The 54,160-nt window shown below is 74.4% G+C and carries 54 protein-coding genes (2 of these 54 running past the window's edge); 23 read left to right on the top strand and 31 right to left on the bottom strand.

Annotation, left to right across the window (positions count from 1 at the left end; genetic code table 11):
* A protein-coding gene (locus tag K1J50_RS04670) for an NAD(P)H-dependent oxidoreductase (protein WP_220116274.1) crosses the window boundary here: on the bottom strand, positions 1-339 show its start. The gene continues 999 nt to the left of window position 1, outside the view; only the first 339 of its 1,338 coding nucleotides appear in the window; the start codon lies at positions 337-339; its stop codon lies off the left edge, out of view.
* Positions 336-1,334: an NAD(P)H-quinone oxidoreductase gene (locus K1J50_RS04665; protein ID WP_220116273.1), complete on the bottom strand. Its 999-nt coding sequence runs from the start codon at positions 1,332-1,334 to the stop codon at positions 336-338. Before K1J50_RS04665 ends, K1J50_RS04670 begins: the two co-directional genes overlap by 4 nt.
* Before the next feature lie 155 nt (positions 1,335-1,489).
* Here K1J50_RS04665 and K1J50_RS04660 point away from each other — a divergent pair, with 155 nt between their 5' ends.
* The gene (locus tag K1J50_RS04660; RefSeq protein WP_220116272.1) at positions 1,490-2,761 is read left to right on the top strand and encodes an ABC transporter substrate-binding protein; all 1,272 of its coding nucleotides are present in this window, start codon (positions 1,490-1,492) and stop codon (positions 2,759-2,761) included.
* A 112-nt stretch (positions 2,762-2,873) separates the two neighbouring features.
* On the opposite strand, the gene K1J50_RS04655 is transcribed toward K1J50_RS04660, so the two are convergent.
* The 7 genes from K1J50_RS04655 to K1J50_RS04625 all read right to left on the bottom strand — a co-directional run bounded on the left by K1J50_RS04655 (position 2,874) and on the right by K1J50_RS04625 (position 10,364).
* The gene (locus tag K1J50_RS04655; RefSeq protein WP_220116271.1) at positions 2,874-3,716 is read right to left on the bottom strand and encodes an arginase family protein; all 843 of its coding nucleotides are present in this window, start codon (positions 3,714-3,716) and stop codon (positions 2,874-2,876) included.
* A gap of 31 nt (positions 3,717-3,747) precedes the next feature.
* Positions 3,748-4,749, bottom strand: a complete 1,002-nt coding sequence (locus K1J50_RS04650) for a Bug family tripartite tricarboxylate transporter substrate binding protein (RefSeq protein WP_220116270.1) — start codon at positions 4,747-4,749, stop codon at positions 3,748-3,750.
* A 55-nt stretch (positions 4,750-4,804) separates the two neighbouring features.
* Positions 4,805-5,902: an ABC transporter ATP-binding protein gene (locus tag K1J50_RS04645; protein ID WP_220116269.1), complete on the bottom strand. Its 1,098-nt coding sequence runs from the start codon at positions 5,900-5,902 to the stop codon at positions 4,805-4,807.
* Positions 5,903-5,915: 13 nt separating this feature from the next.
* Complete coding sequence (gene ugpE / locus K1J50_RS04640; protein ID WP_220116268.1) at positions 5,916-6,806, bottom strand: sn-glycerol-3-phosphate ABC transporter permease UgpE; 891 nt, start codon at positions 6,804-6,806, stop codon at positions 5,916-5,918.
* A complete protein-coding gene (gene ugpA, locus K1J50_RS04635; protein WP_220116267.1) occupies positions 6,806-7,687 on the bottom strand; it encodes a sn-glycerol-3-phosphate ABC transporter permease UgpA in 882 nt (293 codons plus the stop codon). The genes ugpE and ugpA overlap by 1 nt, the downstream gene beginning before the upstream one ends.
* 36 nt (positions 7,688-7,723) lie before the next feature.
* Positions 7,724-9,082 carry a sn-glycerol-3-phosphate ABC transporter substrate-binding protein UgpB gene (ugpB, locus tag K1J50_RS04630; RefSeq protein ID WP_220116266.1) on the bottom strand — a complete coding sequence of 453 codons (1,359 nt, stop codon included), beginning with the start codon at positions 9,080-9,082 and terminating at the stop codon, positions 7,724-7,726.
* A gap of 76 nt (positions 9,083-9,158) precedes the next feature.
* Positions 9,159-10,364, bottom strand: a complete 1,206-nt coding sequence (locus K1J50_RS04625) for a diaminopropionate ammonia-lyase (RefSeq protein WP_220116265.1) — start codon at positions 10,362-10,364, stop codon at positions 9,159-9,161.
* Here K1J50_RS04625 and denD point away from each other — a divergent pair.
* Positions 10,363-11,412 (top strand): D-erythronate dehydrogenase, encoded by a 1,050-nt coding sequence (gene denD, locus K1J50_RS04620; RefSeq protein WP_255574921.1) that lies wholly within the window; start codon positions 10,363-10,365, stop codon positions 11,410-11,412. The genes K1J50_RS04625 and denD overlap by 2 nt on opposite strands.
* A gap of 10 nt (positions 11,413-11,422) precedes the next feature.
* On the opposite strand, the gene K1J50_RS04615 is transcribed toward denD, so the two are convergent.
* Both K1J50_RS04615 and K1J50_RS04610 read right to left on the bottom strand, forming a co-directional pair.
* Positions 11,423-11,635 carry a DUF3185 family protein gene (locus K1J50_RS04615; protein ID WP_220116264.1) on the bottom strand — a complete coding sequence of 71 codons (213 nt, stop codon included), beginning with the start codon at positions 11,633-11,635 and terminating at the stop codon, positions 11,423-11,425.
* 109 nt (positions 11,636-11,744) lie between these two features.
* A complete protein-coding gene (locus tag K1J50_RS04610; protein WP_220116263.1) occupies positions 11,745-12,215 on the bottom strand; it encodes an acyl-CoA thioesterase in 471 nt (156 codons plus the stop codon).
* 102 nt (positions 12,216-12,317) lie between these two features.
* Between K1J50_RS04610 and K1J50_RS04605 the strand changes: the two genes are divergently transcribed.
* The 3 genes from K1J50_RS04605 to K1J50_RS04595 all read left to right on the top strand — a co-directional run bounded on the left by K1J50_RS04605 (position 12,318) and on the right by K1J50_RS04595 (position 15,630).
* The gene (locus K1J50_RS04605) at positions 12,318-13,301 is read left to right on the top strand and encodes a tripartite tricarboxylate transporter substrate binding protein (protein ID WP_220116262.1); all 984 of its coding nucleotides are present in this window, start codon (positions 12,318-12,320) and stop codon (positions 13,299-13,301) included.
* Positions 13,302-13,396: 95 nt separating this feature from the next.
* Entirely contained in the window at positions 13,397-14,380 is a 984-nt protein-coding gene (locus tag K1J50_RS04600) for a tripartite tricarboxylate transporter substrate binding protein (RefSeq protein ID WP_220116261.1), read from the top strand.
* A gap of 266 nt (positions 14,381-14,646) precedes the next feature.
* Entirely contained in the window at positions 14,647-15,630 is a 984-nt protein-coding gene (locus K1J50_RS04595) for a Bug family tripartite tricarboxylate transporter substrate binding protein (protein WP_220116260.1), read from the top strand.
* 27 nt (positions 15,631-15,657) lie between these two features.
* Here the strand turns inward: K1J50_RS04595 and K1J50_RS04590 are convergent, their stop codons facing one another.
* The 4 genes from K1J50_RS04590 to K1J50_RS04575 are packed head-to-tail and all read right to left on the bottom strand — an operon-like array spanning position 15,658 to position 20,186.
* A complete protein-coding gene (locus K1J50_RS04590; protein WP_220116259.1) occupies positions 15,658-16,857 on the bottom strand; it encodes a M20 family metallopeptidase in 1,200 nt (399 codons plus the stop codon).
* 13 nt (positions 16,858-16,870) lie between these two features.
* The gene (locus K1J50_RS04585) at positions 16,871-17,827 is read right to left on the bottom strand and encodes a tripartite tricarboxylate transporter substrate binding protein (protein WP_220116258.1); all 957 of its coding nucleotides are present in this window, start codon (positions 17,825-17,827) and stop codon (positions 16,871-16,873) included.
* 56 nt (positions 17,828-17,883) lie between these two features.
* Positions 17,884-18,762 carry a fumarylacetoacetate hydrolase family protein gene (locus tag K1J50_RS04580; RefSeq protein ID WP_220116257.1) on the bottom strand — a complete coding sequence of 293 codons (879 nt, stop codon included), beginning with the start codon at positions 18,760-18,762 and terminating at the stop codon, positions 17,884-17,886.
* Positions 18,762-20,186, bottom strand: coding sequence for an amidase (locus tag K1J50_RS04575; protein ID WP_220116256.1), 1,425 nt, complete (start codon positions 20,184-20,186; stop codon positions 18,762-18,764). Before K1J50_RS04575 ends, K1J50_RS04580 begins: the two co-directional genes overlap by 1 nt.
* 274 nt (positions 20,187-20,460) lie before the next feature.
* Between K1J50_RS04575 and K1J50_RS04570 the strand changes: the two genes are divergently transcribed.
* On the top strand, positions 20,461-21,366 hold the full coding sequence (locus K1J50_RS04570; protein WP_220116255.1) for a polysaccharide deacetylase family protein: 906 nt from the start codon (positions 20,461-20,463) through the stop codon (positions 21,364-21,366).
* A gap of 32 nt (positions 21,367-21,398) precedes the next feature.
* Here K1J50_RS04570 and K1J50_RS04565 read toward each other — a convergent pair whose 3' ends face one another.
* From K1J50_RS04565 to K1J50_RS04550, 4 genes are all read right to left on the bottom strand, one after another.
* On the bottom strand, positions 21,399-22,982 hold the full coding sequence (locus K1J50_RS04565) for a gamma-glutamyltransferase (RefSeq protein WP_255574920.1): 1,584 nt from the start codon (positions 22,980-22,982) through the stop codon (positions 21,399-21,401).
* A 179-nt stretch (positions 22,983-23,161) separates the two neighbouring features.
* Complete coding sequence (locus tag K1J50_RS04560) at positions 23,162-23,674, bottom strand: hypothetical protein (RefSeq protein WP_220116253.1); 513 nt, start codon at positions 23,672-23,674, stop codon at positions 23,162-23,164.
* Between the two features lie 727 nt (positions 23,675-24,401).
* Positions 24,402-25,541 (bottom strand): bifunctional 2-methylcitrate synthase/citrate synthase, encoded by a 1,140-nt coding sequence (locus K1J50_RS04555; RefSeq protein ID WP_220116252.1) that lies wholly within the window; start codon positions 25,539-25,541, stop codon positions 24,402-24,404.
* A 431-nt stretch (positions 25,542-25,972) separates the two neighbouring features.
* Positions 25,973-27,511: an MmgE/PrpD family protein gene (locus K1J50_RS04550; RefSeq protein ID WP_220116251.1), complete on the bottom strand. Its 1,539-nt coding sequence runs from the start codon at positions 27,509-27,511 to the stop codon at positions 25,973-25,975.
* 256 nt (positions 27,512-27,767) lie between these two features.
* Here K1J50_RS04550 and K1J50_RS04545 point away from each other — a divergent pair, with 256 nt between their 5' ends.
* Positions 27,768-29,156, top strand: a complete 1,389-nt coding sequence (locus tag K1J50_RS04545; RefSeq protein WP_220116250.1) for a dihydroorotase — start codon at positions 27,768-27,770, stop codon at positions 29,154-29,156.
* 271 nt (positions 29,157-29,427) lie between these two features.
* Here K1J50_RS04545 and K1J50_RS04540 read toward each other — a convergent pair whose 3' ends face one another.
* Positions 29,428-29,880 carry an AbiU2 domain-containing protein gene (locus tag K1J50_RS04540; protein ID WP_220116249.1) on the bottom strand — a complete coding sequence of 151 codons (453 nt, stop codon included), beginning with the start codon at positions 29,878-29,880 and terminating at the stop codon, positions 29,428-29,430.
* Positions 29,881-30,531: 651 nt separating this feature from the next.
* On the opposite strand from K1J50_RS04540, the gene K1J50_RS04535 reads away from it, so the two are divergent.
* From K1J50_RS04535 to K1J50_RS04520, 4 genes are all read left to right on the top strand, one after another.
* A complete protein-coding gene (locus K1J50_RS04535; RefSeq protein WP_220116248.1) occupies positions 30,532-31,479 on the top strand; it encodes an N-carbamoyl-D-amino-acid hydrolase in 948 nt (315 codons plus the stop codon).
* Between the two features lie 102 nt (positions 31,480-31,581).
* Positions 31,582-33,342, top strand: a complete 1,761-nt coding sequence (locus tag K1J50_RS04530) for a flavin-containing monooxygenase (RefSeq protein WP_220116247.1) — start codon at positions 31,582-31,584, stop codon at positions 33,340-33,342.
* A 265-nt stretch (positions 33,343-33,607) separates the two neighbouring features.
* Positions 33,608-34,588, top strand: a complete 981-nt coding sequence (locus tag K1J50_RS04525) for a Bug family tripartite tricarboxylate transporter substrate binding protein (RefSeq protein ID WP_220116246.1) — start codon at positions 33,608-33,610, stop codon at positions 34,586-34,588.
* A 331-nt stretch (positions 34,589-34,919) separates the two neighbouring features.
* Positions 34,920-35,948, top strand: a complete 1,029-nt coding sequence (locus K1J50_RS04520) for an N-carbamoyl-D-amino-acid hydrolase (RefSeq protein ID WP_220116245.1) — start codon at positions 34,920-34,922, stop codon at positions 35,946-35,948.
* 33 nt (positions 35,949-35,981) lie between these two features.
* On the opposite strand, the gene K1J50_RS04515 is transcribed toward K1J50_RS04520, so the two are convergent.
* Together K1J50_RS04515 and K1J50_RS04510 are read right to left on the bottom strand one after the other, a co-directional pair.
* On the bottom strand, positions 35,982-36,872 hold the full coding sequence (locus K1J50_RS04515; protein WP_220116244.1) for a TauD/TfdA dioxygenase family protein: 891 nt from the start codon (positions 36,870-36,872) through the stop codon (positions 35,982-35,984).
* Between the two features lie 80 nt (positions 36,873-36,952).
* Positions 36,953-37,645 (bottom strand): aspartate/glutamate racemase family protein, encoded by a 693-nt coding sequence (locus K1J50_RS04510; protein WP_220116243.1) that lies wholly within the window; start codon positions 37,643-37,645, stop codon positions 36,953-36,955.
* A gap of 201 nt (positions 37,646-37,846) precedes the next feature.
* On the opposite strand from K1J50_RS04510, the gene K1J50_RS04505 reads away from it, so the two are divergent.
* The 4 genes from K1J50_RS04505 to mtnA all read left to right on the top strand — a co-directional run bounded on the left by K1J50_RS04505 (position 37,847) and on the right by mtnA (position 40,544).
* Positions 37,847-38,344: a DUF983 domain-containing protein gene (locus K1J50_RS04505; RefSeq protein WP_220116242.1), complete on the top strand. Its 498-nt coding sequence runs from the start codon at positions 37,847-37,849 to the stop codon at positions 38,342-38,344.
* Positions 38,337-38,873, top strand: a complete 537-nt coding sequence (locus K1J50_RS04500) for a UPF0262 family protein (protein ID WP_220116241.1) — start codon at positions 38,337-38,339, stop codon at positions 38,871-38,873. Before K1J50_RS04505 ends, K1J50_RS04500 begins: the two co-directional genes overlap by 8 nt.
* A gap of 94 nt (positions 38,874-38,967) precedes the next feature.
* Positions 38,968-39,450 (top strand): hypothetical protein, encoded by a 483-nt coding sequence (locus K1J50_RS04495; protein WP_220116240.1) that lies wholly within the window; start codon positions 38,968-38,970, stop codon positions 39,448-39,450.
* Entirely contained in the window at positions 39,447-40,544 is a 1,098-nt protein-coding gene (gene mtnA / locus K1J50_RS04490; RefSeq protein ID WP_220116239.1) for an S-methyl-5-thioribose-1-phosphate isomerase, read from the top strand. The genes K1J50_RS04495 and mtnA overlap by 4 nt, the downstream gene beginning before the upstream one ends.
* A gap of 21 nt (positions 40,545-40,565) precedes the next feature.
* Here the strand turns inward: mtnA and K1J50_RS04485 are convergent, their stop codons facing one another.
* On the bottom strand, positions 40,566-40,826 hold the full coding sequence (locus K1J50_RS04485) for a hypothetical protein (RefSeq protein ID WP_220116238.1): 261 nt from the start codon (positions 40,824-40,826) through the stop codon (positions 40,566-40,568).
* 224 nt (positions 40,827-41,050) lie between these two features.
* Here K1J50_RS04485 and K1J50_RS04480 point away from each other — a divergent pair, with 224 nt between their 5' ends.
* The 4 genes from K1J50_RS04480 to K1J50_RS04465 all read left to right on the top strand — a co-directional run bounded on the left by K1J50_RS04480 (position 41,051) and on the right by K1J50_RS04465 (position 44,132).
* Entirely contained in the window at positions 41,051-41,905 is an 855-nt protein-coding gene (locus tag K1J50_RS04480; protein ID WP_220116237.1) for a transporter substrate-binding domain-containing protein, read from the top strand.
* A 46-nt stretch (positions 41,906-41,951) separates the two neighbouring features.
* The gene (locus K1J50_RS04475; protein WP_220116236.1) at positions 41,952-42,692 is read left to right on the top strand and encodes an amino acid ABC transporter ATP-binding protein; all 741 of its coding nucleotides are present in this window, start codon (positions 41,952-41,954) and stop codon (positions 42,690-42,692) included.
* 76 nt (positions 42,693-42,768) lie between these two features.
* Complete coding sequence (locus K1J50_RS04470; RefSeq protein ID WP_220116235.1) at positions 42,769-43,449, top strand: amino acid ABC transporter permease; 681 nt, start codon at positions 42,769-42,771, stop codon at positions 43,447-43,449.
* Positions 43,450-43,451: 2 nt separating this feature from the next.
* On the top strand, positions 43,452-44,132 hold the full coding sequence (locus K1J50_RS04465) for an amino acid ABC transporter permease (protein ID WP_369413521.1): 681 nt from the start codon (positions 43,452-43,454) through the stop codon (positions 44,130-44,132).
* Between the two features lie 21 nt (positions 44,133-44,153).
* Here the strand turns inward: K1J50_RS04465 and K1J50_RS04460 are convergent, their stop codons facing one another.
* Genes K1J50_RS04460 through K1J50_RS04450 form a run of 3 tightly spaced genes read right to left on the bottom strand, consistent with a single transcriptional unit; the run spans position 44,154 to position 45,758 of the window.
* Positions 44,154-44,624 (bottom strand): DUF3237 domain-containing protein, encoded by a 471-nt coding sequence (locus tag K1J50_RS04460; RefSeq protein ID WP_220116234.1) that lies wholly within the window; start codon positions 44,622-44,624, stop codon positions 44,154-44,156.
* Between the two features lie 46 nt (positions 44,625-44,670).
* Positions 44,671-45,087, bottom strand: coding sequence for a rhodanese-like domain-containing protein (locus K1J50_RS04455; RefSeq protein ID WP_220116233.1), 417 nt, complete (start codon positions 45,085-45,087; stop codon positions 44,671-44,673).
* A gap of 11 nt (positions 45,088-45,098) precedes the next feature.
* Positions 45,099-45,758, bottom strand: coding sequence for a peroxiredoxin (locus tag K1J50_RS04450; RefSeq protein WP_220116232.1), 660 nt, complete (start codon positions 45,756-45,758; stop codon positions 45,099-45,101).
* Positions 45,759-45,963: 205 nt separating this feature from the next.
* Here K1J50_RS04450 and K1J50_RS04445 point away from each other — a divergent pair, with 205 nt between their 5' ends.
* Positions 45,964-47,592, top strand: coding sequence for a 3-(methylthio)propionyl-CoA ligase (locus tag K1J50_RS04445; RefSeq protein WP_220116231.1), 1,629 nt, complete (start codon positions 45,964-45,966; stop codon positions 47,590-47,592).
* A 23-nt stretch (positions 47,593-47,615) separates the two neighbouring features.
* Positions 47,616-48,332, top strand: coding sequence for a cysteate racemase (gene cuyB, locus K1J50_RS04440; protein ID WP_220116230.1), 717 nt, complete (start codon positions 47,616-47,618; stop codon positions 48,330-48,332).
* A gap of 1,069 nt (positions 48,333-49,401) precedes the next feature.
* Here cuyB and K1J50_RS04435 read toward each other — a convergent pair.
* Entirely contained in the window at positions 49,402-49,611 is a 210-nt protein-coding gene (locus K1J50_RS04435; RefSeq protein WP_220116229.1) for a hypothetical protein, read from the bottom strand.
* A 269-nt stretch (positions 49,612-49,880) separates the two neighbouring features.
* On the opposite strand from K1J50_RS04435, the gene rpsD reads away from it, so the two are divergent.
* Together rpsD and K1J50_RS04425 are read left to right on the top strand one after the other, a co-directional pair.
* Positions 49,881-50,498 (top strand): 30S ribosomal protein S4, encoded by a 618-nt coding sequence (gene rpsD, locus K1J50_RS04430; RefSeq protein ID WP_220116228.1) that lies wholly within the window; start codon positions 49,881-49,883, stop codon positions 50,496-50,498.
* 422 nt (positions 50,499-50,920) lie between these two features.
* Positions 50,921-51,769 (top strand): hypothetical protein, encoded by an 849-nt coding sequence (locus K1J50_RS04425; RefSeq protein WP_220116227.1) that lies wholly within the window; start codon positions 50,921-50,923, stop codon positions 51,767-51,769.
* A gap of 39 nt (positions 51,770-51,808) precedes the next feature.
* Here K1J50_RS04425 and K1J50_RS19515 read toward each other — a convergent pair whose 3' ends face one another.
* The 4 genes from K1J50_RS19515 to purL all read right to left on the bottom strand — a co-directional run.
* Entirely contained in the window at positions 51,809-53,083 is a 1,275-nt protein-coding gene (locus tag K1J50_RS19515) for a glycosyltransferase (protein ID WP_369413520.1), read from the bottom strand.
* A 94-nt stretch (positions 53,084-53,177) separates the two neighbouring features.
* Positions 53,178-53,516, bottom strand: a complete 339-nt coding sequence (gene grxD / locus K1J50_RS04415) for a Grx4 family monothiol glutaredoxin (protein WP_220116226.1) — start codon at positions 53,514-53,516, stop codon at positions 53,178-53,180.
* Between the two features lie 26 nt (positions 53,517-53,542).
* A complete protein-coding gene (locus K1J50_RS04410; protein WP_188899646.1) occupies positions 53,543-53,776 on the bottom strand; it encodes a BolA family protein in 234 nt (77 codons plus the stop codon).
* A 5-nt stretch (positions 53,777-53,781) separates the two neighbouring features.
* Positions 53,782-54,160, bottom strand: the final stretch of a protein-coding gene (purL, locus tag K1J50_RS04405) for a phosphoribosylformylglycinamidine synthase subunit PurL (protein ID WP_220116225.1). The gene runs 1,847 nt beyond the window's last position; 379 of the gene's 2,226 nt are visible here — the last part of the coding sequence; its start codon lies beyond the right edge, outside the window — the gene reads right to left on this strand; its stop codon occupies positions 53,782-53,784.

The raw sequence follows: 54,160 nt of genomic DNA, 5'->3' as shown, positions 1-54,160 counted from the left end.
GTGGGCGAGGCCGGCGGCCGGGTCGCCGGTGCACTCGACCACCACCTCGACGCGCGGATCGGCGATCAGCGCCGGCGCGTCCTCGGTCAGCCAGGTCGCCCCGCTCGCCGCCGCCGCATCGGGCGAGGCGGCGCCGTAGGCCTCCGCCGGCCAGTGGACGGCGGCCAGCCGCTCGCGCGCGCGGGCGAGCGAGAGGTCGGCGACGCCGAGCACGTGCAGCCCCGGGGTGAGGCGCGCCTGGTGCAGGAACATGGCGCCGAACTTGCCGGCGCCGATCTGGGCGACGCGCACCGGCCGCCCCTCGGCGGCGCGGCGCAGCAGCAGGCGGTGCAGGCTCACCGCGCCACCTCGAGCATGATCTTGCCGATGTGCGCGCCGCTCTCCATCAGCGCGTGCGCCTTCGCCGCCTCCCGCAGCGGGAAGACGGCGTGGATCACCGGCCCGGCGCGCCCCTGGGCGAGGATCGGCCACACCTTCGCCTCCAGCTCGGCGGCGATCGCCCCCTTCTCGGCGGTGGTGCGCGGGCGCATGGTGCTGCCGGTGACGACGAGGCGCCGCAGCATGATCGGGCGCAGATCCGCCCTCTCCACCTCGTAGCCGCCGAGGAAGGCGATCAGCACCAGGCGGCCGTCGCGCGCGAGGCAGCGCAGGTTGCGCTGGAAGTACGCCGCCCCGACCATGTCGAGCACGACATCCACCCCGCGCCCGCCGGTGAGCCTCCTCACCTCCTCGACGAAGTCCTGCTCGCGGTAGTTGAAGGCGGCGTCGGCGCCGAGCCGCAGGCAGGCCGCGACCTTCTCCGCGCTCCCGGCGGTGGCGAACACCTTGGCCCCGAACTCCTTGGCGAGCTGGATCGCGGTGACGCCGATGCCGGACGTGCCGCCGTGCACCAGCGCCGTCTCGCCGGCGGAGAGCCGGCCGTGGCCGAACAGGTTGGCCCAGACGGTGAAGTAGGTCTCGGGCAGCGCCGCGGCACGCAGCGCGTCATAGCCCGCGGGCCAGGGCAGGCACTGCGCCTCCGGCACGGCGCAATACTCCGCATAGCCGCCGCCATTGGTCAGGGCGCAGACCCGGTCGCCCGGCTTCCAGCGCCGCACCTCCGGTCCCGTGGCGACGACCTCGCCGGCGACCTCGAGGCCGAGGATCGGGCTCGCGCCGGGCGGGGGAGGGTACTCGCCCTTGCGCTGCTGCACGTCGGGCCGGTTCACGCCGGCATAGAACACGCGGACCAGCACCTCGTCGGCCTTCGGCTGCGGCACCGGCCCGGTCGCCGGGACCAGGACCTCCGGCCCGCCGCCGGCGCCGTGGGCGATGTAAGTCATCGTCTCGGCCATGGCCCGTCCTCTCCCCTCCTCGCGTGGCGCGGCGGACGTGAACCCCTCGGCCGGTGGCGCGTCAAGCCCGCCGGTCGGGGTTGCGCCATGCGCGGCCGCGGCCGAACATCCGGCGCCGCGTTCGTGCCGCGCGTCGTCCGCCGGGAGAGGAGTTCGTGTCCGCCGTCGCCCCGCCGCCCCGCCGCCGCCCCATCCTGCTGGGCACCGCGGCGATCGCCGCGCTGGCCCGGGCGCCGGCCCGGCCGGCGCGCGCCCAGTCCTCGCCCGCGGCGGGGAACGAGCTCCGGCTCGGCGCGCTCTTCCCCCTCTCGGGCCCTCTCGCCCTGCTCGGCGACGAGAGCTTCCGCGGCGTCGAGCTCGCCGTCGAGGAGCGCAACGCGCAGGGCGGCGTCCTCGGCAAGCCGGTCCGCCTGGTGCGGGCCGACGCGGCCGACCCCGCCCAGGCGGTCGCCGAGGCGAAGCGGCTGATGGAGCAGGACCGGGTCGCCGCGATCCTCGGCACCCGCGCCTCGGCGCTCTCGCTCGCCGCGAGCCAGGTCGCGGAGCTGCAGGGCGTGCCCTACGTCGAGCTCGGCGCGGTCGCCGACGCGATCACGGAGCGCGGCTTCCGCAACCTGTACCGCACCTGTCCGCGCGCCGCCGACTACGCCGCCGTCGTCCTCGACGCCGTGGTCGAGGTGCTCGCACCGCCGCTCGCGACCGACCCGACCGCCTTCCGGCTCGTGGTGCTGCACGAGGACGCGCCGGACGGCCAGTCGGTCGCCGCGGCGCTCGAGCAGCAGATCGCCCGGCGCGGCTTTCAGCTCGTCGAGAAGATCGCCCATCCGCCGCGCGCGAGCGACCTCGCCTCGCTCGCCCCGCGGCTGCGCGGCGCCGGCACCGACATCCTGCTGCACGCCGGCGGCCAGCAGTCCGACATCGTGCCGCTGTTCCGCGGCATGCAGGACGCGAACTGGCGTCCGCGCATGGTGATCGGCACCGGCGGCGGCTACTCGCTGGCCGAGACGGCGCGCGCGGTCGGCGCCGCCTTCGAGGGCGTGATGAACGTGGACGTCACCCAGTTCGCCGTGCAGGAGCGCCTCGCCCCGGGCGTCGGCGCATTCGCCGAGACCTACCGGCGCAAGTACGGCACCGAACCGCGCACCGGCGATTCCCTGGCCAGCGCCTTCGGCGCCCGCGTCTTCCTCGACGCGCTCGCGCGTGCCGGCGCCGCCGAGCGCGACCGGCTGCGCGCCGCGCTGCTCGCCACCGACATCGCCGAGGGCACCACCGCCACCGGCTGGGGCGCGCGCTTCGACGAGAAGGGCCAGAACCAGCGCGCGCGGCCCTTCCTCGTGCAGTGGCAGGGCGGACGCCTGGTCACGGTGTTCCCCCCAGCGGCCGCGGTCGCGGCGCCACGCGCCCGCCTCGGGCCGCCGCGGGACTGACGCCGCCGCGCCGCGCGGGCCGTTGCCGCCCGGCTCGCGCGCACCGCCGCCGGCACCCTGCGGTCCGCCGAAGCGGTTCCCGCCCCCGCCTCGCCCGCCGCCGCCACCGGCTCTACGGCGCGAGCAGCCGCTCCACCACCGGCCGCAGCACCTCGGCCCCGATCGCGGCGGCGATCGCGGTCGCGTGCGGATCGTCCGGCGCGTCGAACTCCGCCGCCTCCAGCCCGACGACGCGGCCGGTCGCGGCGAGAGCGGCGAGGCAGGCGCGCAGCTCCGCCGGCCGCAACCCGCCCGGCACCTTGTATTCCGCCGGGAAGGCCGCCGGGTCGAGCACGTCCCAGTCCACATGCACGAGCAGCGGCCCCTCCCCCGGCAGCGCCGCGCGCAGCCGCGCCGGCAGGTCCGGCCCGGGCGGGACGCGCCGCACGCCCTGCGCCTCGATCAGCGGCAGTTCGGTCGGGTCGAGGTCGCGCGCGCCTACCATCACCAGTCGGCGCGGGTCGAGCCCGGCGCCGAGCCCGCTCTCCCACAGCCCGGTGGCGGCGCCCAGCACCATGCCGCCGAGGTAGCCGGTCGGCGTGCTCTGCGGCGTGTGGAAGTCGCCGTGCGCGTCGAACCACACCACGCCGAGGCCCGGATGGGCGGCGGCGAAGCGCGGCAGCGTGGCGAGGCTGCTGGCGCAGCGCCCGGCGACGACGACCATCCGCTCGCCGGCGGCGAGGCCGCGGGCGAGGCGCGCCGCCACCGCCTCGAGCAGCGGCCGGGCGCGGCGCAGCGCCGCTTCCCAGCGCTCGTCGCGCGGCGCGGCGTCCGGCTCGCCGAACGCCTCCACCGCCAGGCCGTGCCGCTCCGCGAGCGCCCGGGCGAGCGCCGCCGCGCCGCGCATCGCCCCGGGCGTGCGGTCGCTGACCGGGCCCTGGACCAGGATCAGGGAGACGGCGGCGCGGTCGCTCATGCCGGCGCAACGCGGCGGCGCCGGGCCGAGTTCAGTTCACGGTGATGCCGGCCTGGCGGATGATCGCGCCCCACTTGTCCATCTCGGCGCGCATCCAGCGCACCGCGCCCTCGGGCGTGGTGTCGGAGGCAAGCTGCATCGTCATCTCGGTCAGCCGCCGCCGCACGTGCTCCTGCTGCAGCACGCGGTTCACCGCGGCGTTCAGCGCCTGCACCACCGGCTGCGGAGTGCCCGCGGGCACCAGCATCATGTGCCAGGTGTAGGCCTCGTAGTCCGGGACGCCGCCCTCGACGAAGGTTGGCAGGTCGGGCGCGAAGGGCGCCCGCTCGCGCGTGCTGATGGCGAGCGCCCGCAGCTCGCCGCGCTGCGCATAGGGCAGCGCGCCCGCCGCCACGTCCACGATCATCGCCACGCGGCCGTTGATCACGTCCGGCATCGCCGCCGAGGAGCCGCGGTAGGGGATGTGGTTCACCTTGAGTCCGCCGGCGCGGGCGAGGAACAGCTCGGTCGCGAGGTGCACGGCGCCGCCGTTGCCGCTGCTCGCGTAGTCGTACTTGCCCGGGTTCTCGCGCAGCAGGCGGATCAGCTCGGGCAGGGTCCGCGCCGGCACGTCCTTGTTGACCAGCAGGATCATCGGGATCTGCCCGACCAGCACCACGGGCGTGAAGTCCGCCACCGGATCGAAGGGCAGGCGCTGGAACAGCGCCGGCAGCACCGAATGCGCGATGGTGGTGTAGAGCACGGTGTGCCCGTCCTTCGGCGCCTTCGCCACCACTTCGGTCCCGACCACCACGCCGGAGCCGGTGCGGTTCTCGACGATCACGCGCTGCGGCAGGATCTTCGAAAGCTCGTCGGCGATCAGCCGCGCCGGGATGTCCGTGGGCCCGCCGGCGGCGAAGGGGACGATCAGGCGCACCGGCTGGCTCGGCCAGTTGGCGGCGGCGCCCTGGGCGAGGGCCGGACGCCCGGCGCCGGCGGCCGCGGCACTCGCGCCGAGGCCGAGGGCGAGGGCGAGCTGACGACGACGCAGCATGGCAACGTTCCTCCACGAATGCTTCCCCGCTGAATGGGGCGGCACCTAGGCGCCGTCAACGCCGCGCCATTCCCTCCAGGGGGTCGAGCCGCCGCCCGGTCTCGGCGTCGAAGACGTGCAGCGCTTCGGCCGGCAGGAGAAGCGGCAGCACCTCCCCGGCCTGCGGCGCGAGCCCGCCCGGCAGACGCGCGGTGAGGCTCTCCCCGCCCGGCAGGTGCCCGTGCAGCACCGTCTCCGAGCCCAGCGGCTCGGCGAGGTCCACCGCCAGCGGCAGCGCCTCCGGCCCGGCGCGCGCCTCGACATGCTCGGGCCGGATGCCGACGACAAGGCGCCGCCCCTCCGCCCCCGGCCGCGGCCCGTCGGCGAAGCGCAGCACCGGCCCGGCGGCGAGCGCCGCCGCGCGCCCCTCCTCCGCCAGCCTGGCGGCGAGGAAGTTCATCGCCGGGCTGCCGATGAAGCCGGCGACGAAGGTGTCGGCCGGCCGCGCCCATACCTCCATCGGCGTCGCGATCTGCGCCGCCCGCCCCTCATGCATCACCACCAGCCGGTCGCCGAGCGTCATCGCCTCGATCTGGTCGTGGGTGACGAACAGCGAGGTGACGCCGAGCCGCTTCTGCAGCCTGCGGATCTCGGCGCGCATCTGCACGCGCAGCTTGGCGTCGAGGTTGGACAGCGGCTCGTCGAACAGGAACAGCCTGGGCTCGCGCACGATCGCCCGCCCCATCGCCACCCGCTGGCGCTGCCCGCCCGAGAGCTGGCGCGGCCGGCGGTCGAGCAGGGCGGAGATGCCGAGCAGCGCCGCCGTCTCCTCGACGCGGCGGCGGATCTCCGCGCGCGGCACGCGGCGGATCCTGAGGCCGTAGGCCATGTTGTCGAACACGCTCATGTGCGGATAGAGCGCGTAGTTCTGGAACACCATGGCGATGTCGCGCTCCGCGGGCTCGAGCGGCGTCACGTCGCGCCCGTCGATCAGCACCCGCCCCGCGGTCGGCGTCTCCAGCCCGGCGACGATGCGGAGCAGCGTGGACTTGCCGCAGCCCGAGGCGCCGACGATCACCACCATCTCCCCGTCGGCGACCGAGAGGTCGATGCCGTGCAGCACGCCGGCGGCGCCGAAGGACTTGCGGATGCCGACGAGCTCGAGCGTGGCCATGCGCGCGTCCGCTCTACTTCTCCGTCTCGGTCAGGCCGCGCACGAACCAGCGCTGCATCAGCACCACCACCGCCACCGGCGGCAGCATCGCCAGCACCGCGGTCGCCATGATGGTGTTCCACTCGTTCTGCGCGTCGCCGGTGCCGATCATCTTCGAGAGGCCGACGACGATCGTCTCCAGCGACCTGTCGTTCACGACGAGCAGCGGCCAGAGATACTGATTCCAGCCGTAGATGAACAGGATCACGAACAGCGCCGCGATGTTGGTGACCGAGAGCGGCACCACCACGTCGCGGAAGAAGCGCAGCGGCCCCGCCCCGTCCATCTTCGCCGCCTCGACGTACTCGTCCGGGATGGTGAGGAAGAACTGGCGGAACAGCAGCGTCGCCGTGGCCGAGGCGACCAGCGGCACCACCAGCCCCGCCATGGTGTTGATCAGCGAGAGGTCCACCATCACCTGGAAGGTCGGGATGATGCGCACCTCCACGGGCAGCATCAGCGTGACGAAGATCATCCAGAAGAACGCCATGCGCCCGGGGAAGGAGAAGAACACCACCGCGTAGGCCGAGAGCAGCGAGATCGCGATCTTCCCCGCCGCGATCAGCAGCGCCATCAGGGCGCTGTTCCACAGCATCGCCGCCGCCGCCGTGGTGCGGAACCGCCCCCCGCCCTCCGCCCAGGCGGTGGCGTAGTTCTCGACGGCGTGGGACCCCGGCAGCAGAGGCACCTCGCCGCGCCCGATCGTGCCCGCGTCGTGCGTCGAGCCGACCAGGGTGATCCAGATCGGCAGGGCGAAGACCAGCACGCCGAGCGCCAGCCAGCCGTGCGCCCACAGCGCCGCACGCCGCCGCCGCCCCGCCTGCGCCGCCGCCTCTCCCGCGCCGTCCTCCGCCAGCGCGCGCATCAGTAGTGCACCCGGCGCTCGATGCTGCGGAACTGCACCGCGGTCAGCGCGATCACGATCGCCATCAGGATCACGCTCTGCGCCGCCGAGCCGCCGAAATTGAGGTTCTGCACCCCGTCCACATAGACCTTGTAGATCAGCGTCTCCGTCGCCTTGCCCGGCCCGCCGCCGGTCAGCGCGTGGATCACCCCGAAGGTGTCGAAGAAGGCGTAGGTCAGGTTCACCACCAGCAGGAAGAAGGTGGTCGGCGAGAGCAGCGGGAACACCACGGTCCAGAACCGGTAGGCCGGCCGCGCCCCGTCCATCGCCGCCGCCTCCAGCACGCTCGCGGGAATGGACTGCAGCCCGGCGAGGAAGAAGATGAAGTTGTAGCTCACCTGCTTCCAGGCGGCGGCGACGATCACGAGCAGCATCGCCTGCGCCCCGTCGAGCTTGTAGTCCCAGGCCATCCCGGCCGCGTTCAGCGCCCGCCCGATCAGCCCGATCGAGGGATGGAACAGGAACAGCCACAGCACCGCCGCCACCGCAGGGGCCACCGCGTAGGGCCAGATGAGTAGCGTCTTGTACACGCCCGCGCCGCGGATCCGCTTGTCCGCCTGCACGGCGAGGAACAGCGCCGCGCCGAGCGCGATCCCGGCCACCGCCGCCGCGAACACCGCCGTGTTCCGGACCGCGTTCAGGTAGAGCGGATCGGCCAGCACCGCGCGGAAGTTCTCGAGCCCGACGAACTCCGAGCGCAGGCCGAACGGGTCCTCGCGCAGCAGGCTCTGGCGAACCGCCTGCGCAGCGGGCCAGAAGAAGAAGACCAGCGTGACCGCGATCTGCGGCGCGAGCAGCAGGTAGGGCAGGACCTTGCCGCGGAAGATCACGCGCCGGCGCACGGCCGCCCCGCCCGCCTCCCGACCGGGCCGTGCCGCTCAGCCGCCCCGGTTCTGCCGCTCGAAGGCGCGCAGCACCTGGTTGCCGCGGGCAACCGCGTTGTCCATCGCCTGCTGCGCGTCCTGCTGGCCCTGGAAGGCCTTTTCCATCTCCTCCTGTATGATGTTGCGGATCTCGACGAAGCCGCCGAGGCGGATGCCGCGGCTGTTCTCCGTCGTCTGCCCGCCGCCGCGCAGGAGCTGGCGGATCGGGATGTCGGCGCCCGGGTTGCGCTCGTAGTAGCCGCTCGCGCGCACCTGCTCGTAGGCGGTGCGCGTCACCGGCAGGAAACCGGTCTCGGTGTGCCAGCGCGCCGCCACCTCCGGCCGCGCCAGGTAGCGGAAGAACTCCGCCACCGCGCGCCACTCCTCGGCGCTGCGGCCCTGGTTCGGCCCGCGGTTCATGGCCCAGAACGCCGCGCCGCCGATGATCGAGTTGATCGGCGCCCCCGCGACGTCCGGATAGTAGGGCAGCATCGCCACCCCCCAGTCGAAGCGCGCCTCGCGCACGACGCGCGCGCGCAGGCCGGAGGAGGCGAACAGGATCGCGCACTCGCCTGAGGGGAACAGCGCGTCGCCCGCGGCGTCGCGGCCGCCGTAGCGGAACAGCCCCTCGCGCTGCCAGTCCGCCAGGTTCCGGACGTGGCGCACCTGCACCGGGTTGTTGATGCGCAGCTCCGCGTTCAGCCCGTTGAACCCGTTCGCCTGGGTGGCGAGCGGCACGTCGTGGATGGCGCTGAACTGCTCGATCTGGATCCAGGTCGGCCAGGCCGTGCTCATCGGGCAGCCCACCCCCGCCGCCTTGAGCCGGCGCGCCGCTTCCGCCACCTCCGGCCAGGTCTCCGGGAAGCGCTCGGGGTCCAGCCCGGCACGGCGGAACGCGTCCTTGCTGTAGAACACCACCGCGGTCGAGGAGTTGAACGGCATCGCCATCTGCCGCCCGTCGCTCGTCGCGTAGTAGCTGCGCACCGGGGCGAGGTAGTCGCCGAAGTCGATCTCCACCCCCGTCTCGCGCAGCAGCTCGTGCACCGGCTTCACCGCGCGGCCCGCCGCCATCATCGTGCCGGTGCCGACCTCGAACATCTGCACCACGTGCGGCGCGGTGCTGGCGCGGAACGCCGCGATCGCCGCCACCATCGTCTCCGGGTAGGAGCCGCGGAAGCTCGGCACCACGCGGTAGCGCGGCTGGCTCCGGTTGAAGTCGGCGACGATGCCCTCGAGCAGCCCGCCGAGCGGCTGCGCCAGCCCGTGCCAGAACTGGATCCCGACCGGGGCCTGCTGCGCCTGCTGGGCGCGCGGCTGCGCGGCGGGCAGCGCGGCGGCGAGGCCGAGCGCGGCGGCGAGGAAGCGGCGCCTCATCCCTGGTCCCTCCCGTGGGTTTTCCGGACGGCGTCTCTCTCCCCGGCCGCCCTTGCCACCGTATTACAGGAAGAGGTCAGGCCGATGAAGCGTTGGCGCCGCCGGCGGCCACCTCCTCGGGACGCCGCCCGACCAGGCGCGCATACACCTCCGGGTCGGTCGCCCCCTCGGTGCCGAACAGCAGCACCCGGGCCTCCGGCCCGAGCCCGAGCGCGGCGCGCGCGAACGGCTCGCGCGCCGCGAGCAGCAGCCCGGCGAGGCCCGCCACCGCGCTCTCCCCCGCCACCACCGGCGGCCTGCGCGCGGCGAGCGCCCGCATGCACGCCACCGCCGCCGCGTCCGGCACCGCGAGGAAGGCGAAGGCGGCGCGCTCCAGCTCCTGCCAGGCGAGCAGGGACGGCTCGCCGCAGGCGAGCCCCGCCATCACCGTGTCGAGCGCGCCCGCGACCGTCACCGGCGCGCCCGCCTCCGCGCTCGCGAGCAGGCAGGCGGCCTTGTCCGGCTCCACCACCACCACCTTCACCGCGTCCCCGTAGCGCGCCCGCATCTCGGCCGACACCGCGGCCGCCACCCCCCCGACCCCGCCCTGCACGAAGGCGTGGGTCGGCGGCGCCGGCATCTGTTCCGCCGCCTCGGCGGCCATCACCCGGTAGCCCTGCATCACGTCGCGCGGCACCTCGGTGTAGCCGGGATAGGAGGTGTCGGAGACGACGAACCACCCCTCGCGCTCGGCGACGCGCTGCGCCTCGCGCACCGAATCGTCGTAGGTGCCCTTGACCTCGCGCACCTCGGCGCCGTAGCGCGCGATCGCCGCGCGCCGCCCCTCGCTCACATGCTCGTGCACGAAGATGACGCAGCGGCAGCCGAAGCGCTGCGCGCCCCAGGCGACGGATCGTCCGTGGTTGCCGTCGGTGGCGCAGGTGACGGTGATGCGCTGCGTCGCCGCGCGCCAGGTCCCCGCCACCAGGTCGGCCGCGGTCGCGGCCGGCGCGACGCCGCGCCGCGCCAGCTCCGCGGCCAGCAGCCGGGCCACCGCATAGGCGCCGCCCAGCGCCTTGAAGGAGCCGAGGCCGAAGCGCCCCGCCTCGTCCTTGTAGCGCACCGCGGCGACGCGCGCCGCGGCGGCCATGTCCGGCAGGTCGAGCAGCGGCGTCGGCGCGTAGCCGGGCCAGGAGGCGATCTCCTCCCGCGCCCGGCGGAAGCCGGACTCCGGCAGCACCACGCTGCCGGGCGTGCCGTGGCGGCGGTTGAGCAGGAAGCGGAACGGAAGGGCCGGGATCATGGCCGCCACCTTGGCGCGCGCCGCGGGGCGGGGCAACCTGTCCGCCGGCAAGGGAGACGGCCCGATGCGCATCACCATCCTCGGCGGCAACGGTTTCCTCGGCCGCAAGCTGGCCGCGCGGCTGGCCCGCGACGGCGTCCTCGGCGGCCGGCCGATCGCGGCGCTGACGCTGTTCGACCTCGCCGAGCCGGCGCCGCTCCCGGCGCCCTTCCCGGTGCGCCGGCAGGCCGGCGACGTCGCCGACCCGGCCGCGGTCGCCGCCGCCATCCCGCCCGGCACCGACGTCGTCTTCCACCTCGCCGCCGTCGTCAGCGCGCAGGCGGAGGCCGACTACGATCTCGGCCTGCGCGTCAACCTGCACGGCACCCTCGCCGTGCTGCAGGCCTGCCGCGCGCTGGGCACGTGCCCGCGCGTCGTCTTCACCTCCTCCGTCGCCTCCTTCAGCGGCGGGCAGGAAGCGGTGCTGCCGGACGACGCGCGCCAGCTCCCCGCCAATTCCTACGGCGCGCAGAAGGCGATCGGCGAGCTGCTGCTGCAGGACGCCTCCCGCCGCCGATTCCTCGATGCGGTCAACCTGCGCCTGCCGACCGTGATGGTGCGCCCGGGGCGGCCCAACCGCGCCGCCTCCTCCTTCGTCTCGGCGATTATCCGCGAACCTCTTCTCGGCCTCGAGACGGAATGCCCGGTGCCGGAGTCCTTCGCCGTCTGGATCTGCTCGCCGCGCAGCGCGATCGCGTGGTTCCTGCACGCCGCGACGATGGACACCGCCCCGCTCGGCCTCGACCGCGGCATCAACCCGCCGGGCCGCAGCGCCACCGTCGCCAAGATGCTGCAGGCGCTGGAGGAGGTCGCCGGCGCGGAGGCGCGCGCCCGGGTCCGCTTCGTCCCCGACCCGGAGATCCAGGCCATCGTCGCCGACTGGCCCGCCGCCTTCGAGGCCGACCGCGCCCGCCGCCTCGGCTTCGCCGAGCAGGAGCCGCTCGAGGAGCTGGTGCGGGCCTTCATCGCCGAGGACCTCGAGGCGACGCGGCGCGAGCGCGGGCTCTGACCCGCCCGCCTCACGCCCCGCGGCGCCCGAGAAGCGCGAGCAGGGCCCCGAGCACGAGGCCGAGGACGCCGCCGATCAGGTACCACATGGTGCCTTCGGTGTAGCGCCCGGTCAGCGCGTTGGAGAGCCGCTCGACCGGCGCGTCGGTCGCGCCGAGGCCGGTCACGAGCAGGACGGCGCCCAGGACGAGCAGGGCGATTCCGGCGATCCGGGTGGCGGGCATGGCGCATCCCCTTGCGGCGTCTGGCGTTGCGTCCCCGCAACGCCGGCGGCGCCGCGCGGTTGCCCCGCGCCCGGCCGCCCTCGCGTCGATGCGACGCGCCCCGGCGCCCCTACCCGCCGCCCTCCTCCCGCGCCCCGTCGCGCTCCAGCAGCGCGCGCCGGATCTCCGGCGGGATCGCGGCCTTCTCCCCGCTGCCGCTGCGCACCAGCACGCAGACCGCGCGCGCCGAGCACACCAGCCCGTCGCCGCGCCGCCACATCCCGTACTCGTGCACGAAGCTCGAGCGGCGGAAGCTCGGCGTGCGCTGGGTGAGCAGCACCTCGTCGCCGAAGCCGGCGGCCTTGAGGTAGCGGACGTCGAAATGGATCACCGCCGGCCCCGGCTCGCCGGGCCCGAACCGGCCGCCGACCGAGAGCCACCAGGCGACGCGCAGATCCTCGAACAGCACCAGGTAGGCGGTGTGGTTGACATGCGCGTGCATGTCGCACTCGGACCAGCGGATGCGGTGGCGCCGCGCCTGGGTCCACTCGCCCTCCACCCGGAATTCCGCCCGCTCCGCCTCGCCGATCGCCGACCGCATCCCGCCTCCGCCGCGCGCCGTGGCCGCCGCGGCGTTCTTGCGCGCCGCCGCCGGCCGCGCAAGGCTGGGCGCCAGACGCCGGGAACGGAGGAGACGCCCGCCATGCCGCTGCCGCGCCGCGCCCTCGCCGCCGCCACGGCCGCCGCCCTCGCCGCCCCCGCCCTGGCCCGCGCCCAGGGCGGCGAGTGGCCCGCCGCGCGGCCGATCGAGGTGATCGTCCCCTTCCCGCCCGGCGGCGGCGTGGACACGATGACGCGCGCGATCCTCCCGGCGGTGCAGAAGCACCTGCCGGGCGCGCGCTTCGTCGTCGTCAACCGCCCCGGCGCCGCCGGCCAGATCGGGTGGGAGGCCGCGTTCCACGCCGCGCCGGACGGCTACACCCTCGCCGCCACCAGCGTCCCCGCCCTCGTCACCTACCCGATCGAGCGCCAGACGCGCTACCGCGCCGCGGAGTTCAGCTTCATCGCCAACGTGGTGGACGACCCGGGCGGCCTGTTCGTCGCCGCCGCCTCGCCGCTGCGCACCCTCGCCGATCTCGTCGCGGCGGCGAAGGCGCGCCCCGGCGCCGTCAGCTACGGCTCGACCGGCGTCGGCTCCGACGACCACCTCCTCGTCATCGCCTTCGAGGAGGCCGCCGGCATCCGCCCGCCGATGAACCACGTGCCGTTCAACGGCATGGCGCCCGAGGCCGCCGCGCTGCTCGGCGGCCACATCGACGTCGGCGCCTTCAACATGAGCGAGGGCCTCGCCCTGCTGCGCGACGGCAAGATCCGCGGCCTCGGCCAGGCCGCGGCGCGGCGCTGGGCGCAGACGTCCGAGGTGCCGACCTTCCGCGAGCAGGGCTTCGACGTGATCAGCGGCGCCCAGCGCGGCTTCGTCGCCCCGCCGCGCCTGCCCGCCGCCATCCAGGCGCGGCTCGAGGACGCCTTCGCCAAGGCGCTCTCGGACCCGGATTTCGTGCGCGAGGCGGAGCGCCTCGGCCTCCCTCTCGCCCCGCAGATCGGCGCCGCCTACCGCGCCGAGATCGAGAGCGCGGAGCGCGCGCTGCGCGCGCTCTGGCAGCGCCGCCCCTGGCGCGAGGGCTAGGGCTAGGCGCGACGACGCGCGCCGACGGGCCGCTTGAATCCGCGGGTACCGCGGGTCCACCCTGCCGCAAAACGAACCGGGAAGGGAGGAACGCGATGCCCACCCGCCGCCAGTTCGCCGCCGCCGCCGGCGCCGTGCTCGCCGCCCCCGCGATCGCCCGCGCCCAGGGCGCCGCCTCCTGGCCGAACCCGGACCGCGCGGTCGAGGTGATCGTCCTCGCCAATGCCGGCGGCCCGGTGGACGTGATGACGCGCCTGATCCTGCCCTTCGTCGCCGAGCGCATTCCGGGCCTGCGCCCGGTCGTCACCAACCGCCCCGGCGCCGGCGGCCAGATCGGCCTCGAGGCGACCTTCAACGCCGCCCCCGACGGCTACACCCTCGGCGCCACCACCATCCCCGCGCAGATGGCGATCCCGATCGAGCGCCCGACGCGCTACCGGGCGATGGACTTCACCTTCCTCGCCAACATCGTCGAGGACCCCAACGCCTTCTATGTCCACGCGAACAGCCCGTTCCGCACCCTCGGCGACGTGATCGCGCGCGCCCGTGCCGCGCCCGGCACCATCGCCTGCGCCACCACCGGCATCGGCTCGGACGACCACATCTTCCTGCTCGCCTTCGAGGCGGCGGCGCGCATCCCGCCCCTGGTCCACGTCCCCTTCACCGGCAACGCGCCGCTCTTCTCCCAGCTCCTCGGCGGGCATCTCGACCTCGCCGCGGTCAACATCAACGACGCGATCGCGCTGATGCGCGAGGGCAAGGTAAGGGCCCTCGCCATGGCCGGGACCGAGCGCAGCCGGTTCGCCCCGGAGGTGCCGACGCTGCGCGAGCTCGGCTTCGACATCGTCACCGGCGCCTCGCGCGGCATCCTCGGCCCGCCCGGCCTGCCGGCGCCGGTCGCGGCCAGGCTCGAGGACGCCTTCCGCGGCGCCCTCGCCGACCCGCGCTTCCTCGCCGAGGCGGAGCGCCAGTCCATGCCGCTGCGCCCGCTGGTCGGCGCCGACTACCGGCGCATGGCGCAGGACGTGGACGAGATGGTGCGCGCCCTGTGGCAGGTGCGCCCCTGGCGCGACCGCTAGAGCGGATCGCGGACGGCCGGAAACGGCCGGGAGCGTGAACCCGCCCGGCAGACAACGCGCCGGAGCCGTTGCCGCGCGCCCAGCCGGGCGGCACGGCTTTAAGCCGGGCGCGGACGGCCGGGCGCGGCAACCGGCCCCCAGGCGGCACGCGCGCGTGCTCGCCGCGGGCCCGGCCGGGGGCGGCGGCTCCAGGCGGCGGGGCTTGCCGCCCGGCTCCCTTCCCGTCCAGCATCGCCGCCAGCGCAACGACGCCCGGAGGAACGCCCATGCTCACCCGCCGCCGCCTCGGCGCCGCCGCCCTCGGCGCGACGGCCGGTCCGCTCGCCGCGCCGCGCGTGCTCCGCGCCCAGGGCGCCTGGCCGACCGAGCGGCCGATCGAGGTGATCGTCCCCTTCCCGCCCGGCGGCGGAGTGGACGTGATGACCCGGCTGATCCTCCCGCTCGCCCAGGCGCGGCTGCCCGGCAGCAATTTCGTCGTCCTCAACCGCCCCGGCGCCGCCGGCCAGATCGGCCTCGAGGCGACCTTCAACGCCGCGCCGAACGGCTACACCATCGGCGCCACCACCATCCCCGCCCACAGCGGCATCGCCATCGAGCGGCCGACACGCTACCGCCCGCTCGACTTCACCTTCCTCTGCAACATCGTGGACGACCCGAACGCGATCTTCGTCCGCGCCGACTCGCCGATCCGCACCCTCGGCGACCTGATCGAGCGCGCCAAGGCGGGACCGGGACGCGTCAGCTACGGCACCACCGGCATCGGCTCCGACGACCACATCTTCATGCTGGAGCTGGAGCACGCCGCCGGCCTGCCGCCGCAGACCCACATCCCCTTCGCCGGCTCGGCAGTGCTGACGCCGCAGCTCCTCGGCGGTCATCTCGACATGGCGGTGGGCAATGCCGGCGAGATGATCACCCTGGCGCGCGAGGGGAAGGTGCGGGGGCTCGCCGTCGCCACCGCCCAGCGCATGCGCCAGGCGCCCGAGGTGCCGACCTTCCGCGAGCTCGGCTACGACCTGATCGCCGGCGCCTCGCGCGGCCTGGTCGGCCCGCCGGGCATCCCGGAGCCGATCGCGGCGCGGCTGCGCGCCGCCTTCGGCGAGGCCATGGCCGACCCCGCCTTCCAGCGCGACGCCGAGCGCCTGGTGATGCCGCTGCGGCCCCTGCTCGGCGAGGACTACCGGCAGATGGCGGCGGCGGTTGACGCGCAGCTCCGCGCGCTGTGGCAGCGGCGGCCGTGGCGGGGGTGAGGGGGGCGACCCCGTCCGCGATCGGCCCTACAGCCCCGCCTCCTCGAGCCTGAGGATCGCCCGCGCCAGCGCCTGGGCGCGCGGCACCATGCTGTCGAGCAGCAGGAACTCCTCCGGGCTGTGCGCCTTGCCCCCGACCGGCCCGACCGCGCACAGCGTCGGCGCCCCGACCGCGGCGGTGAAGCCCGAGTCCGCGCAGCCGCCGGAGAACTCGCCGCGCGGCGTGAAGCCGGTCTCGGCCGCCGCCGCCCGGTACAGCTCGAACAGCCGCGCCGAGGCCGGCGTCTGGGTCAGCGGCAGGAACTCGCCCTTGACCGAGAGCGTCGCGCGCGTCCCCGGCACGAAGCTCCGCGCCACGATCTCGTGGAGCTTCCCCACGATCTCGTCGCGGTCCGCGGGCTCCACGTAGCGCAGGTCGATCTGCCCCTGCGCCCAGGGGGCGACCGTGTTCACGCTCTGCCCGCCGCTCACCAGCCCGACGTTGAGCGTGATGCCGCGGCCGAGATCGGTGAGCGCGTGGATCGCCTGGACCTTCCGCGCCAGCTCCTCGATGGCGCTGATGCCCTCCTGGAAGCTGCCGCCCGAATGCGCCGCCTTGCCCTCGATCTCCATCGCCAGGAAGACGCCGCCCTTGCGCCCGGTGACGACGTTGCCGGAGGGCCGCCCGGGCTCGGCGTTGAACACCGCCCGCGCCCTGCGCGCCTCGGCCTCGATCACCTCGCGCCCCTCGGGCGAGCCGATCTCCTCGTCGCCGGTGAACAGCCCGACGAGCGGCCCCGGCGCGCCGCCGAGCTGCGCGAAGGCGGCGAGGACGAACATGTTCATCACGATCCCCGCCTTCATGTCGGCCACCCCGGGGCCGTAGGCCTTGTCGCCCTCGATGCGGAAGGGGCGCCGCTGCGGCTCGCCCTTCGGGAAGACGGTGTCGCGGTGGCCGAGCAGCAGGATGTTCCGCCGCTGGTTGCCCTCGCCCCCGGCGCCCGCCCCGGCCGCCCCGCCCGCGACCGTCGCGCGCAGGCAGTCGCCGTACCTCTCGCGCGGGATGGTCTCGACCGGGATGCCGTGCGCCTCGAGGAAGCGCCGCACCTGCGCCCCCACCGCGTCCACGCCGGCCTTGTCGTAGCTGCCGCCGTCGGTGTTCACCATCTCGCGCAGCGCCTCGACCATGGCCTCGCGCTGCCCGGCGAGCCAGGCGGTGATGCGCAACTCGGCGGTTTCCCGGTCCATCCCGCGACGCTCCTCAGTCCACCTTGCCGATACGCTGCACCGCGCGGATCAGCCGCGCCGAGTCCTCGCGGAAGAAGCGCTCGAACGCCTCCCCGTCGAGATAGGCGATCGGGCTGCCCGCCGCCTCCAGCGCGCGCCGGAGCTCGGGATCGGCGACCGCCTGGCGCAGCGCCGCCCGGATCCGCTCCTGGATCGCGGCGGGGGTCGCCGCCGGGGCGAAGACGCCGGCCCAGATGTAGAACTCGACGTCGCGGAAGCCCTTCTCGATGAAGGTCGGCACGTCCTCGTAGCCCGGCGCCCGCCGCGCCCCCCAGCAGGCGAGCGGCCGCAGCTTGCCTTCCCGCACATGCGGCGTGATCGGGCCGGGACCGGAGGCGAGGGCCTGCACCGTGCCGGAGAGCAGCGCGGTCAGGGCCGGCCCGCCGCCCTGGTAGGGCACGTGCAGAAGGTCGATGCCCGCCGCCGAGGTGAACATCGCCATCGCGACGTGCAGCGTCGAATAGTTCCCGGCCGAGGAGTAGGTGATCTGCCCCGGCCGCCGCTTCGCGTCCTCGATCAGCTCCTCGAGCGTGCGCCAGGGCGAGTCCGCGCGCACCACGAGCAGCGTCGGGTCGGCGGTGATCAGCGCGATCGGCGCGAACTGGTCCACCGTGTAGGCGGGCGGCCGGCCGTGCAGGCGGTCCGCCTCCGGCAGCACCGCGAGCGAGGAAAGCGCCATCAGCAGCGTGTAGCCGTCCGGAGCGGCGCGGGCGACGAAGGCGTTGCCGATCGCCCCGCCGGCGCCGCCGCGGTTCACCACCGGCACCGGCACCCGCCAGATCCGCTCGAGCGCCGCCGCCACCGGCCGCGCCACGACGTCGGCCTGCCCGCCGGGCGGGAAGGCCACCACCATCGTCACCGCGCGCGACGGGTAGGTCGCCGCCGCGTCCTGCGCCACGGCCCCGCGCGCGGCGAGCGGCGCGATGGCCATACCCCCCAGCAGATCCCTTCTCCGCATGACCGGATCCTCCCGTTGCGCCCGCGTCGTCACTCCACCGGATTCTCCAGCACGCCGATGCCGGAGATCTCGATCCGCACCACGTCGCCCGCCCTGAGGAAGCGGGGCGGCTGGAATCCGATCCCCACCCCCGCCGGCGTCCCGGTGGCGATGATGTCCCCGGGCTCCAGCGTGATGCCGGCGCTGATGGTCTCGATCAGCGCCGGGATGTCGAAGATCAGGTCGGCGAGGCGCGCGTCCTGGCGCAGCTCGCCGTTGACCCAGGTGCGCAGGTGCAGCGCGCCCACCTCCGGCACCTCGTCGGCGGTCAGGATCGCCGGCCCCATCGGGCAGAAGCCGTCCAGCCCCTTGCCGATCAGCCACTGCCGGTGCCGGTGCTGCAGCGTCCGCGCGGTGACGTCGTTGACGATCGTGTAGCCGAAGACGTGCCGCATCGCCTCGGCCCGGCGGATGCCGCGCCCGCCCGCGCCGATCACCACGGCGAGCTCGCCCTCGTAGTCCACCGAGGCGGTCGGATCGAGGTGCGAGGGGATCGGCTCGCCCGGCCCGATCACGGCGGTCGGCGGCTTGGAGAACACCACCGGCGCCTCCGGCACCACCTCCTTCGCCGTGGCGTCGAAGCCGGAGCCGGCGAACTCCTTGGCGTGCTCGCGGTAGTTCTTGCCGACGCAGAAGATGTTCTTGGCCGGGCGCGGGATCGGCGCGAGCAGCCGCGCCCCGGCGACCACCGGCGCGATGGCGAGCCGCGCCGCGACGCGCGCGAGCGCCGCCGGCCCGGCCGCGATCACCGCGCGCATCTCCCGCGGCAGCGCCGCGTCCACCACCGTGATGTCGCGCACCAGGCCCTGGGCGTCGAGCGCGCCGACGCGCACCTCCCCCTGGGGGTCGCGGAACGTCACCAGTCGCATCACTCCGTCTCCTCTTGCCGCACCGCCGCGGCCTCCGGATCGGCGAGCGGCACCGCCGCCGCCCGCTCGATCGCCCGCGCCCCGCGCAGCGCCAGATCGTCGCGGTACATCGCCGCCGCCACCTGCACCGCCCGCGGCAGGCCCTCGGCATCGAGCCCGACCGGCACCACCACCGCCGGCTGGCGCGTCAGGTTGAAGGCGAAGGTCCAGGGCGCCCAGTCGCGCCACAGCGCCTCGGCCGGGCGCAGGGTCGGCGCGTCGGCGGCGAAGGCCGCGGTCGGCGTGGCCGCCGTCAGCACCAGGTCGTAGCGCTGGTGGAAGCGCGCCATGGCGTGCGCCGCCTCCAGCCGCAGCGCCTCGGCGGCGAGGTAGTCGGCCGCGCTCATCGCGCCCTCCCCCGCCGCCACCTCGCGCAGGCCCGGCTCCAGCAGCGCGCGCTTCTCCTCGGGCGTGGCCGCCACCACGCGGGCCAGCGCCACCGCCCAGACGCGCCCGAAGATCGCGCGCGTGTCGGGCAGGCCGGGATCAGCCTCCTCCACCACCGCCCCCTGCTCCTCGAGCAGGCGCGCGGCCGCCACCAGCGCCGCCTCGCCCTCCGCATCGAGCGGCGGGGCGAAGCCGAGCCGGCGCACCAGCGCCACGCGCAGCCCGGCGACGCCGTCCTCGATCCCGGCCCGCCAGTCGCGCGGCTCGTCCGGCAGGCAGTAGGGATCGCGCAGGTCGAAGCGCGCCATGGCCGAGAGCATCAGCGCCGCGTCGCGCACCGTGCGCGCCATCGGGCCGGCGACCGCGACGTGCCCGAAGGCGCCGAGCGGCCACTGCGGCACGCGGCCGAAGGTCGGCTTCATTCCCACCAGCCCGCAATAGGCCGCCGGGATGCGGATCGAGCCGCCGGCATCGGTGCCGATGTGCAGCGGCCCGAAGCCCGCCGCCCCCGCCGCCCCGGCGCCGGAGGAGGAGCCGCCCGGCGTGCGCCGCGGGTCCCAGGGATTGCGCGTGATCCCGTGCAGCGGGCAGTCCCCGGGCGACTTCCAGCCGAATTCCGTCGTCGTCGTCTTGCCGAGGATCACCGCACCGGCCGCCTTCAGCCCGAGCACCGCGGGCGCGTCGTGCGGCACCGGCGCCGGGTCGGTGGTGCGGCTGCCGCGCCGCGTCGGGAATCCGGCGAGGTCGAGCAGGTCCTTCACCGTCGCCGGCACGCCGTCGAGCGGCCCGATCGGCCGCCCCGCCATCCAGCGCGATTCGCTCTCCCCGGCGGCGACGACGGCGCGCGGGTTCATCGCGGCGAAGGCGTTGACCCAGGGGTTGTAGCGCGCGACGCGCTCCATCACGGCCTGCAACGCCTCCACCGGCGACAGGGCCCGGCGCGCGTAGAGCGCGAGCAGCGTCTCGGCGGACATCAGGGCGGGATCGGTCACGTCCATCGGCGGGGCCTTCAGCGTCCGGGCGCAACATGACGGCTCGCGGGCGCGAGGCAACCCCTGCGCGCCGCGGCCGAGGCCGCCGGGCCACGCCCCCTCCCCGGCCATGCCTCGGGGCGGACCGCGGACGCTCGCCGCACGCCGGTCCGGGCGCGCCTCGCCCGCCTGCGCCCGCCCGCGCCGCACCGCCGGTCCGGCGCGGCCCCTTCCGGCCCGCCGGGCGCCGGCGCAGCATCGCGGCCGCAACCCGCCGCCGCCACGGCCGAGGAGCGCCCCCATGTCCGACAGCCGCCCCGACACCGCCAGGCCCTGGGAATGGCCCGAGGCGCACTGGCGCCGCATCGTCGGCCGCGCCCGCGCCGGCCGCTCGCTGCGCCCGGCCGCCTGGCCGAACGGCGCCCGCTGCTGCGTCGCCCTCTCCTTCGACGCCGACCACGACACCCTCCCGCTGCGCGACGGCGACGAGAGCCCGATGCGCATCAGCCAGGGCCAGTACGGCAACCGCCAGGGGGTGCCGCGCGTCCGCGCCCTGCTCGCGCGCCACGACATCCGTGCGAGCTTCTTCTACCCGGCCGTCTCGGCCCTGCTCTACCCGGAGGAGGTGCGCGCCGTCGCCGCCGAGGGCCACGAGATCGCCCTCCATTCGTGGATCCACGAGGCCAACACCCGCCTTCCCCCCGGCGCCGAGCGCGACCTCACCTTCCGCGCCGCCGACGTCCTCGAGCGCCTCGCCGGCCGCCGCCCGGTCGGCATCCGCACCGCGAGCTGGGACTTCTCGGCCGACACCCTCGCGATCATCCGCGAGATGGGCCTGCTCTACGATTCCAGCCTGATGGCCGACGACGACCCCTACGAGCTGCTCGACGACGGCGCCCCCACCGGCATCGTCGAGCTGCCGCCGGAGTGGATCCGCGACGACGCGGTCTATTTCAACATGGTCCGCTTCTCGGCGCTGCGCCCCTACACCCCGCCCTCCGCGGTCGAGGAGATCTTCCGCGCCGAGTTCGACGGCGCCTACGCCGAGGGGGGCCTGTTCCTCCTCACCCTGCACCCGCACGTGATCGGGCACCGCAGCCGCATCGTCCTGCTCGAGCGCCTGGTGCGCCACATCCGGGGCCACCCCGGCGTGTGGTTCGCGACCCACGAGGAGGTCGCGCGCCACTGCCTGGCCTCGGCGGCCTGACCGGGGGCCGCGCGGCGGACGCGGCGCCGCCCCTACTGCGCCAGCGCCGCGCTCCAGGGCGAGAGGGCGTCGCTGACGCCGACGCGCTCGCCGTCCGCTCGCACCCGGATCAGGTTCGGGCAGGCGAAGTTCACCGGCAGCACGGCGTGCTCCACCCGCTCCACCGGCGCGCCGTCGGCGGCGATCGCCGCCACCACCGCCTCCGGCAGCCGGCGGTCCACCGTCACGCCCTCCGGCCCGGAGACGTCGATCCGCGGATGATGCGCCGCCCGCTCCGGGTCCATGCCGAAATCCGCCACCAGCGACAGCATCTGGAACACCGCGGCCATGATCCGCCGCCCGCCCGAGGCGCCGCCGGCGATCTCCGGCCCCCGCTCGCCGGCCGCGATCACCGGGCACATGTTGGTGAGCGGCCGCTTGCCGGGCGCGATCGCGTTCGGCGTGCCGGGGCGCGGGTCGAACCACATCACCCCGTTGTTCATCAGCACGCCCGTGCGCGGCAGCACCACCCGCGAGCCCATCGAGGAGAGCAGCGTGGTCGTCATCGCCACCATCGTCCCCTCGGCGTCCACCACGGTGAGGTGGGTGGTGCAGCTCTCCGCCGCCTGCGGCTCGCCCTCGCCGAGCCCCGCCAGGCGCTCGGCATAGGCCGCGCGCATCACCCGCGCGAGCTGCGCGTACCAGGCCGGCCCCGGCTCCGCCCCGCCGAAGGGCGCATCGGCCATCCCCTCCAGCACCCGCCGTAGCGTCGGCGCCGCGGTCAGGCCGTTGGCGAGCATCAGCCGCCGCCCGCGCCAGGGCACCTCCACCGCCGGCAGCACGCGCGCGCGGCAGCCGGCAAGGTCGGCCGCCGACAGCACGCCCCCCATCTCCCGCACGTCGGCGGCGATCGCCGCCGCGATCTCGCCCTCGTAGAAGTCGCGCAGGCCGGCCCGCTGCAGCCGCTCGAGCGTCGCCGCGAGATTGCCCTGGGGGAGGAAGCCCGGCGTCCCCTGATAGGGCGGCACCGGCGGCAGGCCGTTCGGCAGGTAGAGGCGCGCGCTCTCCGGATAGAGGCGGAGCACCGCGGCCGAGCTCGCGATCTTCAGCGTGGTGAACCAGTCCTGCGGCAGCCCCCGCCGCGCCAGCGCCACCGCCGGCGCCAGCAGGTCGGCGATCGGCAGCCGCCCGTGGCGCTCGTGCAGCAGCGCGTAGCCCGCCACCGCCGAGGGGACGCAGAAGGAGAGCGGACCGTGGACGTTGCGGTCGCCCTCCACCTCCGGCCAGGCGAAGAGGTCGAGCTTCATCCGCCCGGTCAGCGGGAAGGCCGCGGGGTCGAGGCCGCGCGGCGCGACGGGGCCGAAGTCGAAGGTCTCCGCCCGCGCCGCGCCGGCCGCCATGTATTGCGCGAAGCCGATGCCGCCGAGGCCGCTGTTCCACGGCTCCGCCGTGGCGAGGGCGAAGGCGGTGGCGACGGCGGCGTCGGCGGCGTTGCCGCCGGCCTCCAGGATCGCGACGCCCGCCTCGGCGGCCGCCTTGCATTGCGCGACGACCATGCCGCGCCGCCCGCGCGCGGCAGGCTTGGTGAGCGCCCAGTGCTGGGTGACGTGCGGGGAGGGGGTGAAGTCGAGCGCCATGCGGGTTCGCATCCTCTGCTGGCCTGGCGCGCCGCCCGGAACCGGCGGCGGCGCGCGCCCGCATCGTCCGCCTGATGCGCGATGCGGGCAAGCGGCGCCGGCGCGCGAGGGGGGCGCAAGCGAAAGGGGCGCCGCCCGCTGGCGCGGACGACGCCCCTTCGCCGGGATCGTTCAGCGAATCACATGCTGGAGGACTCGCCGCCGGTGCCACCGGTCTCGCCGGCGGGCGGCGCCGGCGGGGTCGCGGCGGCGGCCGCGGCGCGCTTGCGCGCGCGGGTCGCGGCGGCCTTCTTCGCCGCCTCCGAGCGCGAGGTCGTGCCGGCCTTCGCGGCCGCGGCGCGGCGCGCCGGGGCCTTCCGCGCCGTGCCGGCGGCCTTGCGGGCCGCGGGCTTGCGGGCGGCGGTCGTGCGCTTCGCGCCGGCGCGCGCGGTGGTGGCGCGGCGGGTCGTGGTCTTCTTCGCCGCCGCGGTCCGCCGCGCGGGGGCCTTCCGCGCGCCGGCCGCGGTCTTGCGCGCCGCCGGCTTCTTCGCCGCGGTGGCGCGCTTCGTCGTGGCGCGCTTCGCGGTCGTGCGCTTCGCCGCCGGCCGGCGCGTCGCCGCCTTGCGGGTCCCGCCGGTGCGGCGGCCGCCGGCCATCGCCATCGCCTGGGCGCGGGGGGCGCTCTCGGGGGTGTCGTTGGTGTCGTTCGTCATGGGGTCAGGATCTCCGTTTGCGTTCGGAAGGTGCGGCGAGGAAGGGCCGGGAACGAGCGCCGCGCGGCCCGGCCAAGCCGGCCGGCGGAGCCCGTCGCGGCCGTCGCCGCGAGACAACGGGGAGGGGCGTGCTGAGGTCCGGTCGGGCTGCGCGCAAGCGGCGCACCCCTTCCTTCGGCGGCGGCGCGCGGATCCCGAATCGCGCGGCGCCGGTCCTGTCGCCGTCCGGTGTCGCAGGCGCCGTGCGGAAGCGCGATCGTCGCGGCGCGGTTCGGCCGCCTCGCGTTCCCCTTGGCCTCTCTCCCGCCGGCGCGGAGTGCGCGGTGCCTGCCCTCTGGCGGCGACGCCTCCCCCGGTGGTGCGGCCTCCGCGGCTGCGGCGGCCACGAGCCTGCGGTCCATGGACCGTCCTTCCCTGCTGCGGCGCGCCGCTCGACGATGTTCGCAGCGGTGGATGTCGCCTTGACGAATCGCGTGCTGCGACGCGCGCGAATCACGCTATCTGCACGCGCGCCATGCATGTCAACAAAATCCGTCATCGGCGCGCGCGATTTGTGTCCGTCGCGGAGTCCGCGCGCGCCTTCCGGCGCGTTCCGCTCACCGCCTCGCGCGCGATCCGCTCCCTGCCGGAGCGCCGGCGCTCCGTCGCCGCGGGCGCCGGCCGCATCCCTCGGCCGGTGCCGAGCGCCGCGCGGGGCGGCGGCGGCCGGGGCGCACGCGTGCGCGTCTCAGCCGCGCTGCGCCAGCGGCACCACCGGCCGCTGCTCGACGCCGGTGTACCAGGAGAGCGGGCGGATCAGCCGGTTGTCCGCCATCTGCTCCAGCACATGCGCCGCCCAGCCGGTGATGCGGGAGGCGACGAAGATCGGGGTGAACAGCGGGATCTCGAAGCCCATCAGGTAGTAGGCGGGCCCCGCCGGAAAATCGAGGTTGGGGTGGATGTTCTTCCGCCGCAGCATCTCGGCGGCGAGGATGCGGCTGATCTCCATCCAGCGCCGGTCGCCCACCACCTCCGCCATCCGCTCGGCGTACTTGGTCATGGTCGGCACCCGGCTGTCGCCCGACTTGTAGACCCGGTGCCCGAAGCCCATCACCAGGGCGCGATGGTCGAGCCGCCCCTCGAGCCAGGCCACCGCGTTCTCCGGCTCGCCGATCTCCTCGAGCATGTGCATCACCGCCTCGTTCGCCCCGCCGTGCAGCGGGCCCTTGAGGGCGCCGATCGCCCCGGTGATGGCGGCGTGGATGTCCGCCCCGGTGGAGGCGATGGTGCGGGCGGTGAAGGTCGAGGCGTTGAAGGTGTGCTCGGCGTAGAGGATCAGGCTGACGTCGAAGGCCTTCACCACCTCGGGCTGCGGCACCTTGCCGAACACCACATGGAAGAAGTTCTCGCTGAAGGAGAGGCCGGGATCCGGCGCGACCGGGGCCAGGCCCTTGGCGAAGCGGTGCGCCGCCGCGATCGCGGTCGGGATCTTGGCGAGCAGCCGCATCGCCTTGCGCCGGGTGGCCGCCTCGGAGACGTCCGCCACCTCCGGATCCTCCATGCCCATCAGCGAGACCGCGGTGCGGATCGCGTCCATCGGATGGGCGTCGTGCGGGAAGCCCTCGATCGCCTTGAGCAGCCGCGGCGAGAGCGCCCGGTTCGCCGCCTCCTCGCGCCGGAAGGCGTCGAGCTGGGCACGGGTCGGCAGCTCGCCGTTCCAGAGCAGGTAGGCGACCTCCTCGAAGCAGCAGTTCTCGCACAGGTCCTGCACCGCGTAGCCGCGGTAGGTGAGGCTGTTGGTCTCCGGCATCACCTTCGAGATGGCGGAGACGTCGGCATAGACGCCGACAAGGCCCTTCCTGATCTCGGGCTGGGTCGTATCGCTCATGACCGGTCCTTTCCCTGGGGGTCCTGATCGGGCGGCGCCCGCTCGCCGCGCGCGGCGGCGCGGGCGGGCAGCCCGCCGCCCGCAAGCGGCGGGCGTCCTCGGAATGCGCGCACGGCGCCATGCTTGCGCGGGAGGCCGGCGGCGCCAAGCCCGCACCGCGCTCCGGCGATGCGCCGGCGCCGCCGTCGGCGACGCCGCGCCGGCCGGATCGCCGCAGGTTCGCGACCGGCCCGTCCGCCCGCGGCCCTGTGCCCCTGCGCGCCGCCAGGGCGCGTCCCGGCCGGCGCCCCACCGCGGAACCGGCGCCGGGGCCGCAGGCGCGGGGCGGCGCGCCCGGACCGGCGCCGTCCGCGGCACCGCCGCGCCGCTCACTTATGCCTATAATTAGCTCAACGAGGAGGCCGCGCGGGGGCGTGCCCGAGCCGCCGCGCTCAGAAGATCCCCGGCCGCCCCTCGCGCAGCGCCCCGGGCGGCAGCGCCAGGTTCAGCCGGTGCAGCTCGCCCGGCTTCAGCCGCCGCAGCTCCTGCGCCGCCTCGAGGAACCGCTCCGCCTCGGCCGGCGCGATCAGCCCCTCGGTCAGGGTGCGGAACTTGCGGATGTAGTCCTCCCGCCCGAACGGCCGCGCCCCGAGCGGATGCGCGTTCGCCACCGCCATCTCGTCCTCGAGGCGCGAGCCGTCGCTGAGGAAGATCTCCACCCGCGCCCCGAACGCCTTCTCGTTCGGGTCGTGGGAGTGGTAGCGCCGCGTCCACTCCGGGTCCTCGCGGGTCTCGATCTTGTGCCAGAGCCGCACCGTGTCGGCCCGGCCGGCGCGCTCCGGCGTGTAGCTGTCCACGTGGTGCCAGCGCCCGTCCTGCAGGGCGACGGCGAAGATGTACATGATGGAGTGGTCGAGCGTCTCCCGGCTCGCCTTCGGGTCCATCTTCTGCGGGTCGTTCGCCCCGGTCCCGATCACGTAGTGGGTGTGGTGGGAGGTGTGGATGACGATCCGCTCGATCGCCTCGAAGTCCCGGATCTTCTCCCGCATGCGGAAGGCGAGGTCGATCAGCGCCTGGCTCTGGTACTCGGCCGAGTGCTCCTTGGTGTAGCTCGCGAGGATCGCCCGCTTCGGCTCCCCCGGCTCCGGCAGCGGCACCTGGTAGTAGACCGGCTCGTAGACGCTCGGCCGCCCGTCCCGGTCCGCCTTGGTGCGGCCGGAGAGGATCCAGGCGATCACCGAGTCCTCGCCCTCGTAGATCGGGCTCGGCGCCCCCTCGCCGCGCATCGCCCGGTCCACCGCCTCGACGGCGAGCTTGCCGGCGTGCGCCGGGGCGAAGGCCTTCCAGGAGGAGATCTCCCCCTTGCGGCTCTGGCGCGTCGTGATGCTGACATGCACCGCCTGCTGCACCGCCTGGTAGATCGTCGCCTGGTCGAGGCCGAGCAGCGTCCCGATCCCGGCCGCCGCCGCCGGGCAGAGATGGGCGATATGGTCCACCTTGTGCTCGTGCAGGCAGATCGCGCGCACGAGATCAATGTGGATCTCGTAGGCCGTGGCGAGGCCGCGGATCAGCTCCGCGCCCGACTTCCCCATGCTCTGCGCCACCGCGAGCACGGGCGGGATGTTGTCGCCGGGGTGCGAGTAGTCGGCGGCGAGGAAGGTGTCGTGCATGTCGAGCTCGCGCACCGCCGTCCCGTTCGCCCAGGCCGCCCACTCGGGCGAGAAGCGCCGCCCCGCCTCCACCCCGAAGATGGTCGCGCCCCCCTCGCGCGGGTGGCCGAGCGCCATCTGCCGCGCCGAGACCACCGGGCGGCGGTTGATCGCCGCGATCGCCACCGCGGCGTTGTCGATCACCCGGTTGACGATCATCTCGGCGACGTCGTCCTCGACCGGCACCGGGTCCACGGCGACGCCGGCGATCTTCCAGGCGAGCTGCTGCTCGCGCGGCAGCAGCGCCTTGGAGGGATAGACCTTCACGGGATGGAGCTGCATCGGCGGGCGACCCCTCGGCTTGGCTGAACGGGGCGGCGTTCTCCCGCCGGCGCCCGGTGGCGTCAATCGCGCCCGCCGTCGCCCCGGCCTGGAGCCGCTGTCGTGCGACGGGGCTCGCCGCGACGGCTCCGCACCCCGCGGCGGAGCCGATCCGCCCGTCCGGCCGGTTCCGGCCGTCCGCGATCGGCTCTAGGCTGTCGCCGCCCCGCGCCGGCCGGCCCCGCCGGCGCCCGAGCCCACCAGGGACCCGACGCGCATGGACCAGCCGCCCTTCGACCGCCTCGTCCGCGGCGATCTCGTCCTCCCCGACCGCGTGCTGCGCGACGGCTGGATCGGCGTGCGCGGCGAGATCATCGCCGCGATCGGCGAGGGCCCGCCGCCGCCTGCGCGCGAGGTCGCCGACCACGCCGGCCGCCTCATCCTCCCCGGCCTGGTGGACGGCCACATGCACACCTCCTCCGCGACCGGCTGGCCCGGCATCGAGGGCGCCACCCGCTCCGCCGCCGCCGGCGGCGTCACCACCTGCGTGGACATGCCCTACGACGTCCCGCGCCCCGTCACCGACGCCGCGATCCTCCGCGAGAAGGTCGAGTGGGTGGAGCGCCTCGCCCATGTGGACATGGCGCTCTACGGCACCATCAGGAAGACCGGCGGCGTGGACGCCATCCCCGGCCTCGCCGAGGCCGGCGCCTGCTCCTTCAAGCTCTCCACCTACGAATACGACCCGGTGCGCTTCCCGCGCATCGACCACCCGACCATGGTCGCGGCCTTCCGCGCCATCGCCGAGACCGGCCTGATGGTCGCCGTGCACAACGAGGACCAGGAGCTCGTCACGCGCCTCACCGAGGAGGCGAGGGCGCGCGGCGACACCTCCCCGATCTGGCACTGCCGCACCCGCCCGCCGCTTGCCGAGACCATGGCCGACCTCGAGATCTTCGAGATCGGCCTCGAGACCGGCGCCCATGTCCACATCGCCCACTCCTCGCTCGCCCGCGGCTTCGAGATCGCCGCGGCGTTCCGGCGCATGGGGGCCAGGGCCACCGGCGAGGCCTGCATCCAGTACCTCTGCATGACCGAGGAGGACATCCTCCGGCTCGAGGGCTTCGGGAAGTGCAACCCGCCCTTCCGCACCCGCGAGGAGGTCGAGCGCATGTGGCGGGCGCTGGCCGCCGGCCAGGTGGCCTACGTCTCCACCGACCACGCCCCCTGGCCGCGCGAGCGGAAGGTGTACGCGGGCGACATCTTCGCCCTCGGCGCCGGCCTCACCGGCCTGCAGAGCTTCGCCCCGCTGATGTACACGCTGCTCGCCGAGCGCGGCCTGCCCGTCACCTGGATGGCGCGCTACTGCGCCGAGCGCCCGGCGCGCTTCCACGGCCTGTTCCCGAAGAAGGGCGCGCTGCGGGTGGGGAGCGACGCCGACCTCTGCGTGCTCGAGCCCGGCGACTTCGTCTTCGACGAGCGCGACATCCTGGATCGCGAGGACGCCCGGTGGTCCCCCTATCACGGCCGGCGGATGGCCGCGCGCGTCGCCGCCACCTACCTGCGCGGCCGCTGCGTCTGGGACGGGCGCGAGGTGAAGGCGACGCCGGGCACCGGGCGCTTCGTGCCGCGGCAGACGCGGGGCACCGATCTCGGCGAGGGCTGAGCCGGAGGGCGACGCCGGTGCGGCGCGGGGGGTAGCCCCCGCCTGCCGTCTGTCATCGGCGCGCCAGGCGATGGGCACGTCCGTGGGAGGGGAGGGAGCCGGCCGTGGCCGTCAAGCCCTTCTCGGCCACGGTCGGGCTCCCGCGCGGCGGCGCGACGAAGGTGGCGAACCCGCGACCGCGCGAGCGGTGCCGCTGTCGCGGCCCGCCGCGGGTCCGCCCGTCACCCGGAGCTCTGCGGGCGGGAAGCGGTCTTTCCTGCCTGAAGCGCCGCTATGGGCGCGGCGCGGCAACGAGAGTCCGGAGCAGGTCCCGCACAGACCGGACGATCTCATGCCTCGTTGTTCGCGGTGCGCCGTTGCGGTCCAGGTCTGCCACAATTGCAGCCACGTCCCACGGCGCGCGCGTAAACGACATGCTACCATTGTGGAAAAGCTGCCAAAGCGTGTCATGCAAATCATTGATAAATTCGGCCAGCTTCACCAGATCCGAATAGAAAACCTTCTCGTGAATCTTTTGAATCTTATCATCATATGTGCTAAATACTGTATGGGCATAAATTTGATTGCGGATAGGCCGTATTTTTGTACGATACAAACCATAGCGTTCAGAAAGACTGAACAGTAAACGATCAAAATACTGATCGTTTTGCTCGTATACATCTGCCATATACGCGGAAATCCATTCGTAGGCGTTTGCCGACTGTGCGCGCTTGCGCTTTTCCATGGCTTGTTTTGAGAATAGATTTATACGTTCCTTTTTGCAAAGCATACCAAATTGCTTGCGTTGTATTTAGAACTTCCGTCGAATATCCGGACAAAGCCCATGCACACGGCCGCGATTTGAAGGTGGCCGGTCAATATCCAGAACATCGCGTTGTCATTGATGCCCTCCAAGACATCGTTGTCAGCCGCAAAGTGCCTCGTGGCCAAATGCGCGTAGAGCTCTTGCGTCGTCACTTCGACATCTCGCTTGAAAGTATACAGACGAGAAATAAACTCCTTGTCGGTTTCGGACATGTAGTGCCCTCGCGTCGGGATGTCCTTCCAATCATTGCTCAGACGGTATTGTCAACTGTAAGAAGCTCGTCTCGGTCGAGTGCCGTGAAGACATCGCCGATTTCGGCTACGGCGAGGTGATCACGAGCCGAAAGTCAAACCGAGACGCTGTCCAGCGCCGACATCCCCGCCCTCGCCGGCCTCGAACGCCGAATCTGCTGCGCCTGGCGCGGCACGGCCCGCCTCGCTTCGGCCGGCGAGCAGCCCAGACGCTTCCGCCTGGCCTGATCCCCTCCCGGCCCCCTGCCCAGCCCCGCGCCGCCCTGGCACTCTGCACCTCTTCCGCCGCACCCCTTCCGCCCCGAGGACGAACGCCGCCATGACCGCCTCCCGCACGATCCGCGTCGCCGGCGCCCAGATGGGACCGGTGCAGCGCGCCGACTCCCGCGCCCGTACGCTCGACCGCCTGATCGCCCTGCTCGAGAACGCCGCCGCGCAGGGCGCGCAGCTCGTCGTCTTCCCCGAGCTCGCCCTCACCACCTTCTTCCCGCGCTGGCCGATGGAGGAGGCCGAGCTCCTCGCCTACTTCGAGCGCGCCATGCCCAACCCGCAGGTGCAGCCGCTCTTCGACCGCGCCCGTGCGCTCGGGGTCGGCTTCTATCTCGGCTACGCCGAGCTCGCCGAGGACGGCCGGCGCTTCAACAGCGCCATCACCACCGGCCCGGATGGCGCCATCCTCGGCAGGTACCGCAAGGTCCACCTCCCCGGCTCGCGGGAGATCCGCCCGGGCCAGCGCTACCAGCAGCTCGAGAAGCGCTACTTCGCGTACGGCGACCTCGGCTTCCCCGCCTTCCGCGGCCCGCGCGAATGGGGCTCCCCCGTCCTCGGCATGCTGATCTGCAACGACCGCCGCTGGCCGGAGGCCTGGCGCTGCTACGGCCTGCAGGGGGTGGAGCTGATGCTGATGGGCTACAACTCCGCCGCCTACGACCCCAACGGCGGCGAGAGCGAGAGCGCGGAGCTGCGCACCTTCCACTCCACCCTCGCCGTGCAGGCCAACGCCTACATGAACGCCACCTGGGCGGTCTCCGTCGCCAAGGCCGGCGTCGAGGACGGCGCGGGCCTGATCGGCGGCAGCGTCGTCGTGGACCCCGATGGCCGCGTCGTCGCCCAGGCGCGGACGCTCGAGGACGAGGTGATCGTCGCGGACGTGGACCTCGACGCCTGCCGCCAGGGCAAGGAGAAGATGTTCGACTTCGCCGCCCACCGCCGTCCCCAGCACTACCGGCGCATCGTCGAGCAGGTCGGCGCCGTCCCGCCGCCCTGACCGGGCCGGGTTGCCGCGCCGGCGGATGCCGCCCAGTATGGCGGCGAGGCCCCGGCGCCGGCCCGTCCCGCCGGCGCCGCCCAGGCGGGAGGAGACGACGCCATGGACGGCATCCTGATCGGCACCTCGGCGGAGGCGGCCGCCGCCTCCTGGCTCGGCGCCTTCGAGGAGGCGCTCGCCGGCGGGGACGCGGCACGGATCGCGCGCCTGTTCCACCCAGGCGACAGCCATTGGCGCGACATCCTCGCCTTCACCTGGGACCTGCGCACCGCTTCCGGCCCCGGCGCCATCGCGCAGCGCCTCGCCGCGGCGCTCGGCGCGATGCGGCCGCGCGGCTTCGCCCTCGCCGCCGGCCGCACGCCGCCGCGGCGGGTGCGGCGCGCCGGCACCGACGCGATCGAGGCGATCTTCACCTTCGAGACCGCCATCGGCCCCTGCAACGGCGTCGTCCGCCTGATCGCCGCGGAAGGCGAGCCGCGCGCCTGGACGCTGCTGACCGCGCTCGACGAGATCCGCGGCCACGAGGACCCCGCCGCCGGCGGTCGCCGCTGGAAGCAGGTGGACTGGACGCGCAATTTCGGCGGCGAGAACTGGCTCGACCGGCGTACCCGCGCCCGCGCCTATGCCGACCGCGATCCGGCGGTGCTGGTGGTCGGCGCCGGCCAGGCCGGCCTTTCCGTCGCCGCCCGCCTCGGCCAGCTCGGCGTGGACACGCTGGTGATCGACCGCGAGGCGCGGCTCGGCGACAACTGGCGCCGCCGCTACCACGCCCTCACCCTGCACAACGAGACGCGCGTCAACCACCTCCCCTACCTGCCCTTCCCGCCGACCTGGCCGGTGTTCATCCCGAAGGACATGCTGGCCAACTGGTTCGAGTTCTACGCCGAGGCGATGGAGCTCAACGTCTGGACCGGCACCGAGCTCGCCGGCGGCGCCTGGGACGAGGCGGCGCGGCGCTGGGAGGTGCGCCTGAAGCGCGCCGACGGCACGGAGCGGGTGATGCGCCCGCGCCACCTGGTCTTCGCCGTCGGCGTCAGCAGCATCCCCGTCACGCCCGACCTGCCGGGCCTCGAGGAGTTCCGCGGCACGGTGCTGCATTCCGGCGACTACGGCAGCAGCACGGAATGGCGCGGCAAGCGGGCGCTCGTCCTCGGCACCGGCACCAGCGGGCACGACGTGGCGCAGGACCTCTGCACCGGCGGCGCCGAGGTCACCATCATCCAGCGCAGCCCGACCATGGTGGTGAGCCTCAGGGAGGCGCAGTCCGCCTACGCCCTCTACGACGAGGGCATCCCCTTCGAGGACTGCGACCTCCTCGCCACCTCCTTCCCCTATCCGGTGTTCCGCCGCGCCCACCAGCTCCTCACCGCCAAGGGGCGGGAGGCCGACCGGGCGCTGCTGGAGGGGCTGGAGCGGCGCGGCTTCCGCCTCACCTTCGGGCCCGACGACACCGGCTGGCAGATCATGTACCAGGACCGTGGCGGCGGGTACTACTTCAACGCCGGCTGCTCCGAGATGATCGTGGATGGCCGCGTCGGCCTGCTGCAGTACGACGCGATCGAGCGCTTCGGGCCGCAGGGGGCCTGTCTCAAGGACGGCACGGTGAGGCCCGCCGACCTGATCGTGCTCGCCACCGGCTACGAGAACCAGCAGGAGGTGGTGCGTCGCGTCCTCGGCGCGGCGATCGCGGAGCGCATCGGCCCGGTCTGGGGCTTCGACGCGGAGGGCGAGCTGCGCAACATGTGGCGCCCGACCGCCCAGCCCGGGCTCTGGTTCATCGCCGGCAGTCTCGCGCAGTGCCGCATCTTCTCGAAGACGCTCGCGATGCAGATCAAGGCGCGCGAGCTCGGCCTGGTCGCGTGAGGCTGGCGCAGACCACCCGCGCCTGGGCTCCGCTCGGGCGACCATGGACAGCGCTCCGCGGTTGCTTCCGTCAGGGCCACGACGTCCGCCGCCGCGGCGGCGAGGCGAAGGAATGCCGCGCAGCCATAAGGCGGCATCTCGACCGTCTCCGCCGCAACGGCGGGGATGCCGTCAGCTTGCTGAACGAGGCGATCGAGCCCGTCGGCCGGCGTGCCCGGACGCCGCACTCCTGACCGGCACAGTCACCGAAGCGAGGAGAACCGCCATGCCCCGCCTTGTCGCCCTCGCCACCGCGGTCCTCGCCGCGCTGCTCGGCCTGCCGCCCGCAGGCGCCGCGCAGGAGTTCCCGACGCGCCCGATCACCATGATCGTCGTCTTCGCCCCTGGCGGCGCGACCGACGTGCTGGCCCGCATCGCCGCCGACCACATGGCGCGCACCCTCGGCCAGAGGATCCTGGTCGAGAACGTCAGCGGCGCCGGCGGCACCATCGGCGCGACGCGCGGCGCGCAGGCAGCGCCGGACGGCTACACCCTCACCGTCGGCAGTCTCGGCAGCCATTCCGCTGCGCCCTCGATCTACCGTTCGGCGCAGTACGACCCGCGCGAGCTGGCGCCCATCGGCCTGATCGCCGGCACGCCGCTCTATTTCGTCGTCCGCAACGGCCACCCGGCGCGGACCTTCCAGGAATTCGCCGCGCTGGCGCGGGCCAATCCGGGCCGCGTCTCGAACGGCCACGCCGGCGTCGGCTCGACCAACCACCTCGCCTGCGCGCTGCTGATGCACGTCACCGGCCTGCGCTTCAACTCCATCCCCTATCGCGGCGAGGGGCCGGCGGTGAACGACGTGGTGGCGAACCAGGTGGACAGCGCCTGCGTCCTCGCCCCCGCCGCGGTGCCGCAGATCCAGGCCGGGACCATGCGCGGCCTGCTGGTCGCCGCGCGCGAGCGCAGCCCCCGCACCCCCGAGGTGCCGAGCGCGGTCGAGGCCGGCGTGCCCGACTTCCTCTTCCAGGGCTGGAACGCGATCTTCGCCCCGCGCGGCACGCCGGAGCCGGTCGTGGCGCGGCTTTCCGGCGCGCTGGCCGCCGCGCTGAACGATCCCACCGTGCGGCAGCGCATCGAGCAGCTCGGCTCGGTCCCGCCGCGCCCGGAGCAGATGGGTCCGGAGGCGCTGCGCGCACTGGTGGCCTCCGAGGTCGAGCGCTGGGCGGTCGTGATCCGCGCCGCCGGCATCAGCGAGCAGTAGCGGCGCGGAAGGCCATCCCCCGCCGCGCCGGGGCCGGCTCGCGCGCCCGGCCGCGGGGCCGTCCGCGATCGGCTCTCGCATCGTCTGCAGAGCCGATTCACGCTCCCGGCCGCGGGGCCGTCCGCGATCGGCTCTGCGGCCGCCGCGTCGGTTGGCGGGGTGGCGCAGGTGACCTGTCCGCCCGGCCTCGCACTCCGCGCCCGCACCCCGGAGGGCGCCGCGCGACCGGCGCTGCTCGCCGCCGCCGCGTTCTGGTCGGCCGCCACGCTCGGCTTCATGATCCAGGCCCTCGCCGGCCGCCCGTTCCTCCCGCTCGCCTGGGGATCCGCCCATGCCCCGCCTCGTCACCCTCGCCGCCGCGCAGCTCGGTCCGATCCAGAAGGCGGAGGGGCGCGAGGTCGCGGTCGGCCGCATGGTCCGGCTGATGGAGTTCGCCCATCGGCGCGGCGCCGAGGTCGTCGTCTTCCCCGAGCTGGCGCTGACCACCTTCTTCCCGCGCTGGTACCACGAGGACCTCGCCGCGGCCGACCACTGGTACGAGACGGCGATGCCCTCCCCGGCCACCGCCCCGCTGTTCGAGGCGGCGCGGAAGTACGGTATCGCCTTCCACCTCGGCTACGCCGAGAAGACGCCGGAGGGGCGCCGCTTCAACACCGCGATCCTCGTCCACCCCTCGGGCGAGATCGTGCTCAAGTACCGCAAGGTCCACCTTCCCGGCCACGCCGAGTACGACCCGCGGCGCAGGGTGCAGCACCTGGAGAAGCGCTATTTCGAGGTCGGCGACCTCGGCTTCCCGGTGGTGCGCGCCCCGGTCGGCGCTCAGGAGGCCAACGTCGGCCTGATGATCTGCAACGACCGCCGCTGGCCGGAGGCCTGGCGCGTGATGGGGCTGCAGCAGGTCGAGATCGTCATGCGCGGCTACAACACGCCCTCGCTCAACATGGAAAACCGCGGCTTCGAGGCGCACCACCTGCGCGTCTTCCACTCGCACCTCTCGGTGCAGGCCGGCGCCTACCAGAACGCCTGCTTCGCCGTCGCCACCGCCAAGGCCGGCACCGAGGACGGGCACGAGCTGTTCGGCCACTCCGTCATCGTCAACCCGCAGGGCGAGATCATGGCCCAGGCGACGAGCTGGGACGACGAGCTGATCGTCGCCGACTGCGACCTCGACATGTGCGCCCTCGGCCGCAGCACGATCTTCGACTTCGCGTGCCACCGCCGCCCGGAGGCCTACCGCCGCATCACCGAGCAGACCGGCAGCGTCGCGCCTCCGGTCTGGCGGCCGGGCGGCGTGCGGGCGGCGGAACAGGAGGCGCTGTTCGCGCGCGTGATCCGCACCGCCGGGGTGCGGCTGGGATAGGCGCCGGCGGGCGCCCGCCCTCGCCCCCGACCCTCACACCGGCCGCTCGCCCTTGACGGTGACGCGGTTGCCGTAGCGCGTGTGCGGCCAGTAGTCCCACATGGCACGGTGCTGCGTGCAGCGGTTGTCCCAGAAGGCGATGGAGTTGGCGCGCCAGCGGAAGCGGCACTGGAACAGGGGGTGCTCGGCGAGATCGAACAGGTAGCGCAGGATGGCGTCGCTCTCGTCGCGCGGGATGCCGTTGATGCGCACGGTGAAGCCGCGGTTGACGAACAGCGCCTTGCGGCCGGTCACGGGATGGGTGCGGATCACCGGATGCTCGGCGCGCGGATAGCTCGGCTTGTCGGCGACGCCGAGGTCGGCGTAGAGGCCGCGATAGACGTGCTCGCCGTCGTGGATCGCGGTCAGGCCTTCCAGATAGGCCTTCATGCGGTCCGACAGCGCCTCGTAGGCGGCGTACATGCTGGCGAACAGCGTGTCGCCGCCGCAGGGCGGGACCTCCTTGAGGTAGAGGATCGAGCCCATCGGCGGCTCGGGGTCGCAGGAGACGTCGCTGTGCCAGCCCTCGCCGTTGGCGCGCGAGGAATTCTTCTCGGTCCTGATGATCATCAGCTCGGGGTGGCCCGGCTCGTGCGGCGCGGCGGGATGGATGTGCAGCTCGCCGAACTGGCGGCCGAAGGCGAGGTGCTGCTCCGGCGTCAGGTGCTGGTCGCGGAAGAAGATCACCAGGTTCTCGGCCAGTGCGCGGTGGATCTCCTCCATCTGCCGGTCGCTCGGGCTGGCGAGGTCCACGCCGCCGATCTCGGCGCCGATGATCGGGGTGAGCTTCTCGACCTTGATGGTCTCGTAGGGCGCGCCCTCGGGCGCGAGGTGCCTGTAGCGGGGCCCGGCATTGCCGCGCAGCGCGCTGGTGGCGACGGACATGCGTTCCTCCCTTGCATCATGCGAGCGCAGGGCGAGCGGCGGCGCCGGCAGGGGCCCGGCCCGCCGCCGTTCCCGCGCGGCTACGCCGCCGCATCGGCCCGCCCCGGCGCCGCGCCGCGCCGGGCCGTCAGCGCGGCGAGCAGCGCCTGCGCCGCCGCCGCCTGGCAGGGCTCGATCACCGGCACGCCGGCCGCGTCCTCCGCCGCCGCGCGATGGCCGGCCATGCCGGCGCAGCCGAGCACCACGACCTCCGCGCCCATCGCGACCAGCTCGCGCGCCGCCGCCTGCAGCCGCGCGCGCGGCGCGACCGGGTCGGTCAGCGTCTCCATGTCGAGACCGAGCGGGACCGAGCCGACGCAGCGCTGCTCCACGCCCATCGCCTGCAGCACGCGGCGCTGGCGCGGGCGCGATGTCTCGAGGAAGGCGACGATGCCGAACCGCTCGCCGCGCGCGAGCGCCGCGGCGACGGCGCAGCGCATCATCCCGAGCACGGGGCGGCCGGTGACCGTCCGCGCCGCCTCGAGACCGGGATCGGAGACGCAGCCGATGACGTAGCAATCGGCCGGCTCGCGCGCGACGAGGCGGCAGAGCGGCTCGGCGACGCCGTACCAGTCGCGCCAGGTGGCGATCGCCGGCGGGCCGTCGGCGAGGCGGATCACCTCGATGCGCGGCAGGCCGGGGGCGGCGAACGGCGCCACCGCGGCGGCGATCGCGGCGGTGCAGGAGACCGAGGAATTCGGGTTCACGACCAGGATGCGGCCGGCGGCGCTCATGGAGGAAGCTTCCCCCAGCCGCCCGGCGGGGACAAGACGGCGGATGCGCGATGACGAGGCTTGGATTCGGCCATGCGGGGCCTTAGATTGTGCGTTGCACAAGAGCCGGCGCATGGCTCGCGCGGCGGCGCGACCGCCCTCGCTGGCGGCGCCTCGCTCCGATCGTCTTCGGCCCGCCGGAGGGACAGGAACATCGCCGCCATGCGCTGGGAACCGAACCGCTTCGCGCCCGTTCCCCCGCCGCCTCCGCACCGCCCCCCCTCGCTCTGGGCCGGCCTGACGCGCGGGGCTGCCGGCCGCTGCCCGGCCTGCGGCGGCGGCCGGCTGTTCGCGGGCTATCTGCGGCTCGCGCCGGAATGCGCCGTCTGCGGCGCCTCGCTCGGCGCGCTGCGGGCGGACGACGCGCCGCCCTACTTCACCATCTTCCTCGCCGGGCATCTGCTGCTGCCCGGCGCGCTGTGGGTCGAGCGCGCCTGGCAGCCGCCGATGTGGGTGCACATGGCGCTCTGGCTGCCGCTCTTCGCGGCGGTCTGCACGCTGATGCTGCGGCCGGTGAAGGGAGCGGTGGTCGGCTGGATGATGCGCCTCGGCATCACCGGCACCGAGCAGCAGGGCGGAGTGGCGGCGGTGGCGCCCGCCCGTCCGCCGGGGGCGGCGGGCACCGGCGCTGCCTCCGGACGGGACCGGGGCCATGCCTGAACGGCAGCGGGCAGCACCGGTGCCGGCCGGCGGCGACGGTGGCGCCGCCAAGGCGCCGTGCCGCGACCTGATCCGCATCGAACTGCCCGAGGCCGGCGCGCCGCCCAGCGCCTATGCCGAGGCCGACCGCCGCCAGGCGGTCGAGGACCTGCTCTGCAGCAACCGCTTCCTTCCCGCCGGCGTGTCCCGCCCCGGCCCCTTCGCGCTGCGCCTGTGGCTGCGCGAGGGGCGGCTGGTGCTCGACATCCGCGACGGGGCGGACGACCGGCCGCTGCGGGCCGTCGCCCTCGCGCTCGGGCCGTTCCGGCGGCTCATCAAGGACTACCAGATGGTGGTCGAGAGCCACGAGCGCGCGGTGGCGGAATGCCAGGGCGAGGCGCGGATCCAGGCCATAGACATGGGCCGGCGGGGACTGCACAACGAGGGCGCCGAACTGCTCGCCGAGCGGCTGCGGGGCCGGGTGGCGGTGGACTTCGACACGGCGCGGCGGCTGTTCACGCTGGTCTGCGCGCTGCACCAGCGGGTCTGAGCCGCGGACCGGCCGCCGGAGGGGCGGGCGACCGCGCCCGGGGCGGCGCGTTGGCGCCTCGGCGCCGCGGCGCCCGGCGAGCCTGGGGGTCCGGATGGCCCTGAAGACCTTGCAATTCCTCGCGATCGTTCTGACCGCGCTGGGCCTGGTGCCGGCGGGGGCGCACCTGTTCGCGCTGCCCAACAAGATCGGCCTGGCGCAGGAGGCGTACTTCGTCGTCCAGGGGATCTATCGCGGCTGGGCGCTGTTCGGCTTGGTGCTGGTCCCGGCGCTGTTCGCGAACCTGCTGCTCGCCTTCGCGACCCGGCGGACCGTCCGGCCTTCCGCCCTGGCGCTCATGGCGGCGGTGCTGATGGCGGCGAACCTGGCGATCTTCCTCGCCTGGACCTGCCCGGCGAACGCCGCCACCGAAAACTGGACGAACCCCGTGCCGGGATGGGAGATGCCGCGCACGCGGTGGGAGTACTCGCACGCGGCGAACGCCGTACTGACCTTCGGCGCGCTGTGCCTGGCCGTGCTGTCGGTGCTCGCCGCCGCGCCGTGGCGCGGGCAGCAGGGGACGGATGGATCGCGATGAGGATTGACGGCCGGCACTACCGCAGCGTCTGGGTGGACGAGGAGGACGGCTGGTCGGTGCGGATCTTCGACCAGACCCGCCTCCCCTGGACGCTCGAGATCCTGCGCCTGACGGAGGCGGAAGAGGTCGCGCACGCCATCCGCACGATGCAGGTGCGGGGCGCGCCGCTGATCGGCGCCGTCGCGGCGTACGGGGTGGCGCTGGCGATGCGGACGGATCCCTCGACGGCGAACCTCGAGCGGGTGTGCGAGGCGCTCGGCCGCACGCGCCCGACCGCGATCAACCTGCGCTGGGCGCTGGAGCGCATGCGCACCGCGCTGCGCAACCAGCCGGAAGAGCGCCGCGCCGCCGCCGCCTATGCCGAGGCCGCGGCGATCGCCGAGGACGACGTCGAAACCTGCCGCCGCATCGGCGAGCACGGCCTGCCGCTGCTGCAGGAGATCGCCGCGCGCAAGGCGCCGGGGGAGCCGGTGAAGGTGCTGACGCACTGCAACGCCGGCTGGCTGGCGACGGTGGACTACGGCACCGCCCTGAGCCCGATCTACCAGGCGCACGACGCCGGCATTCCCCTCCACGTCTGGGTGGACGAGACGCGGCCGCGCAACCAGGGCGCGGCGCTCACGGCGTGGGAGCTCGGCAGGCACGGGGTGCCGCACGCGGTGGTGGCGGACAACGCGGGCGGGCACCTGATGCAGCATGGCGAGGTGGACATCGTCCTCGTCGGCACCGACCGGGTGACGCGCCGGGGCGACGTCGCGAACAAGATCGGCACCTACCTCAAGGCGCTGGCGGCGCGCGACAACGGCGTGCCGTTCTGGGTCGCGATGCCGCACTCGACGCTCGACATGCGCGTGCGCGACGGCCTCGCCGAGATCCCGATCGAGGAGCGCGACGCGACGGAGGTGACGCACCTCGCGGGGCGCGCCGCGGACGGGCGGGTCGTGACGGTGCGCGTCGCCGCGGAGGGCAGCCCGGCCGTCAATCCGGCCTTCGACGTGACGCCGGCGCGGCTGGTGACCGGGCTGATCACCGAGCGCGGCCGCTGTGCGGCCTCCGAGGCGGGGCTTCTCTCGCTCTACCCGGAGCGGGCCTGAGGGGCGACGGCCGTTCCGCGGTCAGCGCGAAGCCAGCATCGGGCGTTCCGCGCGGCGCCCGGTCGCGGCGTCGCCGGGCCGGCGCGGCTCGATCAGGAACAGGCCGGTCAGCAGCATCAGCCCGCCGAGCACGGCGGCGGCGGCCGCGGCGCCGGTGGACAGGCGCGCCGGGGCGAAGCCCTCGCCCAGGATCAGCACGACGAGGAACAGGTCGAGCAGGAGGCCCGCGGCGACCAGGCCGAGGGCGAAGGCGGTCCGCAGCGTGTCGGTGGCGGTGCGCATCGGGGCGTTCCCTTCGGGGGTGGTCCCCCGGCAATCTCGGAAGGCCTCGCGGCGACGGCGGGACGCGGATCGGGCATTTCCGTGGCAGGCCGCCGGGCCCGGGTCGTTCCGGGTGCGGCCGGAGGGCGCTGCCCGGCGGGGCCGGCGGGAGAACGATTGCCAGCGCCCGGTTGTTTTGGGATCGTCGTCCCGCACCGGAACGCCGGACATGGGAGACGACCAGGATGCGACGCCCCCGTCTCGCGGCGGCCCTGTTCGGGCTCGCCGCCGCCGCCATCGCCCTCGCCGGACCCGCGCGCGCCCAGCAGCCGCCGCTGCGCTGCGCGGTGGACGGCACCTTCGCCCCGCACGCCTTCCCCTCGCTCCAGGGCGGGGTGCAGGGTTTCCAGATCGACCTGTTCCGCGAGGTCGCGCGCCGCATGGGGCGCGAGATCGTGATCGACCCGGCGAGCTTCTCCGGCCTGATCCCCGCGCTGAACGCCGGCCGCTACGACTTCCTCTGCGCGCCGACGACGGTGACGCGCGAGCGGGCGGAGAACCTGCTCTTCACCGAGGGCTACCTCTGGACCGAGCTGCAGTTCGGCATCCGCCGCGGCACGCCGCCGATCCGCTCCGAGGAGGACCTGCGCGGCAAGACGATCAGCGTCAACAAGGGCACGCCCTACGAGCAGTGGGTGACGCGGAACGCGGAGCGGCTGAACCTGACGCTGCTCGCCTTCGACACCCAGCCGGACGCGGTGCAGGCGGTGCTGCAGGGGCGGGCCTACGCCAACCTCTCGGGCAACACGGTGATCCGCTACAGCGCCTCGCGCACGCCGCAATTCGTGGCCGACTGGGTGCTGCCGGGGACGCGCTTCCACTGGGGAACGCCGTTCCGGCGCGATTCCGCGGCGCTGCGCAACCAGGTGGAGGAAGTGATCGAGTGCATGAAGCTCGACGGCACCATCGCGCGCCTGTCCGAACGCTGGTTCGGCAACCGCCCCGGCCCGGACCAGGCGGAGAACATCGTCTTCCCGGGCTACGGCGTGCCGGACATGCCGGGCTACGACCCGACCCCGCACACGCCGCGCTGCGGATGAGGCGCCGGGCGGGCCGGCCACGCCCGGGGAGGGACAAGCGGGCGCGATGACCCGCCCGATCATCGAGGCGCGCGGCGTGCACAAGCACTTCGGCGCGCTGCACGTGCTGAAGGGCGTGGACCTGGTGGTGGCCGAGCGCGAGCTGGTGTTCGTGATCGGCCCCTCGGGCTCGGGCAAGTCCACGCTGCTGCGCTGCCTGAACCGACTGGAGGAGCCGAGCGCGGGCTCGATCGTCGTGGACGGGATCGACCTGCTCGACCGGCGCACCGACATCAACGCGGCGCGCCGGCGCATCGGCATGGTGTTCCAGGGCTTCAACCTCTACCCGCACATGACGGCGCTCGGGAACGTCACGCTCGCGCTGCGCAAGGTGCTCGGCCTGCCGCGGGCGGAGGCGGAGGCGCGCGGGCGGGCGGCGCTCGAGCGGGTGCACCTCGCCGACCGCGCCGACCACTACCCTGGCCAGCTCTCCGGCGGGCAGCAGCAGCGCGTGGCGATCGCGCGGGCGATCGCGCTGGAGCCGCGCGTGATGCTGTTCGACGAGCCGACCAGCGCGCTCGACCCGGAGCTGGTGGGCGGCGTGCTCGCGGTGATGCGCGAGCTGCGGGAGGACGGGATGACCATGGTGGTGGTTAGCCACGAGATGGGCTTCGCCCGCGCCGCCGCCGACCGGGTGCTGTTCATGGCCGACGGGATGGTGGTGGAGGAGGGGACGCCGGGGGAGATCTTCGGCGCGCCGCGCCACGAACGGACCCGCACCTTCATCTCGCAGATCGAGCGAACCTGATCGCCCGCATGCACGGAGCCGCCACACCAACCCTTCGTGCATGCGGGAGGCGCGCTCCGCGCGCGAAGGCCCGGCCGTGACCGCCTGGGAGCGCTTCGCCGACTCCTTCTTCAACGCCCGCGTCGCGGCCGAATACCTGCCGAAGATCGTGGACGGGTTCTGGCTGACGGTGACGCTCGCGCTCGGCATCGTCGCCACCGGGCTCGCCGCCGGCCTCGCGCTCGCCCTGGTGCGCTCGCTCGGCCTGCGGCCGCTCAACTGGCTGATCGTCTTCGTCGTGGACCTGTTCCGGGCGCTGCCGCCGCTGGTCGTCATCGCGCTGCTGTTCTTCGGACTGCCGGCGGCGGGAATGCAGCTCTCCGGCTTCGCCTCGACCTGGCTCGCGCTGTCGCTGGTGCTGATGGCCTTCGCCGAGGAGATCTTCTGGGCCGGCATCACCTCGGTCCCCAAGGGGCAGTGGGAGGCGGCGCGCTCCACCGGGCTCACCTTCCTCCAGACGCTGCGCTTCGTGGTGCTGCCGCAGGCGGTGCGCCTCACCATCCCCCCGCTCACCAACCGCACCATCGCGATCACCAAGGGCACGGCGCTCGCCTCGGTGGTGGCGGTGCAGGAGATCCTCGGCGCGGCGCACGCCGGCGTCTCCTTCAGCTTCAACCCGACGCCGCTCACCCTCGGCGCGCTCGCCTACCTCGTGCTGTTCCTGCCGGTCGTGGTGTTCGGCCGCTGGGTCGAGACCCGCTTCGCCTGGAGGCGCTGAGCGTGGGCTGGGAGGACTTCGCCGCCGCCTTCCTCAACCTCGCGATCATGCGCGAGGCCTCGCCGATCCTGGTCCAGGGCCTCGTGCAGACGATCCTGCTGTCGCTGCTGGTGGTGCCGCTCGGGCTGATCGGGGGCACCGCACTCGCGCTGCTCTCGACCGTGCGGCACCCGCTGGTGCGCTGGCCGCTGATGGCGTGGGTGGACGTCTTCCGCGCGCTGCCGCCGCTGGTGCTGCTGGTGTTCCTCTACGCCGGCCTCCCCTTCGCCGGGTTGGAGCTGCCGGCCTGGGGGGCGGTGGCGATCGGCTTCTTCCTCAACACCGGCGCCTACTACGGCGAGATCCTGCGCGCCGGCATCGAGAGCGTGCCGCGCGAGCAGATGGAGGCGGCGCGCTCCACCGGCCTCACGGGCGGCCAGGCGATGGCCTACGTCGTGCTGCCGCAGGCCGTGCGCAACGTGCTGCCGGACCTGATCAGCAACACGCTCGAGGTGGTGAAGCTGACCTCGATCGCGAGCGTGGTGGCACTGCCGGAGCTGCTCTACCAGGCGCGCCAGGCGCAGAGCGTGACCTACAACGCGAGCCCGATCGTGGCGGCGGCGGCGGTGTATTCCGTGCTGCTGTGGCCGGTGGTGCGGCTGCTGAGCCGGCTCGAGAACCGGCAGCTCGCGGCGCGGCGCTAGGCGCCCGCGCCGCGGCCCCGCTCAGCGCACCGCGTAGACGTCGTACACCGGCCCGGCCGGCGGCCGCTGCCCCACCCCCACCGCCAGCAGCCGGTTCAGCCAGCCGAACTCCGCATCCCCCGTCTCGAACCGGATCGCCGTGCGGAAGTAGTACTCGGAAGGGGCCACCGCCTCGCCGCGGCCGAGCCGCGCCAGCACCTCCGGCGCGGCGGTGCGCACGCCGGTGTAGTGCATGTACACGAGCGCGCCGGAGGCGAGCCGCAGCGTCAGGCGCACATCCATGTGCGCGGTGCCGTCCGGCTCCACGCGCAGCCAGTCGGCCGCGGTCGCCGGCAGTACCTCGCCCTTGAGCTGCGGGCCTTCGATCCGCCCGCCGGTGACGGGGACGATGCGCAGCTCGCCGCCGCGCACGCCGCCGACCACCTGCGGCGCGCCGACCTCGAGCGCCATGCGGAACAGGAACTCGGCCTTGAACGGCAGCGGCGCGTCCATCGCATCCTCCCCGAAGCCAGGAACACCGCCGCAGTCTGCCCCGGCCTCAGCGCTGGCGCCAGGGCAGTCCCTCGGCCTTCCAGCCGGCGCGGGTGCCGCGGTGGCCCTGCTCGTCCACCGGACCCTCGAAGCCGTCGGCGACGTTGAAGGCGTGCGGGAATCCCGCAGCCCGCGCCGCCTGGGCGGCGGCGAGGCTGCGCGCCCCGGAGCGGCAGATGAAGTAGAGCCTGTTGAGCGGCGTCAGCCCCGCCTTGCGCAGCTGCTCGATGAAGTGGTCGTTGAGCTGCATCGAGGGGTAGAGCTGCCACTGCACCAGCACCGGCTGCTTCCCCGCGGCCCCGAGATCGGGCAGGCCGACGAAGGTCCACTCCGCCTCGGTGCGCACATCCACCAGCGCCGCCTGGGGGTCGTCCCGCAGCGCCTCCCAGGCGGCGCGGGGCGGGACGTCGGGGACACCCGGCATGTCCGCCCCGCTCAGGCGTTCACGTCCACGTAGCGCAGATAGGGCTTCTTCGTCTCCCAGCCCTGCGGGAAGAGCTTCTTCGCCTCCTCGTCCGGGATCGTGGCGAGGATGATCGCCTTCTCGCCCGGCTTCCAGTTCACCGGCGTGGCGACCTTCCTCTGCGCGGTGAGCTGCAGCGAGTCGATCACCCGCAGGATCTCGTCGAAGTTGCGGCCCGTGCTCATCGGATAGGCGATGATCAGCTTGATCTGCTTGTCCGGCCCGATGACGAAGACGTTGCGCACCGTCTGGTTGTCGGCCGGCGTCCGCCCCTCCGCGGTGTCGCCGGCGGTCGCGGGCAGCATGCCGTAGAGCTTGGAGATCCGGAGGTCCGGGTCGCCGATCATCGGGTAGTTGGGGGCCGCGCCCATCACGTCCTCGATGTCCTTCGCCCAGCCCTTGTGGGATTCGACCGGGTCCACGCTGAGGCCGACGATCTTGACGTTCCGCTTCCGGAATTCCGGCATCAGCCTGGCCATGTAGCCGAGCTCGGTCGTGCAGACCGGCGTGAAGTCCTTGGGATGCGAGAAGAGGATGCACCAGGAATCGCCGATCCACTCGTGGAACCGGATCCGGCCCATCGTCGTGTCGGCCTCGAAATCGGGGGCGATCTGCCCGAGCTGGAGTGCCATGGAATCCTCCTCCGTCAAATTCAGGTCCCGCTTCGGGTCCCGGCCCCTGTGCCGGGGCGGCGCATAAGATGAGCGTCATCGCGGCGGCCAGCAACCGCCGAACCGGCGGGCGGCCCGCGCGCCCCCTGGCGCGCCACCCCGCTCCCGGCATTATTCTGGGACGTGCACCGGCCGGGAAGGCCGGGATCCAGGGAGGTTCGCGCCCATGCTCGGGCTGATGCAGGACTGGCCGCTGCTGCTCCCCCGACTCGTCGACCACGCCGCCCGGCATCACCCGGGGCGGGAGATCGTCACACGCTCGGTCGAGGGGCCGATCCACCGCACCAACTGGAAGGAACTCCGCCTGCGCTCCCTGCGCGTCGCCCAGCGCCTGGCGCGCGACGGCATCCGCCTGGGCGACCGGGTGGCGACGCTCGCCTGGAACACCTGGCGGCACCTCGAGGCCTGGTACGGCATCACCGGCATCGGGGCGATCTACCACACGGTCAACCCGCGGCTCTTCCCCGAGCAGATCGCCTGGATCCTGAACCATGCGGAGAGCCGCGTGATGATGGCCGACCTCACCTTCGTCCCGCTGCTGGAGAAGCTGGCGCCGCGGCTGCCGCACATCGAGCGCTACATCCTGCTGACCGACGCCGCCCACATGCCGGCCTCGACCAGCCTGCCGAACGCGATCCCCTACGAGGAGTGGCTCGCCGAGGCGGACGGCGACTTCGCCTGGGCGAGCTTCGACGAGAACACCGCCGCCGGGCTCTGCTACACCTCCGGCACCACCGGCGAGCCCAAGGGGGTGCTCTACTCGCACCGCTCCAACGTGCTGCACGGCATGGCCTGCTGCGTGCCGGACGCCTTCGGCCTCGCCGCGCGCGACCGGGTGATGCCGGTGGTGCCGATGTTCCACGCCAACGCCTGGGCGATCGCCTTCTGCACGCCGCTCGTCGGCGCCGCGCTGGTGATGCCGGGGGCGAAGCTCGACGGCGCCTCGCTGCACGAGCTGCTGGAGCAGGAGCGCGTGACCTTCACCGCCGGCGTGCCGACGGTATGGCTCATGCTGCTCCAGCATCTCGAGGCCACGGGCGGCCGGCTCTCGAGCCTGGAGCGGGTGGCGATCGGCGGCTCGGCCTGCCCGCGGGCGATGATCCAGGCCTTCCAGGACAAGTACGGCGTGCGGGTGATCCACGCCTGGGGCATGACGGAGATGTCGCCGGTCGGCACCCTCGCCGGCCCCAAGCCGGAGGTTGCGCACCTGACGGGCGAGGCGAAGCTCGACCTGCAGGAGCGCCAGGGCGCGGCGATGTTCACCGTGGACATGAAGATCACCGACGACGAGGGGCGCGAGCTGCCCTGGGACGGGCGGACCTTCGGCCGGCTGAAGGTCAAAGGCCCCGCGGTCGCGCGGCGCTACTACCGGCGCGAGCAGGAGGAGATCCTCGACGCCGACGGCTTCTTCGACACCGGCGACGTGGCGACCATCGACGCCAACGGCTACATGAAGATCACCGACCGGTCGAAGGACGTGATCAAGTCGGGCGGGGAGTGGATCAGCTCCATAGACCTCGAGAACCTCGCGGTCGGCCATCCGGACGTGGCCGAGGCGGCGGTGATCGCGGTGCCGCACCCGAAATGGGGGGAGCGGCCGCTGCTGCTCGCCGTGCCGAAGCCGGGGCGGGAGCCGACCAAGGAGGCGCTGCTCGACTTCCTGCGCCCGAAGGTCGCCAAGTGGTGGCTGCCAAACGACGTGGTGTTCGTCCCCGAGCTGCCGCACACCGCCACCGGCAAGCTGCTCAAGACCAAGCTGCGCGAGGACTACCGGGACTACCGGCTGCCCGAGTGAGCGAGGCGAAGGAACGGCGGGAGATGAACGAGACCACGACCGCGGCGCGCGTGCTCGGCGTGCTCGGCGGCATGGGGCCGCTGGCGAGCGCGCAGTTCATGGTCCGCCTGACGCTGCTGACGCCCGCCGAGCGCGACCAGGACCACATCCCGGCGGTGCTGTGGTCCGACCCGCGCGTGCCGGACCGCACCGCCGCGCGGCTGGCCGGCGGCGAGGACCCGCTGCCCTGGCTGGTGCGCGGCCTGCGCGGGCTGGAGGCGGCCGGCTGCGGCGCCGTGGCGATCCCCTGCAACACGGCGCACGGCTGGTACGACGCGATGCGCGCCGCGACGCGCCTGCCGATCCTGCACATCGTGGACGCCGCGGCGGCGGAGCTGCGCCGCCAGGGCATCGCCGGCGGTCCGGTCGGCGTGATGGGCACCGCCGGCACGCTGGCGATGCGGCTCTACCAGGAGCGGCTGGAGAGCCTCGGCTACGCCTGCCTCGTCCCGGACGAGGAGGAGATGCGGCGCCTGGTCACGCCGGGCATCGCCGCCGTCAAGGCGAACCAGGTCGCCGCCGCCTACGCGCCCCTGGCCGAGGCGGCGCGCGCGCTCGCCGCGCGCGGGGCGCGGGCGGTGGTTCTGGGCTGCACGGAGATCCCGCTCGGCATCGCGGCGGGCCCTGCCCTTCCCTTCCCCGTCGTGGACACGATCGACGCGCTGGCCCGCGCGGCCATCGCCTGGGCCCGCGGCGGCTGAGCGCGCTCCCTCGCCGTCCGCCGGGTCACGGTCGGCGACCCGGCGGGACGAGCACGGAGCCGACTTCGCGCGCGGGGCGGATCGCGACCGGCCGCGCCGGGTCGCGCTCGACCTTGCGGCGCAGGCGCCCGACGCCGAGGGCCATCGAGCGGTGAAGGCGTCCGGCTCCCCGCGCCCGCTCGCCGCCCCGGCAGCCGGTCGCGGTGCAGGGGGCGGTTCGGATGCCCGGCGAGGAGGCGGAGGCGCGCGAATTCGTTCGGGGACGGCGGGGCTTCCGCCGCGTCGGCGAGGATCGGCACGCGCCGCGGCGCGGACGGGGGAGCCGTCGCCGGCCGAGGCAACCTGGAGCCCCTGCCTCGCCAGAGACTGCCCGTCGGCCTGGCGCCGGAGGGGGTCGTCCTCCCGGATCAGCACCGCCGGCACCGCCACCGGTATCGGCCGCCCCCTCGATTCCGCAGCGCACCGCCCCGCTGGTGCCGGCGCGGGCACGGCGTCAAACGTCGCGGTGCCGGCGGGCCCGCCCGGGTCGCGGCCGGCCGACAGCGGATGCTCCGGCCCCTGCGCCGCGCAGCGATCGAACCGGGGACGAAATCCCGCGAGATACGCGTGCCCTGCTGAAACCGCGACGAAACACGCCGGCCGACGGACAGGGGCAGGACGTGCGCACATGGCCGTCGCCCCGCCCCCTGCGCCGATGCGCCCCGCCGCGGCGGCATCCCCGGGCGCGTCGCCGCCGCAACGGCTGCTGGTCGCGCTCTGCGCCGAGGCCACGGCCCCGGACGGGGAAGGGATCGCCCTGTGCGGGCCGGACCGTCGGCCGGTCCTCGCCAATCCGGCGATCGCCCGCCTGCTGTCCGAGGGAGCGCCGGAACGCGCCCCGGGAACCCCGCTCGCCGCGGTCGGCGCAGCGGCGGCTGGCAGCCGGCGCCGGATCCCCCGGCGCGCCGATTCCGCCGGTGCCCGCCCCGAGAGCCGTTTCCGCTCGCCTGTGCCCGCGGCGACGCCTCCGGCCCGTTGCCGGGCGAGCCGAGCCACGCTCCCGGCCGGTTCCGGCCGTCCGCGATCCGCGCTAGTCCTGGTCCAACCGCCGCGCCAGGCGGCGCGCCAGGAGGTAGCCGATGACGCCCGAGACCGGCGCGCCGGGCAGCAGCAGAAGCCAGCCGATGTGCGCCCCCTGCACCACCAGGCCGAGGCCGATGCCGAGCATCAGCCCGCCGACCAGCCCGCCGGTCACGCCGGCCGTCAGGCCGAGCACCAGGATGTCCTCGCGCGTCACCATGGGGCCGCACCAGAGCCGTCTTCGCTCGGCCGGGATCGCCGCAACGGCCCCGGCCCTTTGTCCGCCGAGCCGAGCCACGCTCCCGGCCGGTTCCGGCCGTCCGCGGCGTGCTCTAGGCGGCGCCGGGCCGGTTTGACAAGCCCTGCGCGCGCCCCCTATAGGCCGCGCGCCTCCCGGGAACGCGGACGTGCCCTCGGGGCACGCGCCCGCCTGCGCGCCTGTGCGCGGGCCTACCGGGACAACACCAGCGGAGAAGGACTCGCGCCGCCATGACCAAGCGCGTGGAAGCCAAGTACAAGATCAACCGCCGGCTCGGGGTGAACCTCTGGGGGCGGCCGAAGAGCCCGATCAACAAGAAGGCCTACGGGCCCGGCCAGCACGGGCAGCGCCGCAAGTCGAAGCCGACCGACTATGGCGTGCAGCTGATGGCCAAGCAGAAGCTGAAGGGCTACTACGGCAACATCGGCGAGCGCCAGTTCCGCCGCTATTACCAGGAGGCCGTGCGCCGCAAGGGCGACGCCTCCGAGAACCTGATCGAGCTGCTGGAGCGGCGGCTCGACACGGTCGTCTACCGGATGAAGTTCGCCATCACCCCGTTCGCGGCGCGGCAGTTCGTCAACCACGGGCACGTCCTGGTCAACGGCAAGCGGGTCAACATCCCCTCCTACCTCGTGCGCGACGGCGACCAGATCGAGGTGAAGGAGAAGTCGAAGCAGCTCGCCGTCGTGCTCGACGCGGCGCAGAGCGCGGAGCGCGACGTGCCGGAGTACCTCGAGGTGGACCATCGCGCGATGCGCGGCCGCTTCCTGCGGGCGCCGAAGCTCTCCGACGTGCCCTATCCGGTGCAGATGGAGCCCAATCTGGTGGTGGAGTTCTACTCGCGCTGATCCCGTCCGGACCCTGTCCGGCCCGAGGGGCGCCGGCGCCCGCCGCGTGCGGGGCCGGCGCCTTGCGTTCGGGGATGGCGGCGCGTGTCCCGCGGCGCGACATGGAGTAGGCTGGCGCGGCGCCGCCGCCCCGTCGGAGGAGACGATGCCTCTGGACACCCGCCGCCGCCCTTGCTCGCCGCGGCCTCCGCGCCCGCCGCGCCGCCAGGGCTCTCGGGGCGCGCTCGCCGGAGCGGCAGGTCGGTTCGTGCCGGCGCGACCTGCCATGCCCCGCGCGCCGGACGCCCCGGCCGCCGGCCGGGCCTTCGTGCAGGAGGCGATGCGCGCCGCGGGCGGGCATGGCGCTCCGGCCGGTCCGGTTCCGCCTTCCGGCGGGGTGCGGAAATGACCGCGGCAGCCTGTCCGGCCGGGCGGCGAACACCGTGACCGTCCCGGCGAACAGGGCCGATCGCCTCCGGCCGTGGGCCACGCTGCTGCTGGCGATGCTCCAGCCGCTCGCGGCCGCGCTGGCGCGGGTGTTCGGAATCGGCACGCCGATCGCGGCGATGGCGGCGGCGAGCGGGACGCCGGCGATCCCGGCCGGCTACGCCTTCCTGATCTGGACGCCGATCTTCGCCCTTGCCCTCGCCTACGCCCTCTGGCAGGCGCTGCCGGCACGGCGGGAGGACCCGCTGCTGCGCCGCCTCGGCTGGTGGATCGCTGCCGCCTTCGCCGGGAACGTCGCCTGGATGCTCGCGGCGCAGCTCAGCGGACGGAACGGGTGGCACCTGTTCGTGCTGATCCTGTTCGCGCTGGTGCCGGCGCTGGTCGCCTTCCTGCAGGAGCGCCGCCGGCGCGCGGAGGCGCCGACGGGGCCGGGTCGGCGCTGGGTGCTGCAGCCGCTGCTCGGGCTGCAGGCGGGGTGGCTGACGGCGGCAGCCTTCGCCAACCTGTCGGGGGCGTCGCGGGCGGAGGGCGTGGCGTGGTTCGGTCTCGGGGAGACGGCGGCCGCGGTGCTGCTGCTGCTGGCCGCGGGGCTGGCGGCGGCGGCGATCCTGTGGCTGTCGCGCGGCTCGCCCTGGTTCGCGGGGGCGGCGGCCTGGGCCTTCGCCGCGATCCTGCTCGCCAACATGGGCGAGCGCGGGTGGAACCTGTTCGTCGCCGCGGCGGCGGCCGTGGCGCTGGTGCTGCTCGGCGGCGTGCTGCGCGCGGCCTGGCGACGGGAGGATCGGCAGCGCGCGCCGCCGTCCGTGGCCGTGCCCGGCGCGGACGACGCTGGGCCGGCGGGGTAGCGCCGGCCGGGCCGCCGCGGCGCCGGCGGGCGCAGGCGCTCAGGCCGGCGGTGCCTCCACCGCCGCGGTGAGCGCGGCGAAGACCCGCTCGGGCGCGTAGAGCGCGCAGTAGCCGAGGGCGGCGCGTTCGCGGCGCGCGAACCCGGCCTCGTCGGCGGCGAGGCGGGCGGCCGCGCGGGCGAAGCCCTCCGCGTCCCCGGTGACGAAGAAGGGGCGGTCCGGCGCGGGTGCGAAGCCGGCGGCGCCGGCCGGCGTGGTCACGACCGGCAGGCCGTGGGCCGCGTAGTCCAGCAGCTTGATCTTGAGGCCCGATCCCGCCAGCACCGGCGCCACCGCGCAGGCCGCGCGATGCAGCACCGGGCCGAGGTCGCGCACGACGCCGCGCGCCCGCACGCCCTCCGGCAGGCCGGCGCCGAGCGCGCGGCCGATGCTGCCGCAGATCTCGAGCCGCGCCCCGGGCAGCGTCGCGCGCAGCCGCGGCCAGACCTCGGCGAGGAACCAGCGCATGCCGTCGAGGTTGTGCGCGCTGTCGCTGCCGAGGAAGACGAGCAGGCCGGGCTCGCGCGCGATCGCGGGCGGGCGCGGGCGCGGGAGGGCAGGCATCGGCGCGCAGAGGACGCGGCGCTCCGGCACCAGGTCGCGCAGCAGCGCCTCCTCCTCCGGCTGGATCGCGACGACCGTGCGGGCGAGGCGGAGCAGGTCGCGTTCGTCCTCCGCGGCCAGGCGCTCCGGGTGCAGGCGCAGGCCCCGCACGCTCAGCGCCGCGTGGCGGCGGTGGAACACGTCGTGCGCGATCAGCACCGCCTGCGTTCCGGCGAGGCGCGGGTCGCGCAGGAGGGGCGCGCGGAAGATCGTGTCCACCAGCACCGCCTGCGGCGCCAGCGCGGCGATGCGCGCGGCGGCCCGCTCGGCGGCGGCGGGATCGAGGAAGCGGCCGAGCACGGCATCCACGAGGCCATAGGCCCCGGCGCGGGCGCGGCGGCGCAGCCGCTCGCGCAGCCCGGCCGGCAGCAGAGCGAGCGCCTGGCGGGCGAGGATGCGGGCGGCGGGGCGCGGCGCGGCGGCGATCCAGCCGCGGCCGGCGATCAGGCCCGGCCCCTCCACCCTCACCCGCGCCGGGTCGAGCGCCGCGGCGGCGAGGCGCTGCACCGGCCAGGGCAGGCGCGGGCGCGCGAGCAGGATCAGGACCTCGTGCCCGCGCGCGGCGAGGTGGGCGACGATCGCGTGGTTGACCGCGAGATGCCCGGCAAGACCGGGCCGGGGCACCTCGTCGGTGACGAGGACGATGAGGGAGCGGCGCGCGGGCGTGTCCACGCGCGCCGATTAGGGGCGCGGGCCAGGCCCGCGCCACTCGATTCCGCGCGACGACGCGCGAAGGTGCCGGGGCCCGCCCGGCCGGCGCGCCGCGTCAGGCGCTCGCGTTGTGCGGGATGCCCTTCTCCTCGAGGAGCTGCGCGAGCTCGCCCGACTGGAACATCTCGGTCACGATGTCGCAGCCGCCGACGAACTCGCCCTTGACATAGAGCTGCGGGATCGTCGGCCAGTTGGTGAACTGCTTGATGCCCTCGCGCAGCTCCATGTCCTCGAGCACGTTCACGCCCTTGAAGGGCACGCCCATGTGGCTGAGGATCTGCACGACGCGCGCGGAGAAGCCGCACTGCGGGAAGACCGGCGTGCCCTTCATGTAGAGCACCACCGGGTTCTCCTCGATCTCGGCCTGGATGCGCTGGAAGACGGGGTTGGTCATGGCGATGGGTTCCCTGCGGGGCTGGCTCAGTCGGGGGCGGAGGTCTGCAGCGCCAGTGCGTGCAACTGGCCGCCCATGCGGCCCTGCAGTGCGGCATAGACGATCTGGTGCTGCTTGACGCGAGGCAGGCCGCGGAAGCGTTCCGAGATCACGGTCGCGGCGTAGTGGTCGCCGTCGCCGGCGAGATCCTCGATGGTGACCTGGGCGTCGGGCAGGGCCGCCTTGATCAGCGCCTCGATCTCCTGCGGCTGCATCGCCATCCGCGCTATCTCCCCTCCATGAGGGCGGGCAGGAAGCCTTCATGGGCCTCCCGCAGCCCCGCGAGCGATATGGACCGTCCGCCGGGGAGAACCAAGGCCCCGCCGGGAGCGCCGGCGCGGCCGATGCGGGCGGCGGGGACGCCGGCGGCCGCGGCGGCGGCGAGGAGCGCGGCGCCATCCTCGACCGCGAGGACATAGCGGCCCTGGTCCTCGCCGAACCAGAAGGCATGGGCGGGGATGCCGGCCGGGGGCGGCTCGAGGGTCGCGCCGACATCGCCGGCGAGCGCCATCTCGGCAATGGCGACGAGAAGGCCGCCGTCGGAGACGTCGTGGCAGGCGCGCACGCCTCCGGCGAGGATGCGGGCGCGGACGAAGTCCCCGTTG

Source organism: Caldovatus aquaticus, assembly GCF_019458025.1.
Lineage (GTDB): Bacteria > Pseudomonadota > Alphaproteobacteria > Acetobacterales > Acetobacteraceae > Caldovatus > Caldovatus aquaticus.
Note: the sequence above shows the minus strand (reverse complement) of the source record. Positions and strands in the feature narration are given on the sequence as shown.

What these genes read in the sequence shown, in the direction of transcription:
- K1J50_RS04665 (WP_220116273.1), bottom strand. Translation starts at nt 1,334, where the DNA reads ATGGCCGAGACGATGACTTACATCGCCCACGGCGCCGGCGGCGGGCCG.
- K1J50_RS04655 (WP_220116271.1), bottom strand. Translation starts at nt 3,716, where the DNA reads ATGAGCGACCGCGCCGCCGTCTCCCTGATCCTGGTCCAGGGCCCGGTC.
- K1J50_RS04650 (WP_220116270.1), bottom strand. Translation starts at nt 4,749, where the DNA reads ATGCTGCGTCGTCGTCAGCTCGCCCTCGCCCTCGGCCTCGGCGCGAGT.
- K1J50_RS04645 (WP_220116269.1), bottom strand. Translation starts at nt 5,902, where the DNA reads ATGGCCACGCTCGAGCTCGTCGGCATCCGCAAGTCCTTCGGCGCCGCC.
- ugpE (WP_220116268.1), bottom strand. Translation starts at nt 6,806, where the DNA reads ATGCGCGCGCTGGCGGAGGACGGCGCGGGAGAGGCGGCGGCGCAGGCG.
- ugpB (WP_220116266.1), bottom strand. Translation starts at nt 9,082, where the DNA reads ATGAGGCGCCGCTTCCTCGCCGCCGCGCTCGGCCTCGCCGCCGCGCTG.
- denD (WP_255574921.1), top strand. Translation starts at nt 10,363, where the DNA reads ATGGCCGCCACCTTGGCGCGCGCCGCGGGGCGGGGCAACCTGTCCGCC.
- K1J50_RS04625 (WP_220116265.1), bottom strand. Translation starts at nt 10,364, where the DNA reads ATGATCCCGGCCCTTCCGTTCCGCTTCCTGCTCAACCGCCGCCACGGC.
- K1J50_RS04615 (WP_220116264.1), bottom strand. Translation starts at nt 11,635, where the DNA reads ATGCCCGCCACCCGGATCGCCGGAATCGCCCTGCTCGTCCTGGGCGCC.
- K1J50_RS04610 (WP_220116263.1), bottom strand. Translation starts at nt 12,215, where the DNA reads ATGCGGTCGGCGATCGGCGAGGCGGAGCGGGCGGAATTCCGGGTGGAG.
- K1J50_RS04605 (WP_220116262.1), top strand. Translation starts at nt 12,318, where the DNA reads ATGCCGCTGCCGCGCCGCGCCCTCGCCGCCGCCACGGCCGCCGCCCTC.
- K1J50_RS04600 (WP_220116261.1), top strand. Translation starts at nt 13,397, where the DNA reads ATGCCCACCCGCCGCCAGTTCGCCGCCGCCGCCGGCGCCGTGCTCGCC.
- K1J50_RS04595 (WP_220116260.1), top strand. Translation starts at nt 14,647, where the DNA reads ATGCTCACCCGCCGCCGCCTCGGCGCCGCCGCCCTCGGCGCGACGGCC.
- K1J50_RS04590 (WP_220116259.1), bottom strand. Translation starts at nt 16,857, where the DNA reads ATGGACCGGGAAACCGCCGAGTTGCGCATCACCGCCTGGCTCGCCGGG.
- K1J50_RS04585 (WP_220116258.1), bottom strand. Translation starts at nt 17,827, where the DNA reads ATGGCCATCGCGCCGCTCGCCGCGCGCGGGGCCGTGGCGCAGGACGCG.
- K1J50_RS04580 (WP_220116257.1), bottom strand. Translation starts at nt 18,762, where the DNA reads ATGCGACTGGTGACGTTCCGCGACCCCCAGGGGGAGGTGCGCGTCGGC.
- K1J50_RS04575 (WP_220116256.1), bottom strand. Translation starts at nt 20,186, where the DNA reads ATGGACGTGACCGATCCCGCCCTGATGTCCGCCGAGACGCTGCTCGCG.
- K1J50_RS04570 (WP_220116255.1), top strand. Translation starts at nt 20,461, where the DNA reads ATGTCCGACAGCCGCCCCGACACCGCCAGGCCCTGGGAATGGCCCGAG.
- K1J50_RS04565 (WP_255574920.1), bottom strand. Translation starts at nt 22,982, where the DNA reads ATGGCGCTCGACTTCACCCCCTCCCCGCACGTCACCCAGCACTGGGCG.
- K1J50_RS04560 (WP_220116253.1), bottom strand. Translation starts at nt 23,674, where the DNA reads ATGACGAACGACACCAACGACACCCCCGAGAGCGCCCCCCGCGCCCAG.
- K1J50_RS04555 (WP_220116252.1), bottom strand. Translation starts at nt 25,541, where the DNA reads ATGAGCGATACGACCCAGCCCGAGATCAGGAAGGGCCTTGTCGGCGTC.
- K1J50_RS04550 (WP_220116251.1), bottom strand. Translation starts at nt 27,511, where the DNA reads ATGCAGCTCCATCCCGTGAAGGTCTATCCCTCCAAGGCGCTGCTGCCG.
- K1J50_RS04545 (WP_220116250.1), top strand. Translation starts at nt 27,768, where the DNA reads ATGGACCAGCCGCCCTTCGACCGCCTCGTCCGCGGCGATCTCGTCCTC.
- K1J50_RS04540 (WP_220116249.1), bottom strand. Translation starts at nt 29,880, where the DNA reads ATGGAAAAGCGCAAGCGCGCACAGTCGGCAAACGCCTACGAATGGATT.
- K1J50_RS04535 (WP_220116248.1), top strand. Translation starts at nt 30,532, where the DNA reads ATGACCGCCTCCCGCACGATCCGCGTCGCCGGCGCCCAGATGGGACCG.
- K1J50_RS04530 (WP_220116247.1), top strand. Translation starts at nt 31,582, where the DNA reads ATGGACGGCATCCTGATCGGCACCTCGGCGGAGGCGGCCGCCGCCTCC.
- K1J50_RS04525 (WP_220116246.1), top strand. Translation starts at nt 33,608, where the DNA reads ATGCCCCGCCTTGTCGCCCTCGCCACCGCGGTCCTCGCCGCGCTGCTC.
- K1J50_RS04520 (WP_220116245.1), top strand. Translation starts at nt 34,920, where the DNA reads ATGCCCCGCCTCGTCACCCTCGCCGCCGCGCAGCTCGGTCCGATCCAG.
- K1J50_RS04515 (WP_220116244.1), bottom strand. Translation starts at nt 36,872, where the DNA reads ATGTCCGTCGCCACCAGCGCGCTGCGCGGCAATGCCGGGCCCCGCTAC.
- K1J50_RS04510 (WP_220116243.1), bottom strand. Translation starts at nt 37,645, where the DNA reads ATGAGCGCCGCCGGCCGCATCCTGGTCGTGAACCCGAATTCCTCGGTC.
- K1J50_RS04505 (WP_220116242.1), top strand. Translation starts at nt 37,847, where the DNA reads ATGCGCTGGGAACCGAACCGCTTCGCGCCCGTTCCCCCGCCGCCTCCG.
- K1J50_RS04500 (WP_220116241.1), top strand. Translation starts at nt 38,337, where the DNA reads ATGCCTGAACGGCAGCGGGCAGCACCGGTGCCGGCCGGCGGCGACGGT.
- K1J50_RS04495 (WP_220116240.1), top strand. Translation starts at nt 38,968, where the DNA reads ATGGCCCTGAAGACCTTGCAATTCCTCGCGATCGTTCTGACCGCGCTG.
- mtnA (WP_220116239.1), top strand. Translation starts at nt 39,447, where the DNA reads ATGAGGATTGACGGCCGGCACTACCGCAGCGTCTGGGTGGACGAGGAG.
- K1J50_RS04485 (WP_220116238.1), bottom strand. Translation starts at nt 40,826, where the DNA reads ATGCGCACCGCCACCGACACGCTGCGGACCGCCTTCGCCCTCGGCCTG.
- K1J50_RS04480 (WP_220116237.1), top strand. Translation starts at nt 41,051, where the DNA reads ATGCGACGCCCCCGTCTCGCGGCGGCCCTGTTCGGGCTCGCCGCCGCC.
- K1J50_RS04475 (WP_220116236.1), top strand. Translation starts at nt 41,952, where the DNA reads ATGACCCGCCCGATCATCGAGGCGCGCGGCGTGCACAAGCACTTCGGC.
- K1J50_RS04460 (WP_220116234.1), bottom strand. Translation starts at nt 44,624, where the DNA reads ATGGACGCGCCGCTGCCGTTCAAGGCCGAGTTCCTGTTCCGCATGGCG.
- K1J50_RS04455 (WP_220116233.1), bottom strand. Translation starts at nt 45,087, where the DNA reads ATGCCGGGTGTCCCCGACGTCCCGCCCCGCGCCGCCTGGGAGGCGCTG.
- K1J50_RS04450 (WP_220116232.1), bottom strand. Translation starts at nt 45,758, where the DNA reads ATGGCACTCCAGCTCGGGCAGATCGCCCCCGATTTCGAGGCCGACACG.
- K1J50_RS04445 (WP_220116231.1), top strand. Translation starts at nt 45,964, where the DNA reads ATGCTCGGGCTGATGCAGGACTGGCCGCTGCTGCTCCCCCGACTCGTC.
- cuyB (WP_220116230.1), top strand. Translation starts at nt 47,616, where the DNA reads ATGAACGAGACCACGACCGCGGCGCGCGTGCTCGGCGTGCTCGGCGGC.
- K1J50_RS04435 (WP_220116229.1), bottom strand. Translation starts at nt 49,611, where the DNA reads ATGGTGACGCGCGAGGACATCCTGGTGCTCGGCCTGACGGCCGGCGTG.
- rpsD (WP_220116228.1), top strand. Translation starts at nt 49,881, where the DNA reads ATGACCAAGCGCGTGGAAGCCAAGTACAAGATCAACCGCCGGCTCGGG.
- grxD (WP_220116226.1), bottom strand. Translation starts at nt 53,516, where the DNA reads ATGACCAACCCCGTCTTCCAGCGCATCCAGGCCGAGATCGAGGAGAAC.
- K1J50_RS04410 (WP_188899646.1), bottom strand. Translation starts at nt 53,776, where the DNA reads ATGGCGATGCAGCCGCAGGAGATCGAGGCGCTGATCAAGGCGGCCCTG.